We start from the raw sequence: 41,442 nt of genomic DNA, 5'->3' as shown, positions 1-41,442 counted from the left end.
CCCCCAGCACCCCCGCTGGGTGGCTTCGCCCCCAGACCCCCACCAAGGACTCCGTCCCTGGACCCTGCTGGGGCGCTGCCCCAAACCCCGCCAGGGACTCCGTCCCTGGACCCGGAACGGCTACCGCGATGGTGTGGGACAAACCCGGCTGGGTGGCTCCGCCCCCAGCACCCCCGCTGGGTGGCTTCGCTCCCAGACCCCCACCGGGACGCTGTCCCGGACCCTGCTGGGGCGCTGCCCCAAACCCCGCCAAGGACTCCGTCCCTGGACCCGGTTGTGGGCCTGGGCTCGGCACCGTGGGGCCCACGGCCAGTGCCCGGTGGCCCGTGTGGGGTTCCCCCTTTGTGGTGGACGGTGTTTATGCGGCGAGGGCCAGGGTCTTGGCCTCGTAGTTGATGGGTGAGAGGTGTTCGAGGGCGCTGTGGCGTCGGTGGTGGTTGTAGAACGCGATCCAGGCGAACACGTCGCGGCGGGCCTGGGCGCGGGTGGTCCAGATGTGGCCGTGGTGGATCGTTTCGCGTTTGAGGGTGGCGTTGAAGGCTTCGGCGGCGGCGTTGTCGAGGGCTGAGGCGATGCGGCCGGCCGATCGGCGGATCCGGTGGGTGCGGCAGTGGGCGGCGAAGCGGGCGGATGTGTATTGCGTCCCGCGGTCACTATGAAAGATCACGCCTTCGACGTTCCCGCCCCTGGCCGTCACGGCCGCTTCGAGGGCGTCGGTGACCAGGCTGGTGCGCATGTGATCGGCCAGGGACCAACCGATCAAACGCCTGGAGGACAGGTCGATGACGGTGGCCAGGTAGAGCCACCCCTGACCGGTGGGGAGGTAGGTGATGTCACCGCACCATCGGGCATCCAGTCGGCCACCAGCGGAGAAGTCGCGTTCCACCAGATCCGGGATCACCACCGGCTGCTCGTCGCCGATGGTGGTGCGCTTGGCCCGCCGCAGATGATGCCCGACGATGGCGAAACGGCGCATCAACCGCTCAACCCGCTTGTGGTTGATCATGCGTCCGGCATCGCGCAACTCGGCGACCACACGCGGGGACCCATAGGTGCCGCGTGAGTCGGTGTGGACCTGCTTGATTTCGGCGGCCAAGGCGGCATCGGCGGCATGGCGGGCATCCCGCGCCGCCGCGGTCGCGTGGTGCTTGTAGTAGCCCGAGGCCGAGACCCCCAACAAACGACACAACCGCTGGACACCGAACCTGGCGGCGTGTTGCGAGATGAACCCCCAGCGACTCACCGGCCCATCTCCTTGACGAAATACATCGTCGCCTTCCGCAGAATCTCCTTCTCGGTCTCCAGCTCGGTGACCTTCGCGCGGAGACGAGCCAGCTCGGTGACCTTCGCGCGGAGACGAGCCAGCTCGGCGTCCTTGGCCGCCACCGACAACCCCACAGAACCGGTCTCCACCGGGCCGTCATGGTCGGACCCGCCATAGCGACCCGACCGGACCCAGCCACGAAACGTCTCATGATTGAGCCCGAGTTCGGCAGCCACCGACGCGATCGTCCGCCCCGACGACTCCCACAACCCGACAGCATCACGACGAAACTCATCGGTGTACTTCGACATCCCCAACAGGAACACTCCTTCCACCAGGCCATCCAAGACCCAGAACGAGTGTCCACCAACCCGGGGGAACCTCAGAGCCCGGTGCCCGGTAGCCAGTGGCCACGGCTCCCGGCGGCTGCTCACGCAGCCGCCACACGCGTGCCATGCCGGACGGACCGCGAGGCTGGTCCACCACGCCACGCTGTGCTGGTCCACGCCACCTGGTCCCGCCGCCCGCCGCCCTACCCGCCCCTTCGCCCTACTCCGGTCGTCTACCCCACCGTCGGCGGCGTGATCCACCTTGTGATGTCCACCTGCAACTGCGCCGCCATCTCCGCCAGCATCGCGTTGAACAGCAGGTCCGGGTGGTTCACCACCGGCAGCTGCCCGTAGACCTCCATCGCCACCACCCCGTACAGCCGAATCCAGTACGTCAGGAAGATGTACGCGAACTCCATCGGCACATCCGCCCCGATCGTCTGCGAGCACGCCATCAGCTCCCCCTGCAGCTCCGCCGACATCGGCGGCACCGTCGGCAGGGGCAGCGGGAAACCGCGCTCCTCGTCGGTCTGCCGGTACAGCTCACCGAAGATGCGGCCGAAGACCTGGCTGAAGCGGGTGGCGGCGGCGTGGGGTTCGGCGGTGGGGTCGAGGTGGGAGTCGGTGTTGTGGTGGAGGTCGACGCTGGCGAACATGAGCGTGAACTCGGGCCGGTGTGAGACCGCCCAGGAGCGAAACGAGCGCGCCGCCACGAGCACACGGCCGATGTGGTCGTCCTCGGCCAGTTCGTCGCAGGCGGTCTCCATGAAGGCGCGCAGTTCGTCGTACAGGTCGACGCACAGCGCGACCAGCAGCGCCTCAAGGCTCGGGAAGTACCGGTAGAGCGCGGGGGCGCTCATCCCCATGTCGCGGGCGATGGCGCGCAGGGAGATGGCGAGGGGGCCGTCGGCCGTCAACTGCCGGCGAGCCACCGCCTTGATCTCGGCGACGGTGGCGTTTCGCACCCGTTCACGACGGTTGGGTGGTTTGGGTGTGACCGGCTCCACGCTTCTCCTCGACCGCAATGCCGCTTCCGCTGTTGACAAACGTGAACGTCATTGTCGATAGTTAACGGTGTTCACGTTCATGAATACCGTTTCATCTTAATGTCTCGCGGGTTGCCTGTCGATCACCGTGTCGATGGACACGCGGGGACAAGTCCTGGGAGGGACGATTCCAGTGTTCGCATGGTGGGGGCGCGTCGTCGCCCGAGCCCGGTGGGTCGTGTTGGCCGCCGGGATCATCGTCGCCGTGATCGGCGCGCTGTGGGGGACGGGCGTGTTCGGCGCCGTCTCCGACGGCGGCTTCTACAACGAGAACAGCCCCAGCGCGCAGGCGGCCGAGCGGATCTCCGACAAGTTCGGGAGGCAGGCCGTCGACGTCGTCGTCCTCTACTCCTCCGACTCGCTCGCCGTCGACGACCCCGCGTTCAAGTCGGCGGTCGACACGGTCCTGGGCAAGGCGGCCGACAACCCCGACGTCGCCGCCGTCCAGTCGTACTACAACACCCCCGCACCCCACAACGCCGTCTTCAAGTCCGGCGACGGCCACTCCACGTACGCCGCGATCCGCCTCTCCGGCGAGGACGAGGCCGAGCGGGCCGACCAGTTCACCGAGCTCAAGGACACCTTCGACGCCGAGGGACTGACGACCGAACTGGGCGGGCAGTCGGCGATCTTCGCCGATGTCAACACCCAGACGCAGGACGACATCGTCAAGGCCGAGACGCTGGCCATGCCGATCCTGCTGCTGCTCATGGTCATCATCTTCGGCAGCGTCGTCGCCGCCCTGACACCGCTGATGGTGGGCGTCCTCGCCATCCTCGGCGCCTTCACCATCACCAGGCTGCTGACCTACGTCACCGACGTGTCGGTCTTCGCGATCAACATCATCACCATCATCGGGCTCGGGCTCGCCATCGACTACGCCTTGTTCGTCGTCAACCGCTTCCGCGAGGAACAGCACGCCGGACACGACCGGGAAACGGCGATCTCGCGGACCATGGCCACCGCCGGGCGGACGGTGACCGTCTCCGGCGTGATCATCATGCTGTCGCTCGCGGGGCTGCTGCTCTTCCCGCTGCCGTTCCTCAAGGCGATGGCCTACGGAGGCATCGCGGCCGTCGGGATCGCCATGCTGGGCGCCTTGACCGTCCTGCCGGCCCTCCTCGCCGTCCTCGGACCGAAGGTCGACGCCTGGCGCATCCCCTTCCGTCGCCGCAACGGTGGCGCGCCCGCCGAGAGCCGGTTCTGGGGCGCCATCGGCCGGATCGTCATGAAGCGGCCGGCGTTCTTCATCATCGGCGTCCTGGGAGTCCTGGCCCTGGTGGCCAGTCCCTTCCTGCACGCCAAGTTCGGCGGCGTCGACGAGCGGGTCCTGCCCGCCGGGACGGAGAGCCGCGTCGTCAGCGAGGAGCTGGCGACCGACTTCCCCGGCGGAGGCCTCACGAAGCTCGAAGTCCTCGTCGACGGGGGCGGGGAGGCCGCCGTCGCGCAGGTGCGCCAGGCGATCCTGGACATCCCGCACGTCACGGGCGCCGAACCGACCGTCGCCGACGCGACCGGCGCGGTCCTGTCGGTCTCCTATGACGTCGACCCGGAGAGCGGCGCGGCCCGCGAACTGGTCAACGCCGTCCGCGACGTGGCCGTCCCCGGCGGCACCGGCGTGCACGTCACCGGGCAGAGCGCGATCCTCGACGACCAGCTCAGCGACCTCACCGAGCGCCTGCCGTGGATGGCGCTGCTCGTCGCCGGGGTGACGCTCCTGCTGCTCTTCCTCGCCTTCGGTTCGGTGCTCCTGCCGATCAAGGCGGTGCTGATGAACGTCGTCTCCATCGGCGCGTCCTTCGGTGTGATCGTGTGGATCTTCCAGGACGGGCATCTCGCCGACCTGCTCGGCTTCACCCCGCTCACCGGGCTCGAACCGACGAACCTGCTGCTCATGCTGGTCCTGCTGTTCGGCCTCTCCACCGACTACGAGGTGTTCCTCCTCTCCCGCGTCCGCGAGGAGTGGGACGCCCACGGCGACAACACCAAGGCCGTGGTCACCGGACTCCAGCGCACCGGCGGGATCATCAGCTCCGCGGCGCTGCTGCTCATCGTCGTGGTGGCCGGCTTCGCCTCCGGCGGGATCGTGTTCATCAAGATGATCGGCATCGGCATGATCGTGGCGATCTTCGTCGACGCGACCCTCGTCCGCGGCCTGCTCGTCCCGGCGACCATGCGCGTCCTCGGCCGCGCCAACTGGTGGTCGCCGAAACCGCTGCGCCGGCTCTACTCGAAATACGGCATCGACGAGGGCGCGCCCGAACCCGCCCGAGAGGAGCCCGTCTCCGTCGCGTGATCAAGAAGTGACGCCGTGTACCGGCCGGGCTGGTCCCACCGGTGCACGGCCGCTACGATTCACCCGGTGAGCGGCGAGTACATCCTTACCCTGTCCTGCCCCGACCGCGTGGGCATCGTCCACGCCGTAGCGGGCTTCCTCGCCGAGCGCGGGGGGAACATCATGCACAGCAACCAGTTCTCCGACCCCGGCAGCGGCCGCTTCTTCATGCGCGTCCACTTCGCCTGCGACCTGGCCCACGCCGGCCTCCGGGTCGACTTCGCGCCCGTCGGCGCCGACTTCGGCATGGAGTGGGAGCTGCACGACCGCGCCGCCCGGCAGCGCGTCCTGGTGCTGGTCTCCAAGCAGGACCACTGCCTCAACGACCTGCTCTACCGCTTCCGGATCGGCGCCATCCCCGGCGAGCTCGTGGGCGTCGCCTCGAACCACGCCGACGCCCGCCCCCTCACCGAGGCCGCCGGCGTCGCCTTCCACCACCTGCCGGTCACCGACGAGTCGAAGGCCGCCCAGGAGCGCCGCATCCTCGACCTCGTGGAGAGCGAGCGCGCCGACATCGTCGTCCTGGCCCGCTACATGCAGATCCTCTCCGACGACTTCTGCGCCAAACTGTCCGGGCGCATCATCAACATCCATCACTCCTTCCTCCCCAGTTTCAAAGGCGCCCGCCCCTACCACCAGGCCTACGACCGGGGCGTGAAGATCATCGGTGCCACGACCCACTACGTCACCGCCGACCTCGACGAGGGCCCGATCATCGAGCAGGAGATCGCCCGCGTCGACCACGCCATGACCCCCGAACAGCTCGTCGCCGTCGGCCGCGATCTCGAGTCGATGGTGCTGGCCCGCGGCCTCACCTGGCACCTCGAACACCGGATCCTGCTCAACGGCGGCCGGACTGTCGTCTTCCGCTGAAACACGTACTGGACAATGAGACCGTGAGCCCACGCGAGATAGTCATCCTCGGCTCGACCGGTTCGATCGGCACGCAGGCCATCGACGTGATCGAGCGCAACCCCGAGCGGTTCCGCGTCGCGGGGATCGGCGCCGGCGGCGCGAACCCCGCGCTCCTCGCCGCCCAGGCCCTCAGCCTCGGCGTCGACGTCGTCGCGGTCGCCCGGGCAGGCTCCGCCCAGGAGCTCCAGCTCGCCTTCTACAGCGAGGCGAAGAAGCGCGGCTACGCCACCGGCGACTTCAAGATCCCCAAGATCCTCGCCGGGCCCGACGCGATGACCGAGCTGGCCTCCACCAAGTGCGACCTGGTCCTCAACGGGATCACCGGCTCCATCGGCCTGCGGCCCACCCTGGCCGCCCTCAAGGCCGGCAGCCTCCTCGCCCTGGCCAACAAGGAGTCCCTCGTCGCCGGCGGACCGCTCGTCCGCGACCTCGCCGCCCCCGGGCAGCTCATCGCCGTCGACTCCGAGCACTCCGCCCTCGCCCAGTGCCTGCGCGGGGGGAGTCCTGCCGAGGTCCGCCGACTCGTGCTCACCGCCAGCGGCGGCGCCTTCCGCGGCCGCACCCGCGCCGAACTGGCCGACGTCACGCCCGAACAGGCCCTCGACCACCCGACCTGGGACATGGGCCCCGTCGTGACCATCAACACCGCGACCATGGTCAACAAGGGCCTTGAGGTCATCGAGGCGCACGAACTGTTCGGCGTCCCCTATGACGACATCAGCGTCATGGTCCACCCCCAGTCGGTGATCCACTCCATGGTCGAGTTCACCGACGGCTCCACCCTCGCCCAGGCCAGCCCGCCCGACATGCGCCTGCCGATCGCGCTCGCCCTCGGCTGGCCCGACCGCGTCCCCGGCGCGGCCTCGGCGGTCGACTGGACGAAGTCCCACACCTGGGAGTTCACGCCCCTCGACGACGAGGCCTTCCCCGCCGTCCGCCTCGCCATGCACGCCGGCCGTACCGGCCGCTGCCTCCCGGCTGTCTACAACGCCGCCAACGAGGAACTCGTCGCCGCGTTCGTCGCCGGCCGGCTGCCCTTCCTGGGGATCGTCGACACCTTGGAGCGGGTGCTCGCCGAGGCTCCCGATTTTGGCCAACCGGGTACCGTCGACGACGTGCACGCGGCCGAGGAATGGGCGCGCGCGCGGGCAACGGAGCTTGTGCACAGCCACGTACGCGCTTAAACCAGCGGTCTGTCAGAGAGGAACTCCCGCTTCATGGTCTTCGTTCTCGGTGTCCTGCTCTTCGCGCTCGGCATCCTGATATCGGTCGCGCTGCACGAGGCCGGCCACATGGGCACCGCCAGGATGTTCGGCATGAAGGTGACCCGTTACTTCATCGGGTTCGGGCCGACGCTGTTCGCCTTCAAGAAGGGCGAGGTCGAGTACGGGCTCAAGGCCATTCCGGCCGGCGCCTTCGTCAAGATCATCGGTATGACCCCCCTCGAGGACGAGGAGGACGTCGCCCCCGAGGACAAGCACCGCGTCTTCTGGCGCAAGCCGCTGTGGCAGCGCACGATCGTGCTGGCCGCCGGCTCCATCGCGCACTTCATCATCGGCCTGGTCATCGTGTGGATCCTGGTGTCGTTCATCGGCATCGGCAACCCGGCCCAGGCCGCCGCGCAGCAGGAGTCGGTGGACACCGCGAGGGTCGCCGTCGCCGAGTGCATCCCGCCCGAGGGCGCCTCCGCCGACTTCGAGTGCGGCCCGAGCGACCAGCCCGCCCCCGCCGCCGCCGGCGGCATCCAGAGCGGCGACCGCGTCACCGCCGTCAACGGCACCGCGGTCACCAACTGGGAGCAGATGACCAAGGCCATCCAGCCGCTGCCTCCCGGTGAGCCCGCCACCATCACCGTCGACCGCGCGGGCCAGTCGGTCACCACGACCGTCACCCCCTACGCCGACGAGATCACCGGCGAGGACGGCAAGCCGAAGACCGTCGCCAAGATCGGCGTCGGCGCCTACATCGACCCGGCCATCCCGGCGACCATCGCCTACGGCCCCGTCGACGGCATCGGCCAGACCTTCGTCGTCACCGGCCAGTTCGCCGAGGGCATCGGCAAGGCCGTCGTGAACCTGCCGCAGAAGGTCCCCGCCCTGTGGAACTCCCTCACCGGCGGTGAGCGCGACCCCGAGACTCCCGTCAGCGTCGTCGGCGCCAGCCGTATCGGTGGCGAACTGGCCGAGCGCAACGAGTGGGCGATGTTCTTCATCCTCCTCGCCACGCTGAACTTCTTCATCGGCGTGTTCAACCTGCTGCCGCTGCTGCCGCTCGACGGCGGGCACATCGCGATCGCCTGGTTCGAGAAGGTCCGCACCTGGATCTACGGCCTGATGAAGAAGCCCGACCCCGGCCGGGTGGATTATCTGAAGCTCCTGCCGGTCACATACGTCGTGATTGTTATCTTTGCGGGGTTCACCCTGCTCACTGTCGCCGCTGACATCGTCAACCCGATCGTGTTGTTCAAATGACCCCGCCCCCCGCGGGAATGGTCCGGAGGGACTCTTGAGCACTATCAGTCTTGGTATGCCGTCGCTGCCACCGCCGCCTGTCGCCGAGCCGCGCAAGTCGCGCCAGCTCAACGTGGGAGGCGTGCTCGTCGGCGGTGGGGCGCCGGTGAGCGTCCAGTCGATGACCACGACGGTCACCGCCGACATCAACGCCACGCTCCAGCAGATCGCCGAGCTGACCGCCGCGGGCTGCCAGATCGTGCGCGTCGCGGTGCCCAGCGCCGACGACGCCGAGGCGCTGCCGATCATCGCGCGCAAGTCGAAGATCCCGGTGATCGCCGACATCCACTTCCAGCCGAAGTACGTCTTCGCCGCGATCGAGGCCGGGTGCGCCGCCGTGCGCGTCAACCCGGGCAACATCAAGAAGTTCGACGACAAGATCGGCGAGATCGCCCGCGCGGCCAAGAACGCCGGGACCCCGATCCGCATCGGCGTCAACGCCGGTTCGCTCGACCCGCGGCTGCTGGCCAAGTACGGCAAGGCCACCGCCGAGGCGCTCGTCGAGTCGGCGCTGTGGGAGTGCTCGCTGTTCGAGGAGCACGACTTCCGCGACATCAAGATCTCGGTCAAGCACCACGACCCGGTCGTGATGATCCGGGCCTACCGTCTGCTCGCCGAGAAGTGCGACTACCCGCTGCACCTCGGTGTCACCGAGGCCGGTCCGACCTTCCAGGGCACGATCAAGTCGGCGGTCGCCTTCGGCGCCCTGCTCTCCGAGGGCATCGGCGACACCATCCGCGTGTCCCTGTCGGCGCCTCCGGTCGAGGAGGTCAAGGTCGGCAACGCGATCCTGGAGTCGCTCGGCCTTCGCGAGCGCGGCCTGGAGATCGTCTCCTGCCCGTCGTGCGGACGCGCGCAGGTCGACGTCTACAAGCTGGCCGAAGAGGTCACCGCCGGGCTCGACGGCCTGCCGGTCCCGCTGCGCGTGGCCGTGATGGGCTGCGTCGTCAACGGTCCCGGTGAGGCCCGCGAGGCCGACCTGGGTGTGGCCTCGGGCAACGGCAAAGGCCAGATCTTCGTCAAGGGCGAGGTCGTCAAGACCGTCCCCGAGGCGCAGATCGTGGAGACCCTCATCGAAGAGGCCATCCGGCTCGCCGACGAGATGGGCGCCGAGATTCCCGAGGAGCTGCGCGAACTCGTCAAGCCCGTCGTCGAGGTGCACTGATCGCCGATCACCTGGCAGGCTAGGAGCGTGGAGACGACGCTCCCGGTGCGGCTGCTGTCCGCACCCGATCACGACGCGGTGGCTCGGCTGCTCGACGCCGAGCCTCTCGCGGGCGCGTTCGTCGCCGACAGGCTCGCGACGCACGGTTGGTCGCGCGGCAACCGCCTGTACGGCTACAGCCGCGGCGGTGAACTGCTCGCGGTGTGCCTGTCGGCGGCCAACATGGTGCCGGTCGGCTGCGACGAGGCCGCCGTCGACGCCTTCGTCGACTTGGCCCGGCGCGAAGGGCGCCAGTGCTCGTCCATCGTGGGCGCCGGACCGGCCGTCCGGCGCCTCTGGCGTGGTCTGCGGCCCTACTGGGGTGCGGCCAGGGCGGTGCGGGAGCACCAGCCGCTGTTGGTCACCGCGGAGCCGAGTCCGATCGACGCCGACCTGTACGTGCGCCGCTCGGTGCGCTCCGACGTGCCGGCGCTCTTTCCTGCGGCGGTGGCGATGTACACCGAGGAGGTCGGCGTCTCGCCGCTCGCGGACCGCTCGAGCGCCGCGGCCTACCGTGATCGCCTGGAGTACCTCGTCTCGGCGGGACGGTCCTATTCACGGATCGACAACGGCCGGGTGGTCTTCAAGGCCGAGATCGCCGTGCTGACCCGGCACACGGCCCAGATCCAGGGCGTGTGGGTGGCGCCGGATCTGCGGGGGAGGGGCCTCGCGGCGCCGTGCATGGCGGCCGTCGTCGCCGACGCCCTGCGCAGGCACGCCCCGACGGTCTCGCTGTATGTCAATGATTTCAACGTCCCCGCACTTCGCACGTACCGCCGCTGCGGCATGCGCGAGGTCGCTGAGCTGGCCACCGTTCTCTTCTGACTATTCGCACGGTACTTCTGCTACTGCAGACTGCCGCCGCTGTCGGCTTTTTCACCTGACGGGTAGCCGACTCGTGACTCGCGCTCGCGTTCGAGATGCAGCAATGTGGGGGATGTACCCGACAGGGCCGTCGATACAGGCTGTCTCAACTGTCAGATAACAGACAAAATCGGTCGCTAGGCCCACAAACAGGACCAATCGGATTTCAGGGAACACGGGACAGTCCAGGCGACCACCGAAAATAATGAGCCCTGTACGCGCAGTAACGAACCACAGGGCGTTCAGTGACGATCAATGAGGTGAGGACCCCATGGGGAGGATCGTTCGAGAGGTCTCTGACGGGGTGACCAAGCACTACTGGTATCCCGGTGAGAAGGCCGACTGGATCAAGGCAGGAATCGCGGTCGGTGCGGGCGCGGTGACCTTCGCGCTCGTCGCGATCGTACTCAAGGACATGCTCGTGGCCGCGGTACTCGGTACCTCGGTGACCACCGGAGTCGGCGGCGTGAACCTCGGCCGTCGTGACGTCACGGCACTCAAGGGTTTCCCGGACGTGGCGTCGGCCCGCAAGGCGGCCCTCGCCCACGCCATGCGCGCCGGCTGGCGCGGACTGCTCTACGGCTTCACCGCCGCCGCCGCCGCCGTGTTCATCGTGAACATGCCGCACGGCGGCTTCGTCGCCGACTGGCTGCTGCCGGTCGTACCGGCGGTCGTCGGAGCCGTCGCCCACCAGGGCGGCATGGTGTACGAGCGCATGGGCCAGGTCCCCAAGGCCGACGCCTCTGACGCCGAGCCGGCCGACCCGAAGGAGCTTGAGCCCGCGGGCTGAGTCCCGCAAGGCGATCATCGAACCCCCGCCGACGACCACCCCAGCGGTCGAAGGCGGGGGTTCGGTTCGCCCGAAAGGTGTGAGAGCGGGTAGGTGAGCCGGCGCGGAACGTCTGCCGCGAACCCGCGTTGGGGACGGGTCGGGCGCTCGTACCGTGTCGGGTGTGTCGGACGGGAGCGCGCTCCACGCCGGCTCAGATCTCGCCACCGGAGTCGCCTCCGGCGTTGCCAGACCCCCGCTGGGCCCCTGCTTTCGGACCCCGTCTATCGACGTACTTCCCTTGCCACGCACCAAATCATGCCGTGCCGTCACCCGCCTGGCAAGGGTATTTCGGGCCCCGGATGTCAACAGAGTGTGACCGTGTATCGCGTGACCGATCACATGCCGCCGAGGGTCGTCCGGCGGCCCGGGAACGTCCGATCGGGCGCCTCGCGGGGGCCGTCGCCCCACCTGACCTCGCCGGTGTGCGCCGGGCCGCGCCGGCCCCGGGCGTGGACTCGCCCGTGGTGCGACGCAGATAGCCTTGACGCATGACTGTTCGCGCTCCCATCGCCCCCGGCAAGGTGTCGGGCCAGCGGGACGTACCCCGGCACATCGCCCGCCCCGAGTACGTCGGGAAACCCGCGCCCGCCCGCTTCGGCGGCTCCGAGGTGAAGACCCCCGAGCTCATCGAGCGCATGCGCGTGGCCTGCCGCCTCGCCGCCGACGCGCTGGTCCTCGCGGGTGAGCACGTCAAGCCCGGTGTCACCACCGACCACATCGACGAGGTCGTCCACGAGTACCTGTGCGACCACGGCGCCTACCCGTCGACGCTGGGCTACCGGGGCTTCCCCAAGGCGTGCTGCACGTCCCTCAACGAGGTGATCTGCCACGGCATCCCCGACTCGACGGTGATCGAGGACGGCGACATCGTCAACGTCGACATCACCGCCTACATCGAGGGCGTGCACGGCGACAACAACGCGACCTTCCTCGCCGGGGAGGTGTCGGAGGAGGCGCGCCTGCTCGTCGAGCGCACCTACACCGCGACGATGCGCGGCATCAAGGCCGTCGCGCCCGGACGGATGCTCAACACCGTCGGGCGGGTCATCGAGGCCTACGCCAAGCGCTTCGGCTACGGCGTCGTCCGCGACTTCACCGGCCACGGGATCGGCGAGACCTTCCACTCCGGTCTCTACGTGCCCCACTACGACAAGCCCGACCTCGACGTCGTGATGGAACCGGGCATGACCTTCACCATCGAGCCGATGATCGACCTCGGCACGCACGACTACGACATCTGGGACGACACCTGGACCGTGGTCACCAAGGACCGCAAGTGGTCGGCGCAGTTCGAGCACACGATCCTGGTGACCGAGACCGGCCACGAGATCCTCACCATGCCCACCGAGGGCCCGTCGGCCGGGACGCCCGTCCCCGCCTGACGCCGAACACGACGACGCCCCCGGTAGGTGCCTGACCCGCACCTGCCGGGGGCGTCGCTCACCCCGCACCCCTTATCAGGCCGCGCGCCTCTCCACTGGCAGACGCGACCGGGTGAACAGACCGGCTCCCAGCATCGCGATCACCGGGATCACCACGAGGGCGACACCGAGGACCGGCCACGGGACCGCGGTCGGGAACAGCGGCTCCCGCGGATACAACTGCCCGAACTGGATGTTCAAGGTTGCGATGACCGCGAACATCGCCCCCAGCCCGGCCAGTACCCCGAGGACCGCGCCGAGCAGTGAGATCACGCCCGACTGGCACAGCGAGAGGAGCCTGCGCACGCCCGGGGCTGCTCCGACGGCCGCCAGTGTGCCCAGGTCGCGCCTGCCCTCGGCGGCGGCCAGACCGGTCGCCATGGCCGTGGCACCGAGCGCGACGAGTCCGGCGATCGCGGCGAGGGCCCAGATCATGATGGTCGTCTCGTCGATCCCCTGGGTCTGGCGCACCACCTGGGCGTAGGACTGGATGGTCGCGCCCTCACCGGGCCCGCCGGTGATGTCACCGCCGATCGCGCTGGTGTCGAAGGCGGCAGTGAAGCGCTCCTCCTCCTCGACCGTCGGCACACGAGTGGTGGTGGCCAGCATGTGGCGGACCTTCTCCTCCGTGCCCAGGCCGCCCACCGCTGCGGCGCCTGCCAGGAACAGGTTGGCCCGGAAGTCGCCCGTGGTCATCGCGTAGCCGGGGACGGTGACCGTTTTGAGGTCGGTGTACTCGGCGTGGTCGCCCTTGTAGCTGGTCTGGCGGAGCACCAGGGTGACCTTGCCGTCGACGAGGTAGTCCGGGTCGTTGACCACGACGCCTCCGGACTCGATGATCGCGCGGGCGTTGGCCAGGTCCTGCCCTTCCCCGCCGGAGACCACGCCCAGCAGGTCACCGTCGACGAGGACCGTTCCCGGCTGGAGCTCGCCTCCGCCCCACGACATGTCGTTGGTCGCGGCCTTGCAGTAGGGGTTGTCGACCGCCTCGGCCATCTGCTCCTCGGTGAGGATGCCCTGGAGATTGTCGTAGGGGCATGTCCGGTCGGGGGGCATGAGCGCCTGGACATCGCAGCCGAAGTCCTCGCCGCTCATGCCCGGCGGGCAGGCCGCGTAGCTGACCTCGTAGACGTTCTGCACCGGGTAGTTCTGGCGGATCAGGGCCTCGGTCTTGGCCTTGGCCTCCTCGAAGCGGGCGTCGGCGTCGGCGGGGAGCTTCAGCTCCTTGCCCGTCGCGTTGTCCCAGCCGGGCCAGATGTCGACGCTGGCCACCACGGTGCCCTCGGGGAGGTTCGTGGCGAACGACTCGTCGAAGCGGGTGCGGTCGGCCACCGCGAAGGCGCTGATGGCGATCGCTCCGGCGACCACGGCCATGACCGCCGAGATGGCCGGCGCCGTCGACGCCCGGTTGCGGCCCGCGTCGCGCAGCGCGATCCGCGGCGAGAGCGGCAGGAACCGGCCCAGTTTCGAGATCGCCCCGATGAAGGCCGGGGTGCACAGCACCAGTCCGAGCTGGGCGAGCGCGGCCGCGGCGACGAGCAGCATCTCCGCGCCGGAGTAGGCGCCGGCGATGCCGACGGCCACGCCGACCGCCGCCATTGAGATGCCGACGAACAGCCAGCGCTTGCGCGACCTGGTCACGCCCTTGCGGCCGGTGAGGGACTCGATGACGTTCTGCCGGGCGACGGTGAAGGCCGGCACGAGCGCGGCCAGCACGCCGGTGAGGACGGCGAGCAGCGCCAGTGGTCCGGTGAAGGCGATGAGGAAGCGCAGGCCCCCGGCCCGGTGGCCGATGAAGGGTTCGATGAACGGGACCGCCGCGGTCGCCAGCAGCGCGCCGAGCAGCACGCCGCTCACCGCCGCGATCGAGCCGAGGACGACACCGCCGGACAGGACCGTGCGGCGCACCTGGGCGGCCGTGGCGCCGTTGGCGGCCAGCAGCGCGTACTCGCGGGAGCGTCGTTTGGCGCTGATGGCGAAGGCGGGCCCGGCCAGCAGCACGAGTTCGAGGATGACCATTCCGGCGACGACGGCGATCATGCTGACGGCCTCGGCGCCGAGGCTGTTGTCGTAGGTCGACCAGGGGAGGGTGCTCGGCGGCGGGTCGAGGCTGACGGCCTTGGAGTAGACCACCACGCCCTTGGCGTTGAGGGCCTTGACCTGTTCCCAGGACATGGGTCCGGGGGCGTCGACGAACCACTTGGTCGCGTCGCCGGGGAAGGTCTCGGCGCTGCCGACCATGTAGCTGTCGCGCAGGTTCTGGGGGTTCTCGACCAGGCCGGTGACCTTCAGCGAGCGCGCCGGGTCGGTGAGCTCGACGCTGTCGCCGATGTTCAGCTTCAGCTTCTCGGCGGCGGTCGAGCTGAGCAGGACCTCGTCCTTGGCGGTCGGGGCCTTGCCCTCCACGACCTCCAGCATGCCCTCGGCGACGCTGTCCTCGGTGTCGAAGGCGACCCAGTTGATCTTCCCGGTTCCCGCGGGCGTCTTGACTCCCAGGCCCTCACCGGAGCTGTAGGGCACCACGCGGCTGCCGGGCGGCAGGATCGCCGTCAGCTCGCCGGCGGGGTCGGCCCCGGCCACGTGAGCCGGCGGTTCGATGTAGGGGCCGTCGGGGGTCATGGGCCCGAAGCCGTTCAGCCAGGGGTTGTCGGGTTCCTGCTCGATGGGGCCGTCGAACTGCCACACGACGGCCGCCTCGGCGGTGCCGAGATCGCGTTCGAGGCGCTCCTCGGTGGTGAGCTCGAACCTGTCGTAGAGGGTCGCGCCGAGTGCGATCGCGACCACGGGGAAGGCGAGTAGGCAGACGACCAGGATCGATCGTCCCTTGGTGCGCTGGGCGTCACGCCTGGCGATGCGCAGCGCGAGCCGGATGCCGGACATGCTCATCGCTCACCTCGCCGTGCCGCGCCGGACCGCTTCGCCTGTCGGTTGGCTTCGCTCACTTGGCCGCCTCCAGCAGACCCTCGGCCTCGGGAAGAGGGCCGGAGGCGTCGACGACGAGGCCGTCGCGCAGGAAGATGACCCGGTCGGCCCAGCCGGCGTGCCGCGCGTCGTGCGTCACCAGGACGCCGGCGGCACCGGCGTCGCAGCGGGCGCGGAGCAGTCGCAGCACGGACTCGCCGGTCTGCGAGTCGAGCGCGCCCGTCGGCTCGTCGGCCAGGACGAGGCGGCGGTCGCCGACCACGGCGCGGGCGATCGCGACGCGCTGCTGCTGCCCGCCCGACATCTCGTCGGGGAAGCGCAGCGCCAGCTCGGGGATGGCGACGTCCTCAAGGGCCTTCGCGGCGACCGCGCGCGCCTTGCGCACCGACATGCCGTCGAGTTCCAGGGGAAGCGCGACGTTCTCCACCGCGGTGAGGCTGGGCAGCAGGTTCAGGTCCTGGAACACGTATCCGATCGCGCGGCGGCGCAGCGCGGCGAGGCTGCGCCTGCTCAGCTGCGACAGTGCCGTCCCCTCGACGAGCACCTCGCCGCCGGTCGGCTTGTCGAGTCCACCGGCCACGTTGAGCAGGGTGGACTTGCCGGAGCCCGAGGGGCCCATCACGGCGACGAGTTCGCCGGGTTTCACGGTGATGCTCACGCCTCGCAGGGCGTGCACTGTCGCCTCACCGACCCCGTGGGTGCGGTGGACGTCTCTTAGTTCGAGCACGGTCATCGTGGTGTCGTCTCCCCGGTCGTGGACGGCATCGGCTCCGGCGCCTCCTCGGGCGCCGCGGCCGTCGCCGCACTGGCTTCTCTTTGGGCGCGCTGGTGCCGCAGGAGGGACGCCTCGCAGTGGTCGAGCCACCGCACCTCGGCCTCCACCCGGAAGATCATCGCGTCGATGATCAGCAGCCACGAGATGTCGTCGCCGCCGGTGGCCCGGCTCTTCAGCCGGGTGTACTCCTGTAGCGCGCGCACGCTTGCGGTGCGCTGGGTCTGCACGACGGCTCGGATGTCGACACCGGGGGTGGACAGGGCGAGCGCGAGTTTGATCGCGAGCTCGTCCCGTGGGCGTTCGGTGCCGGAGACCGGCGTGGCGAACCAGGTGGCGAGGGCTGCGCGTCCCGCCATGGTGATCTCGTAGGGGCGCTGCCCCTGTGGGTTCTCGCCGAGGGCTTGCACGAGTTCGTCGCGTTCGAGGCGGGCGAGGGTCGTGTAGACCTGCCCGATGTTCAGGGGCCATGTGGCCCCGGTGGACTCCTCGAAAGAGGCGCGCAGCTGGTAGCCGTACGCCTGGCCTCGTTCAAGCAGGGCCAGTAGGCCGTACTTGATGCTCACGTCGGTTCCTCCTCGGCGATGGGTGGATACATACGTCGTATGTTCGTGCGCTACGACAGTATGTATACCGGGTATGCGCAAGGGCAATGGGGAGGGCTCCCCCTTTTCGGGGGTGTGTCGGGGAGTGGTTGGCGGGGTGGGGTTGATCGGGGGTGTGCCTGGCCGCGTTGTCGCCGGCTGTGCGGTTGGTCGGGGAGCCGTTCGCGGTGCTTGTGGTGTTGCCGGTGTGGTGGAGGGGCGCGACCCGGCCCGAGTGGCATTGGCGGGTGAACGGGGCGGTGAGCCGGGTCGTTGACCGACAGCCGTGAGCTGAACCGCGCACTGCCGGCACCTGTTCCCTCATCCGCCACTCCGGTGCCCGCTGCCCGCCACTTTTCGAGTTGCGAGCCGCTGCCTGCGAGCCGTCACGATTAGCTGTGGGGTGTGTACCGCACGCTTGCCGTTGCCTGTGAGTTACTACAGGATCCGCGAGACGTGGGGTTGGAGCCGCCACCTGTCACTCGCTAGCCGTGGTTCGCTGCCTGGTGCCCACGACGGAATACCGACTGCCCACTTCCGTGAGGCGTGAGCCGGTGCCTTTGCATAGTCGTGACGCTGGCGGGTTCCTTGCGTTAGATCCGGCTGGGTGGCTCCGCCCCCAGCACCCCCGCTGGGAGGCTTCGCCCCCAGACCCCCACCAAGGACTCCGTCCCTGGACCCTGCTGGGGCGCTGCCCCAGACCCCGCCAGGGACTCCGTCCCTGGACCCGGTTGTGGGCCTGGTTCGGCGGTGGGGTGGGCAGCGCCTGCGTGAGCTGCGAGGCTGCCGTCTGCCGCCACACGTCTTCGCTACCCGCCCGCGCCAAGCGGCCGCCACCCGCGGCCGCCGAGCGACCACCTGTCACACGCCGCGCGTCTCTTCCTCCGTGGCGCCAGGCTGCCGCCTGGCGGCCGTGCCGCTCCTCGCTCGCGCTCGGCGGCCCCTCCACCCGCCGCAATCGGCCACCGGCTTCCCATTGTTCGCGCGCCGGCCTGCCGCCCACCGGGCAGCCGCCGAGCGTCGCCTGTCACTCGCTTCCGCTCCCGCATCGGCTCTCGCTTCCACTTCCGCTCCGGCTCCCGCTCCGGCTTCCGCTTCCGCTTCCGCATCGGCTCTCGCTTCCGCATCCGCTCCGGCTCCCGCTCCCGGTCCCGCTCCGGCTCTCGCTTCCGCTCCGGCCTCCGCTTCGGCTTCCGCTCGTCGTTCCTGTCGAGCGCGAGGCGGAAACGATGGCCCCACACCCATTGGCGTCAGTTGGCCATCGCATTCGCCGCGGGTCACCCTCCAGCCGTCGTCACCCGCGTTGGAGGCGCCGCGGGACTTCGTCCCTGGCGCGGCTGGAGGTTTCGCCTCGGCACCCGCCCGCAGCTGCGGCGCTTGCTTCGCGAGGCAGCTCCTTGTCCTGCTCCTGCCTCTATTTCCTCACCGGGCCCAGCCGGAAACCGCATCCCCACGTCGCGCTCCCGCCCTCTCCTGCCCTCTCCTGCGCCTTGCCCGCTCCACCCTGGCCAGCCGCCCAAGTCAGCCCCACCTCCTTCCCCCGCCCGCCCGCCATCCCCGCCTCCCACGCCCCTCCCGTCTCCCGTCCCCCGCTTCCGCCCGCCTTCCTGCCCGCCCCCTGCCTCCCTGCCCCTACCCCGCTTTTCCCCTCCTCCGCCCTACCCCAAGTCCAGGCGGTACCCCCGCTTGATCACCGTCCGCACGCACGTGCGCAACCCCAACCCGTCGCGGAGGCGGGTTACCGCCATCTCGACGGCGTGGCCGTCGGCGCCGCGGGGGAGGTGGAGGAGGAGGTCGGTGCGGGAGAGGACGCGGCCTTTGGCCGCGCATAGGGCCCTGAGGATGGCCATGGGAGCGGGTGGGAGGGGGAAGCGGGTGCCGTCGACGAGGACGAGGTGGCCTCGCAGCTCCAGCCGGTGGCCGCTGGCGAGGCGCACTCGGCGGGCTCTTCTCGGCAGGAGGGCCGCGACGGTCCTTACGAGGGAACCGAGTCGTGACCGGTCGGGTCTCGCCACGGGCACTTCCAGTCGCTCCAAGGGGGCGGCGGTCACGGGGCCCACGGCGGCGGCGAGCACGCCGCCGTCGCGGAGCGCGGAGAGCATGTCGTCGGCCTGGTCGCCGGCTATGCGCAGCAGCGCGTTCACGGCGGGGGCGCTGGTGAAGGTGACCGCGTCGACGCGGCGGGCGCAGATGGCGTCGACGAGGCGCTGCACGGGTGCCAGGTCGGTGGGAACGGTCCAGCGGTAGACGGGGACGGGGATGGCGACGGCGCCCTCGCCGCGCACGGCCGCCAGATAGTCCTCGCTGGGATCACCGTGAAGCTGGACGGCCACACGGCGCCCGGCGACGCCCTCGGCGCGCAGCCGCTCGACGATGTCGCGGCCCTCCCCGCTGGGCGCCCACCAGTCCTCGCTCAGCCCTGCGGCCCGGATCGCGCCCAGCGCCTGCGGTCCCCGCGACAGGATCCGGCCGTGCCCCAGGACATCGCGCAACCGCGCGCCGAGCCCCCAGCCGTCGGCGGCCTCCATCCACCCCTGGAACCCGATCCCGGTCGTCACGACCGTCACCTGCGGCGGATCGCGCAGCAACTCGATCGTCGCCGCCCGCAGGGCGTGGTCGTCGGGCAGCGGTACGATCCGCAGCGTCGGGGCCACGACCACCCGGGCGCCGCGCCGCTCCAGCAGCGCCGCCAGCTCACCGCCGCGACGTTGCGCGGTCACGGCGACGGTGTACCCCGTGAGCGGGCCCGGCTCGGTCCACAGCGGACGGGTCTGGTCGGCACGGGTCGGCAGTGTCATGTCTTGAGCCTGTTCGGCGCCGGTTTCGGGGATTTGGCGGCGATGTTTCGGCTTTGCTAAGTACGCCGCACAGCCGATCCCGGCCCGAATTCCAACGCCTCCGACCCACGACGCGCGGCCGCCCCCGATCGGCGCGAGACCTTCCCCACTGCCCCGGGAATCCGGTTGACTTCAAGCGCGCTTGAAGATGGAGGCTTGCCGACATGACCGTGACCGCCGACGCGCCCACCCCAGCCCCCGTCGCAGCCCCGAGCAGGCCCGCCCGCCGCTCCCTCTTCTCCCGCGAGCACCGAGCCCTCTCCGTCGGCTCCATCGCGCTCGCCGCGCTGATCGCCTTCGAGGCCCTCGCCGTCAGCACGGCCATGCCCACCGTCGCCAAGGCCCTCGACGGCATCGGCCTCTACGCCCTCGCCTTCGGGGGAACGCTCGCCGCCGGCGTCGTCAGCATGGTCGTCTCCGGCCTGTGGAACGACCGCTCCGGCCCCGCCCATCCCATGTGGACGGGCGTCGCGCTCTTCGTCGTCGGCCTGATCCTCGCCGGGACCGCCACGACGATGTGGACGCTCATCGGCGGGCGCGTCGTGCAGGGCCTCGGCGGCGGCATGCTCAGCGTGTCCCTCTACGTCGTCGTCGGCCGCGCCTTCCCCAAGGAGCTCCATCCGCGCATCTTCGCCGCCTTCGCCGCGGCCTGGGTGGTGCCGTCCATCGTCGGCCCCGCCCTCACCGGGATCATCGTCGAGCAACTCCACTGGCGCTGGGTCTTCCTCGCCGTGCCGCTGCTCGCCGTCCCGGCCGCGCTTCTCGTCCGGCCCGCCCTGCGCGGCATGACCACTCCCGCCGCCGAACGCACCGGCGGCCGCTCGAAGGCCGCCATGGCCAAGGTCGCCTGGGCCGTCGCCGCCGCCGGGGGCGCGCTGCTCTTCCAGTACGGCGGACAGCAGACCGGACTGCTCGCCGTCGCCGTCATGGCCGCCGCCCTCGCCGTGCTCGCCGCGGCCGTGCCGCGCCTGCTCCCGCGCGGCTCCTTCAGCTTCCAGCGCGGGCTCCCCGCCACGATCATGATGCGCGGCCTGGCCGGCGCGGCCTTCGCCGCCGCCGACGTGTTCATCCCGCTCATGCTCTCCCGCGAGCGCGGACTGTCGCCCGCCATGGCAGGTCTCGCGCTGACCGTCGGAGCGCTCTTCTGGTCCTTCGGCTCCTGGACCCAGAGCCGCCCGAACATCCGGCTGAGCCGCGCGGCGATCGTCCGCCTGGGCATGGCCGGGATCCTTCTCGGCGTGGTCGTGGTGAGCCTGGCGCTCATCCCCGCCGTGCCGGTCGCGCTGGCGATGGCCGGCTGGTCGGCCGCCGGGTTCGGCATGGGCATGGCCTACCCGACCCTGTCGGTGCTCACCCTCGAAGCCTCGGCCCCCGGCGAGGCCGGAGCCAACTCCGCGAGCCTCCAGCTCGCCGACTCGCTGGCCTCGGCCGCCGTGCTGGCCATCGTCGGCGCCCTGTTCGCCGCGCTGGTCACCCGCCCCGGTCCGACCGCCTTCATCGCCGTCTACGCGATCTCGGCGCTCTTCGCGGTGGTCGGCCTCGTTCTCGCCGGCCGGGTCGCCGGGCCCTCGGCGGCGCGCGACTAGGGCTCGCCGGGGCGGGCCGCGTGCCGATGCGGTACGCGGCCCTCTCGCGTCACACGAGCGCGTGATAGGCGGGCATGTCGATGCCCTGTGCCGCGCAGGCCAGGTCGAGCGAGGCGAGGTCGTCGGCGTAGTCGCGTCCGCGACCGTAGCCGTAGAAGCGGTACTCGTCTTGCACCGCGCCGTCGCGGAAGGCGGCGAAGCGCTCGTCGTCCTCGATGAGCCCGGAGGTCCGGCTGATCGCAGGGGTCCTGGCGAGAGACGCGTTGTAGCCGATGGCGTTCATCCGCGGCACCCACACCGGCGTTCCGCCCTCGTCGAGCCAGTGCTGAAGGCCGCGGCAGGCCGACGCCCCGCGAGGGTCGGCGGCCTGGAACCTGTCGAAGGGAGTCGGCTGATAGGCCGCGACGTAGACGACGTAGCCGAGCAGGGTGAGGACCGCCATGACGAGCACAGTCCGGCGGTTCTGTGTCTTCTTCCCGAGGGTCTCCATAAGCCGACGGTATGCCCGCGCGACGGCGTCCACAGTGTCCCGAAAACGCTTCGCGAGGCTGTGACCTGCGCCGACATCGATGGGACTGTCAGGACCTCGACAGCCGTCTTGACGCGGAATTGACGCGGCGGCCCGCGCGCGGGTCGCGCGCGGGCCGCCGGAGCGTTTCCTAGAAGTCCTCGTCGAGGCTGACCTGACCCGACACGGCGACCTGGTAGGCCGAGACGCGCCGCTCGAAGAAGTTCGTCAGCTCCTGCACGTCCTGCAGCGCCATGAAGTCGAAGGGATTGGCCGACCCGAACCGTGCCGGCATCCCCAGGCGCGCCAGCCGCTGGTCGGCGACGTACTCGAGGTAGTGGCGCATGTCGGCGGTGTTCATCCCCGAAAGGCCCTCACCGCACACGTCGGCGGCGAAGTTCGCCTCGCAGTCCACGGCCTCCTCCAGCATCCTCGTGACCTGCGCGGTCAGCTCCTCGTCGAAGAGGGCCGGCTCCTCGCGGCGCACGGTGTCGATGACGCTGAACGCGAAGTTCATGTGCATCGACTCGTCGCGAAAGACCCAGTTCGTGCCCGTCGCCAGACCGTCGAGCAGCCCACGCGAGCGCAGCCAGTACACGTAGGCGAAGGCGCCGTAGAAGAACAGGCCCTCGATGCACGCCGCGAAGCAGATCAGGTTGAGCAGGAACGAGCGCCGGTCGGCGGCCGTGCTCAGCTGGTCGAGACTGTCGATCGAGTCGATCCAGCGGAAGCAGAAGTCGCCCTTCTCCTTGATCGACGGGATGTGCTCGATCGCCGAGAACGCCTGCACCCGGTCCTCGTGGTCGGGCAGGTAGGTGTCCAGCAGCGTCAGATAGAACTGGACGTGCACGGCCTCCTCGAACAGCTGCCGCGACAGGTACAGCCGCGCCTCGGGGGCGTTGACGTGCTTGTACAGGTTCAAGACCAGGTTGTTGGCCACGATCGTGTCGCCCGTGGCGAAGAAGGCCACGAGCCGTTTGACCAGGTGGTACTCGCCCGGAGTCAGCTTGGCGAGGTCGGAGACGTCGGCGGCGAGGTCCACCTCCTCGACCGTCCACGTGTTGCGGATCGCCGCCCGGTACTGCTCGTAGAAGTCCGGGTAGCGCATCGGGCGCAGGGTCAGGTCCATGCCCGGGTCGAGCAGCATCTGCTGGTTTCGCTGGTGGGGGACGGTCACCGGTGTTCCTCTCTGACGTCGTCGTGGTGGGATGTCACTGGCACGCCTCGCAGACCTCGGGGTTCTCCAGGGAGCAGGCGACGGCCTCGTCGGCGGTGAACCGCGGCAGCTCCACGATCGACGCCGGACGCTCGGCGGCCACCGTGGTCTGCTGGATCCGCGTCGCCGGACGGGAACGCAGGTAGTACGTGGTCTTGAGGCCCTCGCGCCACGCGTAGGCGTACATCGACGACAGCTTCCCGATCGTCGGGGCGGCCATGAACAGGTTGAGCGACTGGCTCTGGTCGATGAACGGCGTGCGCGCCGCGGCCAGGTCGATCAGTGCCTTCTGCGGCAGCTCCCACGCCGTGCGGTACAGCGATTTCAGCTCGGCGGGCAGCCAGTCGAAGTCCTGTACCGAGCCCTCCGACCCCAGCAGCGCCCCGCGCGTGGCGTCGTTCCAGCGCCCGAGCCGCTTGAGCTCGGCGATCAGGTACGGGTTGACCTGGAGGAACTCGCCCGACAGCGTCTCGCGCTTGAACACGTTGGACACCACCGGCTCGATGCACTCGGCGCTGCCCGCGATCGCCGCGATCGTCGCCGTCGGGGCGATCGCGATGAGCAGCGAGTTGCGCAGTCCGGTGCGGGAGACCTTGGCGCGCAGAGCATCCCACCGCTCCGGCTGGGCGATCACGGCCTGCGGGAAGTGGTCGACGTGCAGGACGCCGTCGGCGGCCCGGGTGTCCGGGTACGACGGGTGGCGGCCGAGGCGCTCGGCCAGCTCGGCCGAGGTCTCGTAGGCGGTGAGCGCTATCTCCTCGGCGATCCGCGTCGACAGCTCCTTGGCCGACGGCGAGTCGAAGGGCAGCCGCAGCTTGAAGAAGACGTCGGCCAGCCCCATCACGCCCAGGCCCACCGGACGCCACTTCCGGTTGCTCGCGCCCGCCGGGTCGGTCGGGTAGTAGCTGCGGTCGATGGTCCGGTCGAGGAACCTCACCGCCGTGCGGACCGTGCGCGCCAGCGCCGCGAAGTCCACGCCATCGGCCGCGACGTGCTCCGACAGGTTGATCGAACCCAGGTTGCACACTGCCGTGGTGTCGTTGTCGGTGACCTCCAGGATCTCGGTGCACAGGTTCGACAGGTGGATCACGTTGTTCTCGCGCGCGGTCTGGTTGCTCGCGCGGTTGGCGGCGTCCTTGAAGGTCATCCAGCCGTTGCCGGTCTGCGCCAGCGTCCGCATCATCCGCGCGTACAGGGTCCGCGCCGGGACCGTCCGCCTCGCCAGCCCGGCCGCCTCGGCCTCGGCGTAGGCGGCGTCGAAGCGCTCACCCCACAGGTCGGTGAGCAGCGGGACGTCTTTCGGGTCGAACAGCGACCAGGGCGCGTCGGCCTCGACCCGGCGCATGAACTCGTCGGGGACCCACACGGCCAGGTTGAGGTTGTGCGTGCGCTGCGCCTCGTCACCGGTGTTGTCCTTGAGTTCGAGGAACTCGTCGATGTCGGCGTGCCACGGCTCCAGGTAGACACAGGCCGCGCCCTTGCGGCGGCCGCCCTGGTTGACCGCGGCGACGGAGGAGTCGAGCGTCCGCAGCCACGGGACGATGCCGTTGCTGTTGCCGTTGGTGCCCTTGATGAGCGAGCCGCGCGAGCGGACGCGGGTCCAGGAGACGCCGATGCCGCCGGCGAACTTCGAAAGGCGCGCGATGTCGGTGTAGCGGCCGTAGATGGCCTCCAGCTCGTCACGCGGGGAGTCGAGGAGGAAGCAGGACGACAACTGGGGGTGGGCCGTGCCGGAGTTGAACAAGGTCGGCGAGCTCGGCAGGTAGGCGAGACGGCTGGTCAATCCGTAGAGTTCGGCCGCCTCCTCCACCGTCGAGGACAGGCCGGCGGCCACACGAAGCAGGAACCACTGCGGGGTCTCGATGACCTTGCGGGTCGTGGGATGGCGCAGGAGATAGCGGTCGTAGACGGTGCGGAGCCCAAAATAGCCGAAGCGGTCGTCGGCGGCGTCGTCCACAAGGGAGTTCAGTGCGGCGGTGTTCGCCGCCGCGAAGGCCGCCAGTTCGGTGTTGTGCAGGCCCAGGCGGTGTCCCTCGGCGACCGAATCGCCGAAGGAGCGCAGCCCGCCGCCGGCCACCTCGTCGTGGATCACGTGCGCCAGCAGCCGCGCGGCCAGCCGCGAGTACTGCGGGTCGGTGCCGATCAGGGCCGCCGCGGCCCGGACGGCGAGTTCGAGGTCCTCGGCCTCGGTCGAACCGGGCGCCCGGCCGGTCTCGACGGCGCGGACGACTCGCGCCGGTTCGGTGTCGGGCAGTCCCTCGGCCGCCACGAAGATGCGGGTGTGGAGGGCCGGTGCCGCTTCGGCGGTTCCGGCGTCCCCGGTGAAGCTCACGGTGGTGATTGCCATGACGAGACGGCCTCCTCGCGTACGTCGATCCGATCGCTCTCCGGTGGACGCGGACGAGGCGGACGACGCACGCCGGGACGGGCGCACGCGTTCGCTGCGGTCCTGTCCACGAGACCGGGGAGCGGCACGCGCCGTCGGCGCGCGCGCCAGCGGCAGGTCTCCGGACTCGCGGCGGGGCCGCTCACCGTTGCGGGACAGTCCCGGACTCTCACCGGGTTCCCTGTTGCCTCACGGGAAGCAGGTGGCTTCCCGTGAACCGTTGGCGTGGAACAGACTACATGTTGGGGTAGTGGGAAATGTGGACCCCAAGATGTTCGGGCGTGGCGCATGTGAGGTAGGGCGCCAAGGGGTTCCAGGAGGCCCGCTTCGGTGCCGCGCGGGAGGGCTGGTGGGGCCGGGGACGGGGTGTGCACAGAGGACGGTGGCGCACCCGCGCCGAGAATTTCTCCGCGCCGGATGTCGAGAAGTGATCACCCGCCCCGACAGATCGGTGACACCCGTCCCGCATTCGGAAAGGACGCTCATGAACGACTCGATCCCGGCGAGGGCCGGCCGGCGCGAATGGATCGCGCTGGCGGTGCTCGCCCTGCCGACGCTGCTGGTCTCCATCGACGTGTACGTGCTGCTCCTCGCCCTGCCTCACATGACGGCCGACCTCGGCGCCGACGGCGTCGAGCAGCTGTGGATCACCGACGTCTACGGTTTCATGCTCGCCGGATTCCTGATCACCATGGGCACGCTCGGCGACCGGATCGGCCGGCGGCGGCTCCTGCTGATCGGGGCCGCGGCCTTCGGCGCCGCCTCCGTCGTGGCGGCCTACTCGGTCAGTCCGGCGATGCTGATCGGTGCCCGCGCCGTGCTGGGCGTGGCCGGCGCCGTTCTCGCGCCGTCGACCATGTCGCTGATCCGCACCCTGTTCCGCGACGCCCGCCAGATGGGGCTGGCGATCGGGATCTGGGGCCTGTGCTTCTCGGCCGGCGCGGTGATCGGGCCGCTGGTGGGCGGCGCGATGCTCACCCGGTTCTGGTGGGGCTCGGTCTTCCTGCTCGGCGTGCCGGCGATGGCGCTGCTGCTCGTGCTCGGCCCCATCCTGCTGCCCGAGTTCCGCGCGCCCGGAGGCGGGAAACTCGACCTGGTCAGCGTCGCGCTGTCCCTCGCGGCGGTCCTGCCGGCCGTCTACGGGCTCAAGGAACTGGCGCACAACGGCGGGAGCCTGCCCCCCATGGCCGCGCTGGTCGTCGGGGTGCTGTTCGCGGTCCTGTTCGCCCGCAGGCAGCGGCGCCTGGAGCACCCGCTGCTCGACCTGCGGCTGTTCGCGAACCGTTCGTTCAGTACCGCGCTGGGCGGCACGCTGTCGGCGACGCTGCTGATGGGCGCGCTCATGCTGTTCATCACGCAGGACCTGCAATTGGTCGAAGGGCTCTCGCCGTTCGAGGCGGGCATGTGGATGATGCCGGCCGTGATCGCCAACGCCATCTCGTTCATCGTGTCGCCGCTGCTCGCCAGGCGGTTTCGGCCGGCCTACCTGATCGGCGCCGGTCTGGCGGTCTCGGTGACCGGGCTGGTCATGCTGACGCGGACCGACACCACGTCCGGGCCGCTCGTGCTCGCGGCCGGGTTCACGCTGATCTTCCTGGGCTCCGGGCCGCTCGTGACGCTGGGCGTCCAGCTGATCATGGCCGCCACGCCGCCGGAGAAGGCGGGCTCGGCCGCCGCCCTGAACGAGACCGGCGGGCAGTTCGGTTTCGCGTTCGGGCTCGCCGCGCTCGGCAGCATCGCGGCGGCGGTCTACACCGCGCGGTTCACGCCGCCGGACGGAGTGACCGAGGCGGCGGCGGAGCAGGCGAGCGAGAGCCTCGCCGACGCCGTGGTGGTGGCCGGGGAACTGCCGGCCGGGTTGGGGGAGGCGCTGCTGGCGCCGGCACGGGAGGCGTTCGTGAGCGGACTGCACCTGGTGGCGGGGATCAGCGCGGTGATCCTGGCGGTGGTCGCCGTGGCCATCGTGCGGTTGCTGCGGGATGTGCCGCCGACCGGCGCGGGGGCAGGCGCCGACTCCGCGGTGCGCGCGAAGGGAGAGGCGGAGACGGTGTCCGGGCAGCCGGGCTGATCGAGATGGAGCCTCGTGGATATGTCACAGGCTGCGCGTAATGTGAATTCTGGGGCCCCTTTGGGTGTGCTGGGGGAGTGCGCGTTTCGTTCGAGCGCGCGCTCCTTCGGTGTGCCCGGACGGCCTCCGCCCCGCCCGACCCACGCCCCTCAGGCCCCCGGGAAGGTCGCCGCCGCCTTCTGCTCACCCCGCCACCGTCGCCACACCGCCGCCCGCGTCGCCGCGTTCGACAGCCCGTCGACGGCGTGCCGGCGGTCATCGCCCGCTGTCGCCGATACGACCGTCCGCCAGGTCGCGGCGGTCGCGTCCTCCAGCTTGGTCAACAGCGCGACGGCCTCGCCTTCGTTCGTCAGCGGATCGACGACGGTGTAGGCCGCCTCCGGCGGCGGGGGCAGCTGCCCGAGCCCCGCCATGTACTCCGTCAGCCGGTCGCGCAGGTCGCGGTGGGTGTTCTCCGCATCGGCGGCGATGTCCAGGGCGGCCTTGTCGCCGAGCTCCACACCGGCCCTTCCGTAGGCGTAGATCAGCGCGTACTCGGCGGCCAGACCGGCCGCGAGGCCGTCGGCGGGCGCGGGCGTGGGTTCGTTCATCCGAGGAGCTCCCAGTGTGCGGCGCGGCACGCCGCGATCGAGGCGAGCAGCCGGGCGGCCTGGGGTTCGTCGCTGGCCACGCACTGCTCGACGGCTTCCTTGCGGGCCGCCGACTCGGCCTTCCGCAGCGACTTCATCGTGTCGGGTTCAGCTGGTGCCGCCCCGGTGATTCGCGAGGCGCCGGGTCCGATGTGCAGCGCCAGCTCGGCGGCGTGCGCCTCGTGGTCGGCGCGCAGCGTGGTCAGTAGCTCGACACGGTCCACCCCGCCGGCGGCGAGAGTCGCGTCATAGCGGGCTAGGAGGGTGCGCGCGGTCAGCAGCGCGCCGTCGAGACCGTGCTCGACGACATGCGCCTCACCAGGCGCGCAGGCCGTCGAAACGGCCGACAGGACGGCGAGGCCGCCGAGAAGGACGACACGCCGGGACGTGCCACGGCGTCGCGGGGAATCAGGCACCCACCCAGTTTTCCAGACGACCCGTCGATCGCGCGGCACCGTGACGTGGGTGACGAGCCGGGGCAAGTTAGGCTGCTTCAACAAATGAGACGTTCCCGCCGCGCGCGGGCTCTTAGCGGGCTGGAGGTGTGGCAATGGGGGATCCGACGACGGATCGGCTCGAGGCGATCATCGCGCCGGTCGTGGCCGAGGCCGGATACGACCTCGAAGAGCTCAAGGTGTCCAAGGCCGGCCGCCGCAGCCTGGTCAGGCTGCTGGTCGACCGCCAGGGCGGCGTCAACCTCGACGCCGTCGCCGAAGTGTCGCGACTGGTGTCGAAGGCGCTCGACGAGGCCGAGGAGACCGGCGGCCCGTTCGCCACCGGCGCCTACACCCTGGAGGTCAGCTCGCCCGGGGTCGACCGGCCGCTGACGCTGCCGAGGCACTGGCGCCGCAACGTCGGCCGCCTCATCTCGGTCCGCATCGGCGACCAGACCGTCACGGGCCGGGTCAAAGAGGCCGACGACCGGGGTGTCAGCCTCGAAGTCGCCGGTGAGACCAGCACTGTGACGTACGGTGAGCTCGGCGCCGGCCGGATTCAACTGGAATTCTCCCGGTCCGACGCGGCCGAGGACGAGAAGGAGTAACGCAGTGCATATCGACCTCGCCGCCCTCAGGTCGCTGGAGCGGGAACGGGACATCTCCTTTGAGACGATCCTCGGGGCGATCGAGACCGCGTTGCTGACCGCATACCGCCACACCGAGGGTGCCCAGTCCCACGCGCGCGTCGAGATCGACCGCAAGAACGGCACCGCCACCGTCATCGCCCAGGAGTTCTCCGAGGGCTCGCTCGTCCGCGAGTGGGACGACACGCCCCACGACTTCGGGCGCATCGCCGCGATGACGGCCAAGCAGGTGATCCTCCAGCGTCTGCGGGAGGCCACCGACGAGATGAACTTCGGCGAGTACGCCGGCAAGGACGGCGACCTCGTCACCGGCGTGATCCAGGCCCACGAGGCGCGCGCCGAGAAGGGCATCGTCGTCGTCGACCTCGGCAAGATCGAGGCGCTGCTGCCCCCGACCGAGCAGGTCCCCGGCGAGTCCTACGACCACGGCAAGCGCATCCGCTGCGTTGTCGTGCACGTCTCGCGCGGTTTCCGCGGCCCGCAGATCACCCTGTCGCGCTCGCACCCGAACCTGGTCCGGCGGCTGTTCGCGATGGAGGTCCCCGAGATCGCCGACGGCTCGGTCGACATCGCGGCCGTCGCGCGCGAGGCCGGCCACCGCACGAAGATCGCGGTGCGCTCCACCGTCGACGGCCTCAACGCCAAGGGCGCCTGCATCGGGCCGATGGGCCAGCGCGTCCGCTCGGTCATGAGCGAACTCGACGGCGAGAAGATCGACATCATCGACTGGGCCGCCGACCCGGCGGACTTCGTCGGCAACGCGCTCTCGCCCGCCAAGGCGCTGCGCGTGGAGATCCTCGACGAGGCCACCCGCACCGCGCGCGTGATCGTTCCCGACTTCCAGCTCTCCCTGGCCATCGGCCGCGAGGGGCAGAACGCCCGCCTCGCCGCCCGCCTCACCGGATGGCGCATCGACATCCGTCCTGACGTGCCGCCCGACGGGCAGGGTGACGACTCCGCCGCCGTGTGAGACCCGTCTCACGCCCCCGCTGAATCGGGAAGACCGGGATCGCCCATGTGGTTGAGGCCCGTGCACCGTGCGGGGGCGAGTCCCGCTTACTCGTTAGGAACGGTAGACTTTCCTGTGGTCCGACGCGCACCGGTCATCCGCACTTGTGTGGGTTGCCGTCGACGCGTGCGGTCCACTGAGTTGCTGCGGGTAATCGCGGTCGGACACACCACCGGTCTCCGGTTGGTCGTCGACCCCGCTCGCAGACTGCCGGGACGGGGAGCGCACGTGCATCCCGACCCAGCCTGCCTCGCACTGGCCGACCGCCGCCGCGCCTTCGGGCGCGCGCTTCGTCTGACCGGTGTCGTGGACACCGCCGCACTGGCGGAGTACATCGAGCAGGCCCACGCGGCGACTCCGGCCACCGAAGACGAACGCGAACCGCGGCCGTCCTCAACGACCAAAGGTTAGGTAGACCGACATGAGCACACGATGAAGTCGCTGAAATGACCAGGCTTCAAGTGCACAAGTGAGGTCGCGCGGGCCGACGCCCGCACGACCTCGAGATGAGGAGTGCAGTGGCAGGCAAGGCCCGCGTACACGAGCTCGCCAAAGAGCTCGGCGTGTCCAGCAAGGATGTCCTCAACAAGCTCAAAGATCTTGGTGAGTTCGTCAAAGCCGCGTCGAGCACGGTAGAGGCTCCAGTCGCGCGACGGCTGCGTGAGGTTTACGCATCCGATCAGAGTCAGGCCGCTCCGGCGCCGGAGGCTTCCGCCCCGGCCGCGGCGGCACCGACCAAGGCGGCGCCCGGTGGCGCCGTCAAACCAGGACCTCGTCCGGGGCCGAAGGCCCCCTCGAAGACGACCAAGTCCGAAGGCGAGAGCACCGAGACCGCCAAACCCGCCGCCGAGCAGGTGGCCGAGAAGGTCGAGGCGGCGGCGACGCCCACCCCGGCTCCGGCCCGCAAGCCCGGCCCGGCGGGACCGCGTCCCGGTCCCCGTCCGGCCCCGCCGGCCAAGCCGGCGAGCGCCCACGACATCGAGGTCGCCGCGGCGGAAGCCCGCGCGGCCAAGTTGAAGCAGGAGCAGGAGGCCGCGGTCAAGGCCGCGACCGAGGCCGCGAAGCGTAAGAAGGACGAGGGCGGCGACAAGCCTCCCGCGCGTCCGGCGACGTCCGGCGGTCCCGCACCGGCTCGTGCCCCGGGTCCCCGTCCCGGTCCCCGCAACCCCTTCGGGGTCGGCGGCCAGTCGGCTCCCGCTCCGCGTCCAGGTCCGGCCGGCGCCAAGCCCGCCGCTCCCGGTGGCGGCGGTGGCGAGCGTCCCGGCGGCCCGCGTCCCAGCCCGTCCAACATGCCCCCGCGGCCGAGCCCGTCGATGATGCCCTCATCGCGTCCCGGCCCCAGCGGTGGCGGTCGCGGTGGCCCTGGTGGCGGCCGTGGTCGTGGCGGTCCCGGCGGTGCCGGAACCGGTGCTCCGGGTCGTGGCGGCCCGGGTGGCGGCGCAGGCGCGGGCGGCGGCGGTAACTACCGCGGCGGCGGTGCCGGCGGCGGCGGAGGATTCCGTCCCGGCGGTGGCGGCGGCGGCGGTGGATTCCGCGGTGGCGGCGCAGGCGGCGGTGCCGGAGCCGGCGGTGGCGGTGGCGCCCCGGCCGGTGGTGGCTTCCGCGGTGGCGGTCGTCCCGGTGGCGGCGGCCGCGGTCGCGGTGGCGGTACGGCGGGTGCCTTCGGGCGTCCCGGCGGTCGCCCGTCGCGCGGTCGCAAGTCGAAGAAGCAGCGCAGACAGGAATTCGACAACCTGTCGGCCCCGACCATGAGCTCGGGCGCCCCGAAGGGCCAGGGCCAGACGGTCCGGCTCGCTCGCGGTGCCTCGCTCGCGGACTTCGCCGACAAGATCAACGCCAACCCGGGCACGCTCGTCCAGGAGATGTTCAACCTGGGCGAGATGGTGACCGCGACGCAGTCGTGCACCGACGAGACGCTTCAGCTTCTCGGCGAGCACCTCGGCTTCGACATCCAGATCGTCAGCCCGGAGGAAGAGGACCGCGATCTGCTGGCCCGCTTCGGTATCGAGCTCGGCGACGACGATGACGACTCCGAGGAGCCGCAGCGGCCGCCGGTCGTGACCGTCATGGGTCACGTCGACCACGGTAAGACGAAGCTCCTCGACGCGATCCGCCGCGCCAACGTGGTGGACCGCGAGGCGGGTGGCATCACCCAGCACATCGGCGCCTACCAGGTGCAGGTGGAGCACGAGGGTGAGCAGCGCGCGCTGACGTTCATCGACACCCCGGGTCACGAGGCGTTCACCGCCATGCGTGCTCGTGGTGCGCAGGTGACCGACATCGTCGTGCTGGTCGTCGCCGCGAACGACGGTGTCATGCCGCAGACGATCGAGGCGCTCAACCACGCTCAGGCCGCCGGTGTCCCGGTGGTCGTGGCGGTCAACAAGACCGACCTTCCCGACGCCAACCCGGCCAAGGTGCGCCAGCAGCTCACCGAGTACGGACTGGTCGCCGAGGAGTACGGCGGCGACACGCTGTTCGTCGACGTCGCGGCGAAGCCGGGTATCGGCATCGACACGCTCCTCGAGGGCATCCTGCTGACCACCGACGCGGCGCTCGAACTGCGCGCCCCCGTCGACGGTCAGGCGCAGGGTGTCGCGATCGAGGCGCACCTCGACAAGGGCCGCGGCCCCGTCGCGACGGTGCTGGTCCAGCGCGGCACGCTCAAGGTCGGCGACTCGATCGTCGCCGGCGACGCGCACGGCCGTATCCGGGCCATGCTCGACGAGCACGGCAACACCGTCGCCGAGGCCGGTCCTTCGCGTCCGGTGCTGGTGCTCGGTCTGACCTCGGTGCCCGGCGCCGGTGACATGTTCCTCGTCGTCGACGAGGACCGTGTGGCCCGCCAGATCGCCGAGCAGCGCCAGGCCCGCGTCCGCGCGGCCCAGCAGGCGGCGAGCCGTGGCCGACCCACCCTTGAGAACTTCATGGAGACGATCAAGGAGGGCGAGCGCAGCACCCTCTCGATCATCATCAAGGGTGACGTGTCCGGTTCCGTCGAGGCTCTGGAAGACGCCCTCACGAAGATCGAGATCTCCGACGAGGTCCACCTGCGGATCATTCACCGCGGCGTGGGCGCCATCACGGAGAACGACGTCAACCTCGCCCGTACCGGCGACTCGACGATCATTCTCGGCTTCAACGTGCGGGCCGACAACCGGGCGCGCGAGATGGCCGACCGCGAGCACGTGGAGATCCGGTACTACACGGTCATCTACCACGCGATCGAGGAGATCGAGGCCGCGCTCAAGGGTCTGCTCAAGCCGATCTACGAAGAGGTCGAGCTCGGTTCGGCGGAGGTCCGCGAGGTCTTCCGTTCGTCGAAGTTCGGCAACATCGCCGGTTCGATCGTCCGCGACGGCATCATCAAGCGGAACACCAGCGCGCGTCTTCTGCGCGACGGTGCGGTCGTGGCCGACAACCTCACCATCGCGTCGCTGCGGCGCTTCAAGGACGACGCGACGGAGGTCCGCGAGGGCTTCGAGTGCGGTGTGACCTTGAAGGGCTACAACAACGTGGAGGTCGGCGACATCATCGAGACCTTCGAGATGCGGGAGAAGGAGCGCGTGTAACGCGAACCTGATCCGTAGACGACGGCGCCGCCCGGGACCTGGTCCCGGGCGGCGTCTCGTTGTGCGCCGCCCTGCGGGGTTCGGCGGGTTTGTTGCAGGATCGGATTAAGTCCTCGCAGGTGTTGACCAGTCCGGTGGGCTCTGGGAGTGTCGTGTGTGGAGCGCTCGACCCTTTTCCCTCGACGCCTTTCGGGGTTCTCATGATGATGTCCGGCACTCCATGTCCTCGTAGTCTCCTCACCCGTCTTCTCGCCGCCGTCACCGTCGCCTTAACGGTGGTGGCGGGTCTGGTGGTCGCCGCGCCGCCGCCGGCGAGCGCGGCCGTGATCGATCCGTCCGCCTACTACGTCCTGGTCTCGCGCCTCAACGGGCTGGTCTTCGACATCACCGGCGGTTCGACCGCCGACGGTGCGACGCTCCAGCAGTGGGGCCGGGCCGACGCCGCCCACCAGCAGTTCCAGTTCGTCGACTCGGGGGGCGGCTACTACCGCCTCAAGGCCCGCCATTCCGGCAAGGTCCTGGAGGTGTGGGACTGGTCGACCGCCGACGGCGCGACCGTCGGCCAGTGGAGCGACCTCAACGGGGCCAACCAGCAGTTTCAGGTGGTCGACACCGACAGCGGGTACGTGAAGTTCATCAACCGCAACAGCGGCAAGGCCCTCGACGTGTGGGAGTGGTCGACGGCGCACGGCGGTCGCATCTCGCAGTTCGCCGACACCGGGGCGGCCAACCAGCAGTGGGCGCTCGTGCCCGTGACGGCCGCGCCTTCCGGACGGCAGCTGGAGGCGCTCGACCGGGGTGTGGTCAGCGTGCGCTCGGGCAGCGGCAACCTGGTGACCTGGCGGTTGCTGGCGAGCGACCCGTCGGGTGTGGCGTTCAACGTCTACCGGGCCGGGACGAAGGTGAACTCCAGTCCGCTGACCGGTGCGACGAACCTGCTCGACTCCGGCGCGGCTGCGGGCGCGGCCTACACGGTCCGCGCGGTGGTCGGGGGAGTGGAGCAACCGGACTCGCCGGCGGCTCTCCAGTTCGGTTCGGGCTATCTCGACGTGCCGCTGCAAATCCCGTCGGGCGGGACTACGCCGAGCGGTGAGTCCTACACGTACTCGGCCAACGACGCCAGTGTCGGCGACCTCGACGGCGACGGCCGGCTGGAGTTCGTGGTGAAGTGGGACCCGAGCAACGCCAAGGACAACTCGCAGTCGGGCTACACCGGAAACGTCTATGTCGACGCCTACCGGATCAACGGGCAGCGGTTGTGGCGGATCAATCTGGGCCGCAACATCCGCGCCGGTGCGCACTACACGCAGTTCCAGGTCTACGACTACAGCGGCGACGGCCGTGCCGAGGTGGCCATGAAGACCGCCGACGCGACGGTCGACGGTGCCGGCGGGGTCATCGGCAGTTCCTCGGCCGATTACCGCAACTCGTCGGGGTACGTCCTGAGCGGTCCGGAGTACCTGACGATGTTCGACGGGGCGACCGGGCGCGCGCTGTCGACGGTGTCGTACCTCCCGGCGCGGGGAAACGTCGCCGACTGGGGCGACTCCTACGGCAACCGCGTCGACCGCTTCCTGGCCGGCACGGCCTACCTCGACGGGCAGCGGCCGAGCCTGATCATGTCGCGCGGGTACTACACGCGTGCGGTGATCGTGGCGTGGGACTTCCGCAACGGCTCGCTGACCCGTCGCTGGACTTTCGACAGCAACTCGGCCGGCAGTCAGTACCGGGGTCAGGGCAACCACAACCTGTCCATCGCCGACGTCGACGCCGACGGCCGTGACGAGATCGTGTTCGGCGCGATGTGCGTCAACGACGACGGCTCGGCGCTGTGGAACACCGGCAACGGCCACGGGGACGCGCTGCACGTCGGCGATCTCGACCCCTCCCGTCCCGGCCTTGAGGTCTTCGACGTGGCCGAGGACGCCTCGAAGCCGAGTTCGTGGTTCGGCAACGCGCGCACCGGGGCCTTCTACTGGAGTACTCCGGCGGCCGGTGACAACGGCCGCGGCGTCAGCGCGAACATCTACGCGGGGAGTCCGGGCGCGGAGTCGTGGTCCTCGGCGGTGTCGAACCTGCGCAGCCCGACAGGGGGTGATGTCGGCCGCAAGCCGTCCTCGGCGAACTTCCTGCTGTGGTGGGACGGCGACACCGTCCGTGAGCTGCTCGACGCCACGCATGTCGACAAGTACGGCACGAGCGGCGACACGCGCCTGCTCACCGGTTCCGGGGTGGCGGCCAACAACGGCACCAAGGCGACCCCGGCGATCTCGGGCGACCTGTTCGGCGACTGGCGCGAGGAGGTCGTGTGGCGCACGTCGAACAGTTCGGCGCTGCGGATCTACTCTACGCCGATCCAGACGGGGACGCGGTTGACGACGTTGCTGCACGATACGCAGTACCGAGTGGCTCTGGCCTGGCAGAACACCGCCTACAACCAGCCGCCGCACCCGAGTTTCTTCCTGTGACGGCCGGGGGCGGCGGGCGATGGCCCGCCGCCCCTTCCATACACGGGTGCGGTGCGGGTCACCACCGGCGTTCCGCGGCGGCTTCACGCCACTCCGGGGCGGGAAACCAGCTGTGCCAACCCCCCGCTCCCGGCGTAAGCTGGCGCGGTGTTCACCGGAACGGCGATCTTCGACCTCCTGCTTCCCGGGGATTCCCGGTCGCTGAAGGCCAAACGGTCCTACATCCGCCCCGTCATCGCCGCCCTCCGCAAGATCGAGGTCGCGGTCGCCGAGGTGGGCGCGCAGGACCTCCACGGGCGTGCCGAGATCGGTGTCGCCGTCATCGCCGCCGAGTCCGGTCATGTGACCGCGGTGCTCGACGCGTGCGAGCGCACCGTCGTGGGGCATCCCGAATTCGATCTGCTCTCGGTGCGCAGGCGCCTGTACGGCGAGGACGACTAGCCATGGTGGGCACAGCCAGTTGGAACACGTGCGGAAGGTGTGATTGACATGAGCGAGGCACGAGTGCGACGGCTCGCCGGGCGGATCCACGAGCTCACCGCCGCGGCGCTGCGCAAGCAGGTCAAGGACCCGCGCCTGGGCATGGTGACCATCACCGACGCGCGGCTCACCAACGACCTTCGCGAGGCGACGGTCTACTACACCGTCCTCGGTGACGCCGAGGAGCGCGCGGCAAGCGCCGCGGCGCTGGAGAGCGCCAAGGGACTCATCCGCACGAGCGTGGGGCGGGCCCTGGGCCTGCGGCACACGCCGTCGCTGGCCTTCGTCACCGATGCGGTGCCCGAGCAGGTCCAGCACATCGACGAGCTGCTGGAGAAGGCCCGTGAGGCCGACGCCCAGGTGCAGCGCCAGGCCGCCGGGGCCCGGTACGCGGGTGAGGCCAACCCGTACCGGACCGCCGACGAGGACGAGGACGTCTGATCCACGGGGTGGGCGTGCCGGTCACGCCCGCCCGAACCAGAGGCCGAGCGCCGTACGAAGGCGCTCGGCCTCTTTTTCGTCTCCGGCCCTGGTGCTGAGGGCGAGATAGCCGTCGGGGCGGATCAGCAGCGTCTCGGCGTTGACGGTCTCCTCGGGTACGGCCGTGACGCTGTCCACGCGCGCCGACCACCCGGCGGCGACCGCACGGAGGTCGGCGCGGTCGGCGAGGTCGACGAACACCGGGCGTCCGGTGCGCAGGAGCTCGGCGAGCCGGACGGGCCCTTCGGCGGTCTTGAGGTTCAGGTCGGGGGCGAAGGCTCCCGCGTAGGGGTCGTCGGCCGGTCCGAGGTCGTAGGCGATGTCGGCGCCGCTGATCATGCCGCCGAGGAAGACGTTGACGTCGTCGAGGTGCATCATCTCGCGGAACAGTTCGCGCAGGGAGTCGGTGCGCGGGTCGGGGTTCATCAGGGCGACCTGGGCGCGCACGTTGGCCAGGACGCGGGCGGCGACAGGGTGCCGTTCGCGGTGGTAGGTGTCGAGGAGGCCGGCGGGGGCGTGCCCGGCGACCTCGGCGGCCAGTTTCCAGCCGAGGTTGACCGCGTCCTGCAGGCCGAGGTTGAGTCCCTGGCCGCCCGCCGGGAAGTGCACGTGGGCGGCGTCTCCGGCCAGCAGGACCCGCCCTCGGCGATACTCGGCGGCCTGGAGGGCGGCGTCGGTGAAGCGGGTCAGCCAGCGCGGGGAGTCCATGGGGACCGGGCGTCCGGTGATGCGCGACATCTCACCGCTCAGCTCGTCGAGAGTGACCGGGGAGCGGCGGTCGGGGTGGGGGCCGCGGAAGTCGTAGGTGGCGACGCGGCTGTGCCCGTAGGGGTTGGGCCAGACCATCGTCCAGCCCCTGGGCGTGCGCTGCCAGCCCTGTGGAGCGTCGTGGAGGTCGGTCAGCCGGACCTCGCCCATCAGCGCCGACAGGGTCGGCGGGGTGCCCTCGAAGCCGATCCCCGCCGCGCGCCGGATGGTGCTGCGGGCGCCGTCGGTGCCGACGGCCCAAGCCGCGGTGACCGTGCGGGCGCGTCCGGCGGAGTCGGTGACGTCCAGGCGGACGTGGTCGGTCTCCTCGGTGAGCCCGGTGACCTCGCTGTCGCGTTCGACGCGGGCTCCCAGGCGCGTGGCGAGCCGGGCGAAGACCTCCTCGGCGTAGGCCTGCGGGCTGCCGACCAGGGCGGGACCCTCGGTGACGACGCGGGAAAGGTCGAGGTCGAACATTCCGGCGAAGTGGAAGCGCACCGGGCGGCCGGGCCTCGCGCGGGCCAGACCGGGACCGGGCTGGACGGCTTCGAGGAGGCCGCGCCGGTCGAGTGTCTGGGCGGTGCGGGCGTGCAGCGTCCCGGCCTTGGACTCGCCGGTCGGGGCGGCCAGCTTCTCCAGCACGAGGGTGCGCACGCCGAGGCGGGCGAGTTCGGTCGCGAGCAGCATGCCGACGGGTCCGCCGCCGGCGATGGCGACGTCGGTGTCGAGGTCCATGGGGTCCCCTCAGGGAGGAAGAAGGTAGTTCGAGTTTGAACTATTGAACCGTACCAGAAGATTCGTACCGTCCGGCGCTCGCGTCAGTGTAAGGAATCCAGCTGACTTGACTCATTACATCAGCGGTGTCAGGATGGCCACGTGACCGCGACCGCCCCCGTCCCCGGCCCAGTGACACTGCGACGCATCTTCGCCCTCGCGATCCCCGCGCTCGTTGTGCTCGCCGCCGAACCCGTGTACGTCCTCGTCGACACCGCCGTCGTCGGACACCTCGGCCGCGTGCCCCTCGCCGCGCTCGCCATCGGCGGCGGCGTCATGAGCGCCGCGGCCTTCCTCGGCAACGTCCTCGCCTACGGCGGGACCGGCCGCGCCGCACGCCACTACGGCGCCGGCGACCGCGGGGCCGCCGTCGCCGCGGGCGTCCAGTCCACCTGGCTCGCCCTGGCCGCCGGCGTCCTCCTGGCCGCGTTCGTGCAGCTGTTCGCCGGACCCATCACGCGCGCGCTGGCGGGCAACGGACCCGACTCCGGCCAGATCGCCGCCGAGTCGGAGACCTGGCTGCGCGTGGCGATCCTCGGCGCGCCTTTCATCCTCGTCGCCCTCGCCGGCCAGGGGTGGATGCGCGGTATCCAGGAGACCCGCAAGCCGATGTACATCGTGCTGGCGGCCAACCTGCTCTCGGCGGTCATGGTCCCGCTGCTGGTGTACCCGGCCGGGCTCGGACTGGTCGGCTCGGCCATCGCCAACGTCGCCGCCCAAGCGGTCTCCGGACTGTTCTTCCTGCGCGCGATCGCCGCCGAGAAGGTCTCGCTGCGTCCCGACCTCGACGCCCTGCGCGGCCAGCTCGCGACCAGCCGCGACCTCATCGTGCGCGGCCTCGCCTTCCAGGTGTGCTTCCTGTCGGCGGCCTCGGTCGCCGCCCGCTTCGGGGCGGCGTCGCTCGCCGCCCACCAGATCGGCCTCCAGCTGTGGATGTTCTGCGCCTTCGCCCTCGACGCGGTCGCGATCGCCGCGCAGGCCCTCATCGGCGCCGACCTCGGCGCCGGCGACGCCGACCGGGCCCGGGCCACCGCCCGGCGCGTCGGGTGGATGGGCGTGGTCAGCGGCGGCTTCCTCGCCGTCGTGATCGGCGTCGGCGTGCTCTTCCTGCCCGGCCTGTTCACCTCCGACCCGGCCGTCCACGAACAGGCCTACGTCCTGTGGCCCTGGTTCGTGGCGATGATGCCCGTCGCCGGACTCGTCTTCGCCCTCGACGGTGTCTTCATCGGCGCCGGCGACGTGGCCTTCCTGCGCAACATGATCGTCGCCGCGGCGGCCGGATTCCTGCCGCTGATCTGGCTCGCCCACATCCTCGACCTCGGCCTCACCGGCATCTGGGTCGGCCTGGTCGTGTTCATGGTGATCCGCCTGACGGCACTGCTCCTGCGTCTGCGCGGAGGACGATGGGCGGTCACCGGCACCGCCGCCTAAGCTGGTCGATCGTGACTGAACCTACGCCCGGATTCGTGGTCGTCGACAAGCCCGGCGGGATGACCTCCCACGACGTCGTGGGCCGCATGCGCCGCCTGGCCAAGACCCGCAAGGTCGGACACGGCGGCACCCTCGATCCCATGGCCACCGGCGTGCTGGTGCTCGCCGTCGGGCGGGCCACCCGCCTGCTCACCTACGTCTCCGGCAGCGACAAGGCCTACGACGCCACCATTCGGCTCGGCCAGGCGACCGTCACCGACGACGCCGAGGGCGAGACCACCGCCACCGCCGACGCCTCCGGCGTCACCCGGGAGGCCGTCGAGGCGGTCCTTTCGCGCATGACCGGCGAGATCGACCAGGTGCCCAGCTCCGTCAGCGCCGTCAAGATCGACGGGAAGCGCTCCTACGCCCGCGTCCGCGCCGGTGAGGAGGTCGAACTCAAGGCCCGTCGCGTCACCGTCTCCCGCCTCGACGTCCACGACGTCGGCGCCGACGGTGAGGCCGTCGACATCGACGTGACCGTCGAGTGCTCCTCGGGGACCTACATCCGCGCCATCGCCCGCGACCTCGGCGCCGCCCTCGGTGTCGGCGGGCACCTCACCGCCCTGCGCCGCACCCGCGTCGGCGGCTTCACCCTCGCCGAGTCCCACACCCTCGAAGCGCTCGCCGAGCTCGACAATCCCGTGACCCTCGATCTGGCGGCCTCGGCCTCCCGGCTCCTGCCCCGCCGTGACGCCGACGAGGCCGAGACCAGGACCCTGGCCTTCGGCGGCTTCCTGGAGAAACAGGGAATCGACGGCCCCTACGCGGTCTACTCGCCCGCGGGGGCCGTCGTCGCCGTGGTGCGCGAGGAGCGTGGCAAGGCACGACCGGAGATCGTCCTCACCACGCCCCAGGAGCTCTGAGGGCTCGCGCTCCTAGTCGAGCTTCGCCTGGCGGACCTTGCGGATCGACAGTGCGGTGACCGCCGCGGCCAAGGCGAGGACGCCGCTGGCGGTGAAGGTCGGTTCGAGGCCGAAGGCGTCGACGGCGGCACCGGTCGCGGCGATCGCCAGCGGGGTGATGCCGAGGTTGGCGAACATCGACACGCTGGCCACCCGGCCCCGGTAGGCGTCGTCGGTGTTGGACTGGGTCAGCGTGGACGAGGTGACCCCGACGATCCCGGCGATGAG

The 41,442-nt window shown here is 70.5% G+C and carries 32 protein-coding genes and 1 riboswitch (1 of these 33 cut by a window edge); of the genes, 19 read left to right on the top strand and 13 right to left on the bottom strand.

Annotation, left to right across the window (positions count from 1 at the left end; translation table 11 throughout):
- Positions 1-358: 358 nt before the first annotated feature.
- Positions 359-1,581 (bottom strand): IS3 family transposase gene (locus AB0I28_RS35430; protein ID WP_357500153.1). Its coding sequence is split into 2 segments (ribosomal slippage): positions 359-1,299 and positions 1,299-1,581, totalling 1,224 coding nucleotides; the frame shifts between segments, so codons are not numbered across the junction.
- Between the two features lie 245 nt (positions 1,582-1,826).
- Positions 1,827-2,600: a TetR/AcrR family transcriptional regulator gene (locus AB0I28_RS35425; protein ID WP_357500135.1), complete on the bottom strand. Its 774-nt coding sequence runs from the start codon at positions 2,598-2,600 to the stop codon at positions 1,827-1,829.
- Positions 2,601-2,772: 172 nt separating this feature from the next.
- Here AB0I28_RS35425 and AB0I28_RS35420 point away from each other — a divergent pair, with 172 nt between their 5' ends.
- The 8 genes from AB0I28_RS35420 (at position 2,773) to map (ending at position 12,681) form a co-directional block, all read left to right on the top strand.
- The gene (locus tag AB0I28_RS35420) at positions 2,773-4,935 is read left to right on the top strand and encodes an MMPL family transporter (RefSeq protein WP_357500133.1); all 2,163 of its coding nucleotides are present in this window, start codon (positions 2,773-2,775) and stop codon (positions 4,933-4,935) included.
- 66 nt (positions 4,936-5,001) lie between these two features.
- The gene (gene purU / locus AB0I28_RS35415; RefSeq protein WP_357500131.1) at positions 5,002-5,847 is read left to right on the top strand and encodes a formyltetrahydrofolate deformylase; all 846 of its coding nucleotides are present in this window, start codon (positions 5,002-5,004) and stop codon (positions 5,845-5,847) included.
- Positions 5,848-5,870: 23 nt separating this feature from the next.
- Positions 5,871-7,073, top strand: coding sequence for a 1-deoxy-D-xylulose-5-phosphate reductoisomerase (gene dxr, locus AB0I28_RS35410; protein ID WP_357500129.1), 1,203 nt, complete (start codon positions 5,871-5,873; stop codon positions 7,071-7,073).
- Between the two features lie 33 nt (positions 7,074-7,106).
- Positions 7,107-8,360, top strand: a complete 1,254-nt coding sequence (locus AB0I28_RS35405; protein ID WP_357500127.1) for a site-2 protease family protein — start codon at positions 7,107-7,109, stop codon at positions 8,358-8,360.
- A gap of 34 nt (positions 8,361-8,394) precedes the next feature.
- The gene (gene ispG / locus AB0I28_RS35400; protein WP_357500125.1) at positions 8,395-9,564 is read left to right on the top strand and encodes a flavodoxin-dependent (E)-4-hydroxy-3-methylbut-2-enyl-diphosphate synthase; all 1,170 of its coding nucleotides are present in this window, start codon (positions 8,395-8,397) and stop codon (positions 9,562-9,564) included.
- A 27-nt stretch (positions 9,565-9,591) separates the two neighbouring features.
- Positions 9,592-10,428: a GNAT family N-acetyltransferase gene (locus AB0I28_RS35395; RefSeq protein WP_357500123.1), complete on the top strand. Its 837-nt coding sequence runs from the start codon at positions 9,592-9,594 to the stop codon at positions 10,426-10,428.
- A gap of 310 nt (positions 10,429-10,738) precedes the next feature.
- Positions 10,739-11,257 carry a hypothetical protein gene (locus AB0I28_RS35390; protein ID WP_357500121.1) on the top strand — a complete coding sequence of 173 codons (519 nt, stop codon included), beginning with the start codon at positions 10,739-10,741 and terminating at the stop codon, positions 11,255-11,257.
- A 530-nt stretch (positions 11,258-11,787) separates the two neighbouring features.
- Entirely contained in the window at positions 11,788-12,681 is an 894-nt protein-coding gene (map, locus tag AB0I28_RS35385) for a type I methionyl aminopeptidase (protein WP_357500119.1), read from the top strand.
- A 75-nt stretch (positions 12,682-12,756) separates the two neighbouring features.
- Here the strand turns inward: map and AB0I28_RS35380 are convergent, their stop codons facing one another.
- From AB0I28_RS35380 to AB0I28_RS35365, 4 genes are all read right to left on the bottom strand, one after another.
- On the bottom strand, positions 12,757-15,606 hold the full coding sequence (locus AB0I28_RS35380) for an FtsX-like permease family protein (RefSeq protein WP_357500117.1): 2,850 nt from the start codon (positions 15,604-15,606) through the stop codon (positions 12,757-12,759).
- 52 nt (positions 15,607-15,658) lie between these two features.
- Positions 15,659-16,375 carry an ABC transporter ATP-binding protein gene (locus AB0I28_RS35375; protein ID WP_357500115.1) on the bottom strand — a complete coding sequence of 239 codons (717 nt, stop codon included), beginning with the start codon at positions 16,373-16,375 and terminating at the stop codon, positions 15,659-15,661.
- On the bottom strand, positions 16,372-16,980 hold the full coding sequence (locus tag AB0I28_RS35370; RefSeq protein ID WP_357500114.1) for a PadR family transcriptional regulator: 609 nt from the start codon (positions 16,978-16,980) through the stop codon (positions 16,372-16,374). Before AB0I28_RS35370 ends, AB0I28_RS35375 begins: the two co-directional genes overlap by 4 nt.
- A 1,676-nt stretch (positions 16,981-18,656) precedes the next feature.
- Positions 18,657-19,796: a uroporphyrinogen-III synthase gene (locus AB0I28_RS35365; RefSeq protein WP_357500112.1), complete on the bottom strand. Its 1,140-nt coding sequence runs from the start codon at positions 19,794-19,796 to the stop codon at positions 18,657-18,659.
- Between the two features lie 203 nt (positions 19,797-19,999).
- Between AB0I28_RS35365 and AB0I28_RS35360 the strand changes: the two genes are divergently transcribed.
- Positions 20,000-21,421: an MFS transporter gene (locus AB0I28_RS35360; protein ID WP_357500110.1), complete on the top strand. Its 1,422-nt coding sequence runs from the start codon at positions 20,000-20,002 to the stop codon at positions 21,419-21,421.
- Positions 21,422-21,470: 49 nt separating this feature from the next.
- Here AB0I28_RS35360 and AB0I28_RS35355 read toward each other — a convergent pair whose 3' ends face one another.
- The 3 genes from AB0I28_RS35355 to AB0I28_RS35345 all read right to left on the bottom strand — a co-directional run bounded on the left by AB0I28_RS35355 (position 21,471) and on the right by AB0I28_RS35345 (position 25,492).
- Positions 21,471-21,911, bottom strand: a complete 441-nt coding sequence (locus AB0I28_RS35355) for a hypothetical protein (RefSeq protein ID WP_357500108.1) — start codon at positions 21,909-21,911, stop codon at positions 21,471-21,473.
- Between the two features lie 169 nt (positions 21,912-22,080).
- Positions 22,081-23,076 (bottom strand): ribonucleotide-diphosphate reductase subunit beta, encoded by a 996-nt coding sequence (locus AB0I28_RS35350; protein WP_357500151.1) that lies wholly within the window; start codon positions 23,074-23,076, stop codon positions 22,081-22,083.
- A 64-nt stretch (positions 23,077-23,140) separates the two neighbouring features.
- Positions 23,141-25,492 (bottom strand): ribonucleoside-diphosphate reductase subunit alpha, encoded by a 2,352-nt coding sequence (locus AB0I28_RS35345; protein ID WP_357500106.1) that lies wholly within the window; start codon positions 25,490-25,492, stop codon positions 23,141-23,143.
- Between the two features lie 133 nt (positions 25,493-25,625).
- Positions 25,626-25,768, bottom strand: a riboswitch (cobalamin riboswitch).
- A gap of 247 nt (positions 25,769-26,015) precedes the next feature.
- Between AB0I28_RS35345 and AB0I28_RS35340 the strand changes: the two genes are divergently transcribed.
- Complete coding sequence (locus AB0I28_RS35340; protein ID WP_357500104.1) at positions 26,016-27,599, top strand: MFS transporter; 1,584 nt, start codon at positions 26,016-26,018, stop codon at positions 27,597-27,599.
- Between the two features lie 149 nt (positions 27,600-27,748).
- Here the strand turns inward: AB0I28_RS35340 and AB0I28_RS35335 are convergent, their stop codons facing one another.
- Positions 27,749-28,189, bottom strand: coding sequence for a ferritin-like domain-containing protein (locus tag AB0I28_RS35335; RefSeq protein ID WP_357500102.1), 441 nt, complete (start codon positions 28,187-28,189; stop codon positions 27,749-27,751).
- Positions 28,186-28,644, bottom strand: coding sequence for a hypothetical protein (locus tag AB0I28_RS35330; protein ID WP_357500100.1), 459 nt, complete (start codon positions 28,642-28,644; stop codon positions 28,186-28,188). Before AB0I28_RS35330 ends, AB0I28_RS35335 begins: the two co-directional genes overlap by 4 nt.
- A gap of 134 nt (positions 28,645-28,778) precedes the next feature.
- Between AB0I28_RS35330 and rimP the strand changes: the two genes are divergently transcribed.
- The 7 genes from rimP (at position 28,779) to rbfA (ending at position 37,279) form a co-directional block, all read left to right on the top strand.
- Entirely contained in the window at positions 28,779-29,270 is a 492-nt protein-coding gene (rimP, locus tag AB0I28_RS35325; protein WP_357500098.1) for a ribosome maturation factor RimP, read from the top strand.
- Between the two features lie 4 nt (positions 29,271-29,274).
- On the top strand, positions 29,275-30,279 hold the full coding sequence (nusA, locus tag AB0I28_RS35320) for a transcription termination factor NusA (protein ID WP_357500096.1): 1,005 nt from the start codon (positions 29,275-29,277) through the stop codon (positions 30,277-30,279).
- A gap of 45 nt (positions 30,280-30,324) precedes the next feature.
- Positions 30,325-30,729, top strand: a complete 405-nt coding sequence (locus AB0I28_RS35315; RefSeq protein ID WP_357500094.1) for a YlxR family protein — start codon at positions 30,325-30,327, stop codon at positions 30,727-30,729.
- Between the two features lie 107 nt (positions 30,730-30,836).
- A complete protein-coding gene (gene infB / locus AB0I28_RS35310; protein WP_357500092.1) occupies positions 30,837-33,890 on the top strand; it encodes a translation initiation factor IF-2 in 3,054 nt (1,017 codons plus the stop codon).
- Positions 33,891-34,090: 200 nt separating this feature from the next.
- Positions 34,091-36,358, top strand: a complete 2,268-nt coding sequence (locus AB0I28_RS35305; protein WP_357500090.1) for an RICIN domain-containing protein — start codon at positions 34,091-34,093, stop codon at positions 36,356-36,358.
- 147 nt (positions 36,359-36,505) lie between these two features.
- On the top strand, positions 36,506-36,799 hold the full coding sequence (locus AB0I28_RS35300; RefSeq protein WP_357500088.1) for a DUF503 domain-containing protein: 294 nt from the start codon (positions 36,506-36,508) through the stop codon (positions 36,797-36,799).
- Positions 36,800-36,847: 48 nt separating this feature from the next.
- Positions 36,848-37,279: a 30S ribosome-binding factor RbfA gene (gene rbfA, locus AB0I28_RS35295; RefSeq protein ID WP_357500086.1), complete on the top strand. Its 432-nt coding sequence runs from the start codon at positions 36,848-36,850 to the stop codon at positions 37,277-37,279.
- A 21-nt stretch (positions 37,280-37,300) separates the two neighbouring features.
- Here the strand turns inward: rbfA and AB0I28_RS35290 are convergent, their stop codons facing one another.
- Complete coding sequence (locus AB0I28_RS35290; RefSeq protein WP_357500084.1) at positions 37,301-38,800, bottom strand: FAD-dependent monooxygenase; 1,500 nt, start codon at positions 38,798-38,800, stop codon at positions 37,301-37,303.
- A gap of 141 nt (positions 38,801-38,941) precedes the next feature.
- Between AB0I28_RS35290 and AB0I28_RS35285 the strand changes: the two genes are divergently transcribed.
- The gene (locus AB0I28_RS35285; RefSeq protein ID WP_357500083.1) at positions 38,942-40,270 is read left to right on the top strand and encodes an MATE family efflux transporter; all 1,329 of its coding nucleotides are present in this window, start codon (positions 38,942-38,944) and stop codon (positions 40,268-40,270) included.
- Positions 40,243-41,175: a tRNA pseudouridine(55) synthase TruB gene (truB, locus tag AB0I28_RS35280; protein ID WP_357500082.1), complete on the top strand. Its 933-nt coding sequence runs from the start codon at positions 40,243-40,245 to the stop codon at positions 41,173-41,175. Before AB0I28_RS35285 ends, truB begins: the two co-directional genes overlap by 28 nt.
- Before the next feature lie 12 nt (positions 41,176-41,187).
- Here truB and AB0I28_RS35275 read toward each other — a convergent pair whose 3' ends face one another.
- A protein-coding gene (locus AB0I28_RS35275; protein ID WP_357500080.1) for an MFS transporter crosses the window boundary here: on the bottom strand, positions 41,188-41,442 show its 3' end. 975 nt of this gene lie beyond the right edge of the window; 255 of the gene's 1,230 nt are visible here — the last part of the coding sequence; the start codon falls outside the window, past its right edge; it ends in the stop codon at positions 41,188-41,190.

The organism is Phytomonospora sp. NPDC050363, assembly GCF_040655735.1.
GTDB lineage: Bacteria > Actinomycetota > Actinomycetes > Mycobacteriales > Micromonosporaceae > Phytomonospora.
Note: the sequence above shows the minus strand (reverse complement) of the source record. Positions and strands in the feature narration are given on the sequence as shown.

What these genes read in the sequence shown, in the direction of transcription:
- AB0I28_RS35355 (WP_357500108.1), bottom strand. Translation starts at nt 21,911, where the DNA reads ATGGAGACCCTCGGGAAGAAGACACAGAACCGCCGGACTGTGCTCGTC.
- AB0I28_RS35380 (WP_357500117.1), bottom strand. Translation starts at nt 15,606, where the DNA reads ATGAGCATGTCCGGCATCCGGCTCGCGCTGCGCATCGCCAGGCGTGAC.
- AB0I28_RS35335 (WP_357500102.1), bottom strand. Translation starts at nt 28,189, where the DNA reads ATGAACGAACCCACGCCCGCGCCCGCCGACGGCCTCGCGGCCGGTCTG.
- AB0I28_RS35340 (WP_357500104.1), top strand. Translation starts at nt 26,016, where the DNA reads ATGAACGACTCGATCCCGGCGAGGGCCGGCCGGCGCGAATGGATCGCG.
- AB0I28_RS35360 (WP_357500110.1), top strand. Translation starts at nt 20,000, where the DNA reads ATGACCGTGACCGCCGACGCGCCCACCCCAGCCCCCGTCGCAGCCCCG.
- AB0I28_RS35350 (WP_357500151.1), bottom strand. Translation starts at nt 23,076, where the DNA reads ATGCTGCTCGACCCGGGCATGGACCTGACCCTGCGCCCGATGCGCTAC.
- rimP (WP_357500098.1), top strand. Translation starts at nt 28,779, where the DNA reads ATGGGGGATCCGACGACGGATCGGCTCGAGGCGATCATCGCGCCGGTC.
- AB0I28_RS35375 (WP_357500115.1), bottom strand. Translation starts at nt 16,375, where the DNA reads ATGACCGTGCTCGAACTAAGAGACGTCCACCGCACCCACGGGGTCGGT.
- truB (WP_357500082.1), top strand. Translation starts at nt 40,243, where the DNA reads ATGGGCGGTCACCGGCACCGCCGCCTAAGCTGGTCGATCGTGACTGAA.
- AB0I28_RS35305 (WP_357500090.1), top strand. Translation starts at nt 34,091, where the DNA reads ATGATGATGTCCGGCACTCCATGTCCTCGTAGTCTCCTCACCCGTCTT.
- AB0I28_RS35365 (WP_357500112.1), bottom strand. Translation starts at nt 19,796, where the DNA reads ATGACACTGCCGACCCGTGCCGACCAGACCCGTCCGCTGTGGACCGAG.
- AB0I28_RS35390 (WP_357500121.1), top strand. Translation starts at nt 10,739, where the DNA reads ATGGGGAGGATCGTTCGAGAGGTCTCTGACGGGGTGACCAAGCACTAC.
- map (WP_357500119.1), top strand. Translation starts at nt 11,788, where the DNA reads ATGACTGTTCGCGCTCCCATCGCCCCCGGCAAGGTGTCGGGCCAGCGG.
- AB0I28_RS35290 (WP_357500084.1), bottom strand. Translation starts at nt 38,800, where the DNA reads ATGGACCTCGACACCGACGTCGCCATCGCCGGCGGCGGACCCGTCGGC.
- AB0I28_RS35345 (WP_357500106.1), bottom strand. Translation starts at nt 25,492, where the DNA reads ATGGCAATCACCACCGTGAGCTTCACCGGGGACGCCGGAACCGCCGAA.
- AB0I28_RS35315 (WP_357500094.1), top strand. Translation starts at nt 30,325, where the DNA reads ATGTGGTTGAGGCCCGTGCACCGTGCGGGGGCGAGTCCCGCTTACTCG.
- AB0I28_RS35405 (WP_357500127.1), top strand. Translation starts at nt 7,107, where the DNA reads ATGGTCTTCGTTCTCGGTGTCCTGCTCTTCGCGCTCGGCATCCTGATA.
- rbfA (WP_357500086.1), top strand. Translation starts at nt 36,848, where the DNA reads ATGAGCGAGGCACGAGTGCGACGGCTCGCCGGGCGGATCCACGAGCTC.